61 protein-coding genes and 1 riboswitch (2 of these 62 cut by a window edge) are annotated in these 54045 nt (G+C 72.3%); of the genes, 42 read left to right on the top strand and 19 right to left on the bottom strand.

Features of this window, described 5'->3' with window-relative positions:
- Window positions 1–494 carry the 3' portion of a sensor histidine kinase gene (locus tag AC3ANS_RS21340; RefSeq protein WP_488293581.1) on the top strand. It extends 616 nt beyond the left edge of the window, so the window shows 494 of its 1110 coding nt (coding positions 617–1110); its start codon lies off the left edge, out of view; the stop codon is at window positions 492–494.
- A gap of 47 nt (window positions 495–541) precedes the next feature.
- Here the strand turns inward: AC3ANS_RS21340 and AC3ANS_RS21335 are convergent, their stop codons facing one another.
- A complete protein-coding gene (locus tag AC3ANS_RS21335) occupies window positions 542–982 on the bottom strand; it encodes an MMPL family transporter (RefSeq protein ID WP_488293580.1) in 441 nt (146 codons plus the stop codon).
- A 7-nt stretch (window positions 983–989) separates the two neighbouring features.
- On the bottom strand, window positions 990–1457 hold the full coding sequence (locus AC3ANS_RS21330; RefSeq protein WP_488293579.1) for a MarR family winged helix-turn-helix transcriptional regulator: 468 nt from the start codon (window positions 1455–1457) through the stop codon (window positions 990–992).
- Window positions 1458–1572: 115 nt separating this feature from the next.
- Between AC3ANS_RS21330 and AC3ANS_RS21325 the strand changes: the two genes are divergently transcribed.
- Window positions 1573–2157: an NADPH-dependent FMN reductase gene (locus tag AC3ANS_RS21325; RefSeq protein ID WP_488293578.1), complete on the top strand. Its 585-nt coding sequence runs from the start codon at window positions 1573–1575 to the stop codon at window positions 2155–2157.
- A 315-nt stretch (window positions 2158–2472) separates the two neighbouring features.
- Here the strand turns inward: AC3ANS_RS21325 and AC3ANS_RS21320 are convergent, their stop codons facing one another.
- Together AC3ANS_RS21320 and AC3ANS_RS21315 are read right to left on the bottom strand one after the other, a co-directional pair.
- Complete coding sequence (locus AC3ANS_RS21320) at window positions 2473–3237, bottom strand: SDR family NAD(P)-dependent oxidoreductase (RefSeq protein ID WP_488293577.1); 765 nt, start codon at window positions 3235–3237, stop codon at window positions 2473–2475.
- A gap of 34 nt (window positions 3238–3271) precedes the next feature.
- The gene (locus AC3ANS_RS21315; RefSeq protein WP_488293576.1) at window positions 3272–3961 is read right to left on the bottom strand and encodes an SDR family oxidoreductase; all 690 of its coding nucleotides are present in this window, start codon (window positions 3959–3961) and stop codon (window positions 3272–3274) included.
- 101 nt (window positions 3962–4062) lie between these two features.
- Between AC3ANS_RS21315 and AC3ANS_RS21310 the strand changes: the two genes are divergently transcribed.
- A complete protein-coding gene (locus AC3ANS_RS21310; protein WP_488293575.1) occupies window positions 4063–4911 on the top strand; it encodes a helix-turn-helix transcriptional regulator in 849 nt (282 codons plus the stop codon).
- 8 nt (window positions 4912–4919) lie between these two features.
- Here the strand turns inward: AC3ANS_RS21310 and AC3ANS_RS21305 are convergent, their stop codons facing one another.
- Genes AC3ANS_RS21305 through AC3ANS_RS21285 form a run of 5 tightly spaced genes read right to left on the bottom strand, consistent with a single transcriptional unit; the run spans window position 4920 to window position 8414 of the window.
- Complete coding sequence (locus AC3ANS_RS21305) at window positions 4920–5279, bottom strand: hypothetical protein (RefSeq protein WP_488293574.1); 360 nt, start codon at window positions 5277–5279, stop codon at window positions 4920–4922.
- Window positions 5280–5290: 11 nt separating this feature from the next.
- Entirely contained in the window at window positions 5291–6058 is a 768-nt protein-coding gene (locus AC3ANS_RS21300; protein WP_488293573.1) for an FAD:protein FMN transferase, read from the bottom strand.
- Window positions 6055–6555 carry an FMN-binding protein gene (locus AC3ANS_RS21295; protein ID WP_488293572.1) on the bottom strand — a complete coding sequence of 167 codons (501 nt, stop codon included), beginning with the start codon at window positions 6553–6555 and terminating at the stop codon, window positions 6055–6057. Before AC3ANS_RS21295 ends, AC3ANS_RS21300 begins: the two co-directional genes overlap by 4 nt.
- Before the next feature lie 6 nt (window positions 6556–6561).
- Complete coding sequence (locus tag AC3ANS_RS21290) at window positions 6562–7968, bottom strand: ferredoxin reductase family protein (protein WP_488293571.1); 1407 nt, start codon at window positions 7966–7968, stop codon at window positions 6562–6564.
- Window positions 7965–8414 carry a hypothetical protein gene (locus AC3ANS_RS21285; RefSeq protein WP_488293570.1) on the bottom strand — a complete coding sequence of 150 codons (450 nt, stop codon included), beginning with the start codon at window positions 8412–8414 and terminating at the stop codon, window positions 7965–7967. Before AC3ANS_RS21285 ends, AC3ANS_RS21290 begins: the two co-directional genes overlap by 4 nt.
- A gap of 168 nt (window positions 8415–8582) precedes the next feature.
- Between AC3ANS_RS21285 and AC3ANS_RS21280 the strand changes: the two genes are divergently transcribed.
- The 4 genes from AC3ANS_RS21280 (at window position 8583) to AC3ANS_RS21265 (ending at window position 14539) form a co-directional block, all read left to right on the top strand.
- On the top strand, window positions 8583–10787 hold the full coding sequence (locus AC3ANS_RS21280) for a CocE/NonD family hydrolase (protein ID WP_488293569.1): 2205 nt from the start codon (window positions 8583–8585) through the stop codon (window positions 10785–10787).
- Window positions 10788–10883: 96 nt separating this feature from the next.
- On the top strand, window positions 10884–11576 hold the full coding sequence (locus tag AC3ANS_RS21275) for a response regulator transcription factor (RefSeq protein ID WP_488293568.1): 693 nt from the start codon (window positions 10884–10886) through the stop codon (window positions 11574–11576).
- 8 nt (window positions 11577–11584) lie between these two features.
- Window positions 11585–13285: a sensor histidine kinase gene (locus AC3ANS_RS21270; RefSeq protein WP_488293567.1), complete on the top strand. Its 1701-nt coding sequence runs from the start codon at window positions 11585–11587 to the stop codon at window positions 13283–13285.
- A 24-nt stretch (window positions 13286–13309) separates the two neighbouring features.
- Complete coding sequence (locus AC3ANS_RS21265; RefSeq protein WP_488293566.1) at window positions 13310–14539, top strand: alpha/beta hydrolase; 1230 nt, start codon at window positions 13310–13312, stop codon at window positions 14537–14539.
- Between the two features lie 13 nt (window positions 14540–14552).
- Here AC3ANS_RS21265 and AC3ANS_RS21260 read toward each other — a convergent pair whose 3' ends face one another.
- The 3 genes from AC3ANS_RS21260 to AC3ANS_RS21250 are packed head-to-tail and all read right to left on the bottom strand — an operon-like array spanning window position 14553 to window position 16138.
- Complete coding sequence (locus tag AC3ANS_RS21260) at window positions 14553–15047, bottom strand: nuclear transport factor 2 family protein (protein WP_488293565.1); 495 nt, start codon at window positions 15045–15047, stop codon at window positions 14553–14555.
- Between the two features lie 52 nt (window positions 15048–15099).
- Window positions 15100–15642 (bottom strand): hypothetical protein, encoded by a 543-nt coding sequence (locus AC3ANS_RS21255; RefSeq protein WP_488293564.1) that lies wholly within the window; start codon window positions 15640–15642, stop codon window positions 15100–15102.
- Window positions 15626–16138, bottom strand: coding sequence for a SigE family RNA polymerase sigma factor (locus AC3ANS_RS21250; RefSeq protein ID WP_488293563.1), 513 nt, complete (start codon window positions 16136–16138; stop codon window positions 15626–15628). Before AC3ANS_RS21250 ends, AC3ANS_RS21255 begins: the two co-directional genes overlap by 17 nt.
- A gap of 110 nt (window positions 16139–16248) precedes the next feature.
- On the opposite strand from AC3ANS_RS21250, the gene AC3ANS_RS21245 reads away from it, so the two are divergent.
- From AC3ANS_RS21245 to AC3ANS_RS21195, 11 genes are all read left to right on the top strand, one after another.
- Entirely contained in the window at window positions 16249–16779 is a 531-nt protein-coding gene (locus AC3ANS_RS21245) for a TetR/AcrR family transcriptional regulator (RefSeq protein WP_488293562.1), read from the top strand.
- Window positions 16776–17993: a cytochrome P450 gene (locus AC3ANS_RS21240; RefSeq protein WP_488293561.1), complete on the top strand. Its 1218-nt coding sequence runs from the start codon at window positions 16776–16778 to the stop codon at window positions 17991–17993. Before AC3ANS_RS21245 ends, AC3ANS_RS21240 begins: the two co-directional genes overlap by 4 nt.
- 160 nt (window positions 17994–18153) lie before the next feature.
- Entirely contained in the window at window positions 18154–18930 is a 777-nt protein-coding gene (locus AC3ANS_RS21235) for an SDR family oxidoreductase (protein ID WP_488293560.1), read from the top strand.
- A complete protein-coding gene (locus AC3ANS_RS21230; RefSeq protein WP_488293559.1) occupies window positions 18927–20441 on the top strand; it encodes a cytochrome P450 in 1515 nt (504 codons plus the stop codon). The genes AC3ANS_RS21235 and AC3ANS_RS21230 overlap by 4 nt, the downstream gene beginning before the upstream one ends.
- A gap of 193 nt (window positions 20442–20634) precedes the next feature.
- Complete coding sequence (locus tag AC3ANS_RS21225; protein WP_488293558.1) at window positions 20635–20841, top strand: ferredoxin; 207 nt, start codon at window positions 20635–20637, stop codon at window positions 20839–20841.
- A 1-nt stretch (window position 20842) separates the two neighbouring features.
- A complete protein-coding gene (locus tag AC3ANS_RS21220) occupies window positions 20843–21448 on the top strand; it encodes a nuclear transport factor 2 family protein (RefSeq protein WP_488293557.1) in 606 nt (201 codons plus the stop codon).
- Window positions 21445–22902 carry an aldehyde dehydrogenase gene (locus AC3ANS_RS21215; protein WP_488293556.1) on the top strand — a complete coding sequence of 486 codons (1458 nt, stop codon included), beginning with the start codon at window positions 21445–21447 and terminating at the stop codon, window positions 22900–22902. The genes AC3ANS_RS21220 and AC3ANS_RS21215 overlap by 4 nt, the downstream gene beginning before the upstream one ends.
- A gap of 109 nt (window positions 22903–23011) precedes the next feature.
- Window positions 23012–23749, top strand: coding sequence for an SDR family oxidoreductase (locus AC3ANS_RS21210; RefSeq protein WP_488293555.1), 738 nt, complete (start codon window positions 23012–23014; stop codon window positions 23747–23749).
- On the top strand, window positions 23742–24554 hold the full coding sequence (locus tag AC3ANS_RS21205) for an NAD(P)-dependent oxidoreductase (protein ID WP_488293554.1): 813 nt from the start codon (window positions 23742–23744) through the stop codon (window positions 24552–24554). The genes AC3ANS_RS21210 and AC3ANS_RS21205 overlap by 8 nt, the downstream gene beginning before the upstream one ends.
- 43 nt (window positions 24555–24597) lie before the next feature.
- Window positions 24598–24924, top strand: a complete 327-nt coding sequence (locus tag AC3ANS_RS21200; RefSeq protein WP_488296543.1) for a carboxymuconolactone decarboxylase family protein — start codon at window positions 24598–24600, stop codon at window positions 24922–24924.
- A gap of 153 nt (window positions 24925–25077) precedes the next feature.
- Window positions 25078–25248 carry a hypothetical protein gene (locus AC3ANS_RS21195; RefSeq protein WP_488293553.1) on the top strand — a complete coding sequence of 57 codons (171 nt, stop codon included), beginning with the start codon at window positions 25078–25080 and terminating at the stop codon, window positions 25246–25248.
- Between the two features lie 9 nt (window positions 25249–25257).
- Here the strand turns inward: AC3ANS_RS21195 and AC3ANS_RS21190 are convergent, their stop codons facing one another.
- The gene (locus AC3ANS_RS21190; protein ID WP_488293552.1) at window positions 25258–25704 is read right to left on the bottom strand and encodes a DUF6314 family protein; all 447 of its coding nucleotides are present in this window, start codon (window positions 25702–25704) and stop codon (window positions 25258–25260) included.
- 56 nt (window positions 25705–25760) lie between these two features.
- On the opposite strand from AC3ANS_RS21190, the gene AC3ANS_RS21185 reads away from it, so the two are divergent.
- Together AC3ANS_RS21185 and AC3ANS_RS21180 are read left to right on the top strand one after the other, a co-directional pair.
- Complete coding sequence (locus tag AC3ANS_RS21185) at window positions 25761–26240, top strand: ribonuclease H family protein (RefSeq protein ID WP_488293551.1); 480 nt, start codon at window positions 25761–25763, stop codon at window positions 26238–26240.
- Window positions 26241–26460: 220 nt separating this feature from the next.
- Window positions 26461–27507, top strand: a complete 1047-nt coding sequence (locus tag AC3ANS_RS21180) for an exonuclease/endonuclease/phosphatase family protein (RefSeq protein ID WP_488293550.1) — start codon at window positions 26461–26463, stop codon at window positions 27505–27507.
- Here the strand turns inward: AC3ANS_RS21180 and AC3ANS_RS21175 are convergent.
- Entirely contained in the window at window positions 27500–27844 is a 345-nt protein-coding gene (locus AC3ANS_RS21175) for a winged helix-turn-helix transcriptional regulator (RefSeq protein ID WP_488293549.1), read from the bottom strand. The two genes, AC3ANS_RS21180 and AC3ANS_RS21175, sit on opposite strands and share 8 nt — an antisense overlap.
- Window positions 27845–27962: 118 nt before the next feature.
- On the opposite strand from AC3ANS_RS21175, the gene AC3ANS_RS21170 reads away from it, so the two are divergent.
- On the top strand, window positions 27963–28811 hold the full coding sequence (locus tag AC3ANS_RS21170; RefSeq protein WP_488293548.1) for an SDR family oxidoreductase: 849 nt from the start codon (window positions 27963–27965) through the stop codon (window positions 28809–28811).
- A gap of 12 nt (window positions 28812–28823) precedes the next feature.
- Here the strand turns inward: AC3ANS_RS21170 and AC3ANS_RS21165 are convergent, their stop codons facing one another.
- Window positions 28824–29582: a putative protein N(5)-glutamine methyltransferase gene (locus AC3ANS_RS21165; protein WP_488293547.1), complete on the bottom strand. Its 759-nt coding sequence runs from the start codon at window positions 29580–29582 to the stop codon at window positions 28824–28826.
- A 16-nt stretch (window positions 29583–29598) separates the two neighbouring features.
- Here AC3ANS_RS21165 and AC3ANS_RS21160 point away from each other — a divergent pair, with 16 nt between their 5' ends.
- From AC3ANS_RS21160 to AC3ANS_RS21090, 15 genes are all read left to right on the top strand, one after another.
- On the top strand, window positions 29599–29958 hold the full coding sequence (locus AC3ANS_RS21160) for a hypothetical protein (protein ID WP_488293546.1): 360 nt from the start codon (window positions 29599–29601) through the stop codon (window positions 29956–29958).
- A complete protein-coding gene (locus AC3ANS_RS21155; RefSeq protein ID WP_488293545.1) occupies window positions 29955–30368 on the top strand; it encodes a hypothetical protein in 414 nt (137 codons plus the stop codon). The genes AC3ANS_RS21160 and AC3ANS_RS21155 overlap by 4 nt, the downstream gene beginning before the upstream one ends.
- Before the next feature lie 148 nt (window positions 30369–30516).
- Window positions 30517–30966 (top strand): hypothetical protein, encoded by a 450-nt coding sequence (locus tag AC3ANS_RS21150; RefSeq protein WP_488293544.1) that lies wholly within the window; start codon window positions 30517–30519, stop codon window positions 30964–30966.
- 21 nt (window positions 30967–30987) lie between these two features.
- Complete coding sequence (locus tag AC3ANS_RS21145) at window positions 30988–32175, top strand: oxidoreductase (protein ID WP_488293543.1); 1188 nt, start codon at window positions 30988–30990, stop codon at window positions 32173–32175.
- Between the two features lie 51 nt (window positions 32176–32226).
- Window positions 32227–33312, top strand: coding sequence for an NAD(P)H-dependent amine dehydrogenase family protein (locus AC3ANS_RS21140; RefSeq protein ID WP_488293542.1), 1086 nt, complete (start codon window positions 32227–32229; stop codon window positions 33310–33312).
- Window positions 33309–34112 carry an SDR family oxidoreductase gene (locus AC3ANS_RS21135; RefSeq protein WP_488293541.1) on the top strand — a complete coding sequence of 268 codons (804 nt, stop codon included), beginning with the start codon at window positions 33309–33311 and terminating at the stop codon, window positions 34110–34112. Before AC3ANS_RS21140 ends, AC3ANS_RS21135 begins: the two co-directional genes overlap by 4 nt.
- A gap of 10 nt (window positions 34113–34122) precedes the next feature.
- Entirely contained in the window at window positions 34123–35190 is a 1068-nt protein-coding gene (locus tag AC3ANS_RS21130) for an MBL fold metallo-hydrolase (RefSeq protein ID WP_488293540.1), read from the top strand.
- A 179-nt stretch (window positions 35191–35369) separates the two neighbouring features.
- The gene (locus AC3ANS_RS21125; protein WP_488293539.1) at window positions 35370–37145 is read left to right on the top strand and encodes a flavin-containing monooxygenase; all 1776 of its coding nucleotides are present in this window, start codon (window positions 35370–35372) and stop codon (window positions 37143–37145) included.
- Window positions 37146–37283: 138 nt separating this feature from the next.
- Window positions 37284–38423, top strand: coding sequence for a substrate-binding domain-containing protein (locus tag AC3ANS_RS21120; RefSeq protein WP_488293538.1), 1140 nt, complete (start codon window positions 37284–37286; stop codon window positions 38421–38423).
- Window positions 38424–38525: 102 nt separating this feature from the next.
- Window positions 38526–39347 (top strand): ATP-binding cassette domain-containing protein, encoded by an 822-nt coding sequence (locus tag AC3ANS_RS21115; RefSeq protein ID WP_488293537.1) that lies wholly within the window; start codon window positions 38526–38528, stop codon window positions 39345–39347.
- Complete coding sequence (locus tag AC3ANS_RS21110) at window positions 39344–40561, top strand: sugar ABC transporter permease (protein WP_488293536.1); 1218 nt, start codon at window positions 39344–39346, stop codon at window positions 40559–40561. Before AC3ANS_RS21115 ends, AC3ANS_RS21110 begins: the two co-directional genes overlap by 4 nt.
- The gene (locus AC3ANS_RS21105) at window positions 40558–42534 is read left to right on the top strand and encodes an acetoacetate--CoA ligase (RefSeq protein ID WP_488293535.1); all 1977 of its coding nucleotides are present in this window, start codon (window positions 40558–40560) and stop codon (window positions 42532–42534) included. Before AC3ANS_RS21110 ends, AC3ANS_RS21105 begins: the two co-directional genes overlap by 4 nt.
- A gap of 65 nt (window positions 42535–42599) precedes the next feature.
- Entirely contained in the window at window positions 42600–43202 is a 603-nt protein-coding gene (locus AC3ANS_RS21100) for a TetR/AcrR family transcriptional regulator (RefSeq protein ID WP_488293534.1), read from the top strand.
- Between the two features lie 43 nt (window positions 43203–43245).
- A complete protein-coding gene (locus AC3ANS_RS21095; protein ID WP_488293533.1) occupies window positions 43246–44454 on the top strand; it encodes an acyl-CoA dehydrogenase family protein in 1209 nt (402 codons plus the stop codon).
- Entirely contained in the window at window positions 44451–45494 is a 1044-nt protein-coding gene (locus AC3ANS_RS21090) for a phosphotransferase family protein (protein ID WP_488293532.1), read from the top strand. The genes AC3ANS_RS21095 and AC3ANS_RS21090 overlap by 4 nt, the downstream gene beginning before the upstream one ends.
- Here AC3ANS_RS21090 and AC3ANS_RS21085 read toward each other — a convergent pair whose 3' ends face one another.
- A complete protein-coding gene (locus AC3ANS_RS21085; protein WP_488293531.1) occupies window positions 45495–45923 on the bottom strand; it encodes a GNAT family N-acetyltransferase in 429 nt (142 codons plus the stop codon).
- Entirely contained in the window at window positions 45920–46837 is a 918-nt protein-coding gene (locus AC3ANS_RS21080; RefSeq protein WP_488293530.1) for an alpha/beta hydrolase, read from the bottom strand. Before AC3ANS_RS21080 ends, AC3ANS_RS21085 begins: the two co-directional genes overlap by 4 nt.
- 105 nt (window positions 46838–46942) lie before the next feature.
- Here AC3ANS_RS21080 and AC3ANS_RS21075 point away from each other — a divergent pair, with 105 nt between their 5' ends.
- From AC3ANS_RS21075 to AC3ANS_RS21050, 6 genes are all read left to right on the top strand, one after another.
- The gene (locus tag AC3ANS_RS21075; protein ID WP_488293529.1) at window positions 46943–47530 is read left to right on the top strand and encodes a carboxymuconolactone decarboxylase family protein; all 588 of its coding nucleotides are present in this window, start codon (window positions 46943–46945) and stop codon (window positions 47528–47530) included.
- Window positions 47527–48405, top strand: coding sequence for an RNA polymerase sigma-70 factor (locus tag AC3ANS_RS21070; protein WP_488293528.1), 879 nt, complete (start codon window positions 47527–47529; stop codon window positions 48403–48405). Before AC3ANS_RS21075 ends, AC3ANS_RS21070 begins: the two co-directional genes overlap by 4 nt.
- Window positions 48406–48549: 144 nt before the next feature.
- A riboswitch (TPP riboswitch) is annotated at window positions 48550–48657 on the top strand.
- The gene (locus tag AC3ANS_RS21065) at window positions 48654–49742 is read left to right on the top strand and encodes a thiamine ABC transporter substrate-binding protein (protein WP_488293527.1); all 1089 of its coding nucleotides are present in this window, start codon (window positions 48654–48656) and stop codon (window positions 49740–49742) included. It overlaps the preceding riboswitch by 4 nt.
- Window positions 49739–51394: an ABC transporter permease gene (locus AC3ANS_RS21060; protein WP_488293526.1), complete on the top strand. Its 1656-nt coding sequence runs from the start codon at window positions 49739–49741 to the stop codon at window positions 51392–51394. Before AC3ANS_RS21065 ends, AC3ANS_RS21060 begins: the two co-directional genes overlap by 4 nt.
- Before the next feature lie 13 nt (window positions 51395–51407).
- Window positions 51408–52397 carry an ABC transporter ATP-binding protein gene (locus tag AC3ANS_RS21055; RefSeq protein WP_488293525.1) on the top strand — a complete coding sequence of 330 codons (990 nt, stop codon included), beginning with the start codon at window positions 51408–51410 and terminating at the stop codon, window positions 52395–52397.
- Window positions 52398–52424: 27 nt separating this feature from the next.
- The gene (locus AC3ANS_RS21050) at window positions 52425–53468 is read left to right on the top strand and encodes a phosphatase PAP2 family protein (protein ID WP_488293524.1); all 1044 of its coding nucleotides are present in this window, start codon (window positions 52425–52427) and stop codon (window positions 53466–53468) included.
- Between the two features lie 48 nt (window positions 53469–53516).
- Here the strand turns inward: AC3ANS_RS21050 and AC3ANS_RS21045 are convergent, their stop codons facing one another.
- Complete coding sequence (locus AC3ANS_RS21045) at window positions 53517–53915, bottom strand: Zn-ribbon domain-containing OB-fold protein (protein WP_488293523.1); 399 nt, start codon at window positions 53913–53915, stop codon at window positions 53517–53519.
- A 5-nt stretch (window positions 53916–53920) separates the two neighbouring features.
- A protein-coding gene (locus tag AC3ANS_RS21040; RefSeq protein WP_488293522.1) for a thiolase family protein crosses the window boundary here: on the bottom strand, window positions 53921–54045 show its end. It continues 1153 nt past the right edge of the window; the window shows 125 of its 1278 coding nt (coding positions 1154–1278); the start codon falls outside the window, past its right edge; its stop codon occupies window positions 53921–53923.

The raw sequence follows: 54045 nt of genomic DNA, 5'->3' as shown, positions 1-54045 counted from the left end.
AGGAGGGACGCCTGGAGCTGCGGCGCGTCGATGCCGACCTCGCCGACCTCGTGCGGCGCGCCGCGAGCCGGTTGGCCCCCCAGTTCCAGGACGCGGGGGTCGCGCTGGTCGTCGATGCGCCGTCGGCGGTGGCCGTCCACGTCGACCCGGACCGCATCACCCAGGTCCTGACCAACCTGCTCGGCAATGCCCTGGTGGCGACCGCCGCGGGCGGGACCGTCACCGTCCGGGCGCGAGCCGCTGCCGGGGCCGCCGAGGTGGTGGTCAGCGACACCGGGGTCGGCCTGGAGCCCGAGGACGTCGTTCGGGTCTTCGAGCGCTTCTACCGGGCGTCCGGCAACCCGCGCCGATCCAGCGGATCGGGCATCGGGCTGACGATCGCGCGCGGCATCGCCCGCGCCCACGGCGGTGACGTCACGGCCGCGTCCGAGGGTCGGGGTCAGGGTGCCCGGTTCACGCTGCTGCTGACGCTCGCGAGCTCGCCTCAGGATTGAGGTCGCGGGTGTCGACCGGGCGGGACGTCCGGCCGCGGTCCCGGGCCTCAGGCATCGCCCGGTCGCAGCGCCGCCGGCCCGTCCCGACGCGAGCTCCCCGGCAGCAGTGCGTCCAGCCATGCGGGGATCCACCAGTTCGCGCGGCCCAGCACCGACATGGCGGCCGGGACCAGCATCAGTCGAACGACGGTCGCGTCGACGGCCACGCTGACGGCGAGACCGACCGCGAGCATCTTGACCACCACGTCGTCGGTGGTCGCGAACGCGAGGAACACGCTCACCATCACCAGAGCGGCGCACGAGATCACCCGTGCCGTGGCGGCAAGACCCTCGGCCACGCTCGCCGTGGTGTCGCCCGTGCGCAGCCAGGCCTCCCGCACCCGCGAGAGCAGGAACACCTCGTAGTCCATCGACAGCCCGAACACGATCGCGAACATCATCATGGGGACGAACGACTCGACCGGGACGCTCTCGTCCAGCCCGAGCACGCTGGACTCAGGACGGCCGGTAGGGACCGAGCTGCTCGATGACGTGCTGGCAGATCCGGGTCAGCGCCTGGACGTCCCGGGGAGACAGTGCGTCGAAGACGAGCTCGCGCACGCGGGCGACGTGGCCGGGGGCCGCGTCCTGGATCCGCTCGAGGCCGTTCGGGGTGATGTGGGCGTTGGTCTGCCGGCCGTTCGTCGGGTCCTTCTCCCGACGGGCCAGACCCTTGCCCTCCATTCGCCTCATCAGGTGGGACAGGCGCGACTGCTCGGCGTTGGTGAGGAAGGCCAGGCTCGACATCCCGACCGTGCCGTCCGGCGCCTCCGACAGTGCCGCCAGCACGTAGTACTCGAGGAAGCTCAGGCCGGCGTCGTCCTGCAGCTGCTGGTCGAGAGCGTCGGGCAGTCGCGCGAGGGTCTGCATCAGGGCTCGCCACGCAGCCATCTCCGTGTCGTCGAGCCAGCGCGGGTCGTCCACGGCGGCATGCTACCTGGATCGAATTTGAACATTCATATGTTGCGACGTACGGTCATTCATGAACATTCAAACGTGGGGACTGTGGGTCGCTCACGACATCGAAGGAGAAGGCTTCATGGCCGAACTGAAGATCGGGGTCATCCTGGGCAGCACCAGGCCGGGGCGGAACGGGAAGGCCGTCGCGGACTGGGTCGTCGAGCGGACGGCAGGTCGCGATGCGGCGGACTACGAGCTCGTGGACCTCGCGGACTACCCGCTGCCCCACCTCGACGAACCCGTCCCGCCCGCCCTGCAGAGGTACACCCATGACCACACCAAGCGCTGGTCCGCCCGGATCGCGACGTACGACGGGTTCGTGTTCATCAGCCCGGAGTACAACCACTCCACGTCGGGGGTGCTGAAGAACGCGCTGGACTACCTCAACGCCGAGTGGAACAACAAGGCCGCGGCGCTGGTCACCTACGGCAACGTGGGTGGAGCTCGGGCGGCCGAGCACCTGCGCGGCATCCTCAGTGAGCTCCAGGTCGCCCACGTGCGCCAGCAGATGGCGTTCTCGCTCCACACCGACTTCGAGCAGTTCACGACGTTCGCCCCGGGACCTCAGCACGAGGGCTACCTGACGGTGATGCTCGACCAGCTGGAGGCCTGGGCCGGTGCGCTCAGGCCGCTGCGCGCCGACCGGCTCGCCCTGCAGCGCTGAGGCCTGGTCCAGGTTGAGCGCGCGGACTCGGGCTCTCCTGGCGAATGTGCGGGGGTCGGACGCCGACCTGTGGTCACTCCGGGACGTCATACGTCGCCACGCTCAGGAAGAGCACTCTCCGTATGACGTCCCGGCGACCAGGCCCCGGCGGGCGGCCGGACAGTCCAGCACGGCGAGGCCGCTGAGGCTCGCGGTGGCGAACCCACGCATGCAGCAGTCGAGCCCGACTCGCCATCCTCAGAGGGTGTCGGGCGGCGAGTCCGCGTCGGTGGTCGCGAAGAAGGCGAGCATGGCCGACGACCGCGGACCGGAGCCCTACTGCGCGGTCCAGCCCCCGTCGACGGCGAGCAGCGCCCCCGTGACGAACGACGACGCCGGGGACGCCAGGAACGCGATCGCCTCGGCGACCTCCTCGGGACGGCCGATCCGCCCGATGGGGTGCGCATCCCCGAAGCTCGCCAGCATCTCGCGGCCGTTGTCGACCACGCCCTCCATGATGTCGGTGTCGATGACGCCGGGCAGGACGGCGTTGCTCCGGATGCCGTGCGGGCCGCCCTCGATCGCGAGCACCCGCGTCATCTGGGCGAGCGCGCCCTTGGAGGCGGCGTACGCCGTCTGGGTCGCGAACGCGACGACGGAGGACACCGAGGCGACCGAGACGATCGCGCCGCCGCCGGCCTGCTGCATGACGCGGAACGCCTCGCGGGCGTGGAGGAAGTTGCCGCGCGCGTTGGTGGCGAGGATCGCGTCGAACTCCTCGGCGCTGGTGTCGGTGATCAGCTTGTTGAGCGTGCGGCCGGCGTTGTTGACCAGGATGTCGACGCCGCCGAACCGCTCGACCGCCAGGCGGATGGTGTTGCGCGCGGTCGTCTCGTCCGCGGCGTCGCCGACCAGGGTCGCGGTCTCGGGACCTTCCTGGGCACGGACGTCGTCCGAGAGGTCGGTCGCGACCACGCGGGCGCCGCGCTCGCGCAGCAACGTGGCCGTGGCCAGGCCGATGCCGCGGGCGGCGCCGGTCACGACCGCGGTCGTGCCGGCCAGGTCGTAGGAGGAGGGCAGGGTGGAGATCGGGTTCGCCATGGTGGCAGTCCTTCCGGTGGAGATCGGTGGTCGGTCAGGAGAGGCGCAGCACCGAGGGGAATCCCTCGGACTCACCGCGGTGGTGGGCCCACAGGTCGGCTGCGACCCGGTCGGGATGGTGGGCGTCGGTGCGTTCGCGGTCGACGGGGCCGACGATCACGGTGTGGCCGACGCGGAGGCCGGTGCCCTCGAGGGCCTGGCGGAGCAGCGCGACGTACGTCGTGGTCGCGGTCGTCGTGACCGCGCTCGCGGCGCGCGCAGGGTCGGGGTGCAGGCCCGCGCTCCCGGTGGTGAACAGCAGCGAGCCCTGTCCGCGCTCGAGCATGGCGGGCAGCGCCCGCTCGACGACTGTCGCGGCACCGGCGATGCCGAGGCGCAGTGACGCCATCAGCTCCTCGGGCCGGGTCTCGAGCACCGGCTTGATCAGGCCGATGTCGGGGATCGGGCTGAAGCAGAGCACCGAGGCCGGGCCGAGCGCGGTGGCGAGCTCGTCCAGTGCGGCGCCCAGCTGGTCCGGGTCGGTGGCGTCCGCCGGGGCGCTCGCCACCTGGACGCCGGTGCGGTCGCCGAGCGCGGTCGCCATGGCGGCGACGCGCTGCCCGTCGCGGGCGATGAGTCCCACGGCGTACCCGGCATCCGCGAACCGTTCGGCGACCGCGGCGCCGATGCCGGGGCCCGCGCCCACGACGATCGCGACCTTGCTGGGGATGTCGTTGCTGGTCATGCGCTCCACTGTGGTTGCCGTCCGGGAGGGGGAGAAGGGTGCGTCGTCCCTGGGAGTGCTGCACCCCCTTTCGTCCTCCGGGGCCGACCTAGACTCGCCCCATGCCGACCGGTCCCCTGGGGGAGTACCTGCGGGCGCGCCGCGCGCAGGTGAGCCCCGAGTCAGCGGGCGTCCCGACGTACGGCGTGCGCCGCGTGCCCGGGCTGCGCCGTGAGGAGGTCGCGACCCTGGCCGGCATGAGCGTCGACTACTACGTCCGGCTCGAGCAGGGCCGCGAGCGCAGCCCATCTGCGCAGGTGGTCGACGCGCTCGCCGAGGTGCTGCAGCTCGACGACGACGCGCGGCTGCACCTGTACGCCGTGGCCGGGCTGGCGCCGGGAGCCGCGCGCGTCTCGCTCCCCGAGCGGGTCGACCCGGAGCTGCTCCGGCTCATGGACATGTGGCCCGACACCCCGGCGATCGTGCTGGGTCGCGCGTACGACGTGCTGGCCGGGAACCCGTTGGCGTACGCGCTCTTCGACGGGTTCAAGCAGGGGCCGAACCTGTTGATGAAGATCTTCCTCGATCCCGACGCGCACTCCTTCTACGTCGACTGGGATCAGGTCGCGAGGTACACCGTCGCCGGATTCCGGCTCCTCCAGGGCCGTGCACCGACCGATTCCCGCATCCGCGAGGTGGTCGCGGAGCTGAGCCGGCGCAGCCCGGAGTTCGTCGAGCTGTGGCAGACGCACGAGGCACGCGGCAGGCGGCTGGAGAGCAAGCGGTTCGACCACCCCGAGGTGGGCGACCTGACGTTGCGCATCAACGCGTTCGACGTGCGCTCGGCGCCGGGGCAGGAGCTGATCGTCTACCACGCCGAGCCGGGCTCACGCAGCGCCGAGGCCCTCGCGTTGCTCGGCAGCCTGGTGGCGACGAGCGCCCGCGAGGCGGCCGAGCGAGCCGGCGGATAGTCCTCAGCTCACGCGAGCCAGCGGGCGGCCGCCTCGAAGGTGTCCGACGGGGTCGAGTTGAAGGCGATGGGCGCACCCGGTGCGTGCCGGTGGACGAGGTTGACGACCTGCTCGAACAGCTCGAGGTCACCGCGCACCCCGCCTCCGATGACCACGCACTCCCACGGCCGCGAGGACAGAGCCGCGGTGAGGACGGCCGGTACGTCGTCGCTGCCGTCCAGCCCGACCAGGCAGAACTCCGCGCCCACGCCGTGCTCGACGAACCGTGCCTTGCCGGCCTCGATGCCCTCGGCGACCGGCTGCGGGTCCCACGGCCCGGGCACCCGATAGGGGTCCAGCCCGATCACCAGCACGCGCGGCGTCTCCATGGGTGGAGACGCTAGGTCACGGCGGGCGAGGTCGCGAACGTGTCGGTGGACCCGTCGCTCCAGACCACGACACCGGAACGGCCCGGCCGGGTCCGCAGCCACGCGAGTGCGTCGCGCCCCATCGCGAACGCGGCCGTCGCGTCGATGTCGGCCCAGGTGAGGTCGCGGGCGACCACCGTCACCGAGGCGACGCCGCGGGGGTGGGCGCCGGTGCGCGCATCCACGATGTGGTGGCCGCGGTGTGCCGTGCCGGACGTCGCGACCGCGCCGTTGCCCAGTGGGAGCACCGCCACCAGGCGTCGGGGGTGGCGTGGATCCTCGATCCCGATCCGCCACGGGGCGCCGGCGGGATCGGCGACCCGGCACACCATGTCGCCGCCGCCCGAGAGGCACACGTCGGTGCCGTCCAGGTCGGCGAAGGCCGCGGCCGCGCGCTCGATCGCCCAGCCCTTCACCACCCCGTCGGTGTCGAGGACCGTGGTGCCGTCCGGCCCGGCACGGCGTACGTCGAAGGCGCCGCCGCTGTCGATCCGGGCCGACTCGGCGAGCGTCAGCACCTCGGCGACCTCCGCCGGGCACTCCTCCACGGCGACCTCGCCGCGCCCGAGCCGGGAGACGAAGGAGTCCTCGCGGTAGGTGCTGAACACCCGGTCGACGCCGTGGAGGAAGGTCACCGCGGCGGCCCAGGCGTCCTCGGCGCGCGGACCGCCGGCGTGCCGGCCGCGCAGGGCGAGGCTGACCGGCAGCCCCATGACCTGCTCGACGCGGCGGTAGGTCACAGCCCCGCCTGGTCGAGGGCGCTCTGCAGCGACTGCAGGTAGCCCACGCTGGTCACGGTCGCGCCGCTGACCATGTCGATGTCCGCGCTCTGCTGGGCGATGGTCTCCTGGACCAGGGTCGGGATCGCGTAGGCGTTGATCTCCTGGTCCTCGTGGTTGCCGTTCGGGTACTGCACGACGTCCACGGCCGTGATCTCCCCGCCTTCGACGGTGAGCTGGACCTGCACCGGACCCCACTGGGTGGAGACCGCGTCGCCGGTGACCGTGGTGGCCGCGGAGGTGGAGTCGGAGGTGGAGTCGGAGGTGGAGCCGGAGGTCGAGTCGGAGGTCGAGTCGGAGGTCGAGCCGGACGTCGAGCCGGAGGAGGCCCCCGCGTCGTCGGTCACGATCGAGGTGGGCGGGTTGGTGGCCAGGCTCCCCTCGGTCGAGGTGTGGTAGCCGAACAGCAGCACCAGCACCGAGACGGTGCTGAGCAGCCAGAGGGCGATGCGCTTCACGTCAGATCACCAGCTGAAGGTCTCGAGGTGGAGCCGGTCGTCGGGGAGCCCCGCGCCGGCCAGGTCACGGCGGACCAGCTCGGTCCAGCCGTCGGGGCCACAGACGTAGACGTCGCGCTCGGCGAGGTCCGGGATCCACGACCGGAGGGCGTCGAGGTCGGCGACCCCGTCCAGGCCCGCCCCGAGCCACGAGTCGGGCCCGCGCCGGTGGCCCGGCAGCCGGATCACCCGCAGCCCGCGCTCGCGGGCCAACGTGTCGATCTCGGCGGCGAAGAGCGGGGTGGCGGTGTAGCGCTCGACGTACACGGCGTCACCGGGGGCGTACGGCAGGCCCTCGGCGAGCGCGCGCAACGGAGCGGTGCCGACGCCGGCGCCGATCATGGCCACACCCGGGCGGGTGCGTGCCCGTGCGGAGAGCCGGCCGTAGGGGCCCTCGATCAGCGCCCGGGTGCCGGGCCGGAGCGAGGCGACCGCGGCGCTGCCGTCGCCGACGACCTGCACGGTGATCCGCAGGCTGCGGCCGTCGGGTGCGGCGGAGAGCGAGTACGGGTGGGTCCGGGTCCAGCCGGGACCGGCGAGGAAGCGCCAGGAGCAGAACTGGCCCGCTTCGACGGGCAGCCGGTCAAGGTGCCGCCCGGTGAGGTAGACCGAGAAGACGCCGTCGGTCTCCCGCACCACGGAGGTGACCCGGAGCGCGTGGCGCAGGTTGCGCCAGACGGGCAGGCCCACCCGCCAGCCGAGCACCGCGGCAGCCGCGATGCCCCACGCGGTCCACCAGAACACCGTCCGGCCGGTCGAGGACATCAGTTCCTGGCCGGTCCACAGCTGGTGCGGGAGCGCGAGCCCGACGCCGGCGTACGCGTAGAGGTGCAGCAGGTGCCAGGACTCGTAGCGGACCCGGCGCCGGGCGGCCCGGATGCTCGTGGCGACGACCAGGAACAGGCACCCGGTGCCGGCGACGGCGAGCAGCATGCCGGGGTAGTCGACGGTCAGGTCCCACAAGGTGCGTGGGGTGCCGGTGAGCTCGCCGGCCGCGTAGCCCCAGGTGATCAGCACGACGTGGGCGAGCATCAGGTCGAACGACGTGAAGCCGACCAGCCGGTGGGTCCGCGCGAGGCGGTCCTGGCCGAACGCCGCCTCGAGGGGCGGGACCCGGGACATCAGCACGACCTGGGCGAGCAGCAGCACCGACGCGACCAGGCCGGTGATCCGGCCGAGGGAGAGGAGCGCGCCCGTCCAGTCGCCCAGGTCCTGGAGCCCGCCCCCGGCCACCCACCAGTAGGTGACCAGGAGCAGGGCCAGCCAGAGGGCGGCGGTGGCGCCGATGCGCACCGCCTCGTCGAGCCGGTGTCGGCGGTCGTCCGCGACCGCCTGTACGGCGGTGGCCTCGGGGCGCGCGACCGTGGCCGTCACGACGCGGTGCCGGGGGCTGAGCCCGGCGCATCGCCGCCCATGCCGCCGCCCACGCCACCGCCCAGGTCGCCGTCTCCGTCACGGTCCTGGAAACCAGGTCCGGGCCGCTCACCCTGACCGGGACCGTGCTGCCACTGCTGGCCGACCTCGCGCGGGTCCGGGGTCCGGTCGACCGACGCGCGGCCGGTGAGGAATCCGCCCAGGCCCACGAAGACGACCAGTGCGGAGAGCCCGGCGGCGAGCCAGCCCTGGCGGCCGGGCCGGTCGAGCAGGGCCCGCCACCGGGCCGGCCGCTCCGGAACGGTCGGCGCCGGTGGCGGAGTCTCGGTGGCCGGCGCGGGGAGGGGCGGGCCAGCGGGTGGGGGCCCGGCCGGGCCCGCGGGGTCGGTGGGGTTGCTGGTGTCGCTGGGCTCCCAGCGGTTGCCGCTCGGCGTCTGCTCGGTCACGGGTCCTCCTCGTTCGGTTGACCTCATCGTGGGACGGCGTCGTGGGTCGCCGGTGTGTGCTTGCTGTGCGTCACCTGTGGTTGCTTCCCGCGGGCTCGCCGAGGCGCCCGGGACGCCGTTCGAGGAACTTCGAGGTACACAGCGGCCGGGAGGTGGCACCATCGCGCCATGCGCACAGCGAGGAGAGCGTCCGTCACGGCCGTCGCCATCGGAGCCCTGCTCGCGGGAGCCCAGCTGGGCGCCCCGGGCGCCACGGCCGCCGACCCCACGACGCTCACGGTCCGGCCCAGCGTCAACCAGCTCTACGTGCTGTCCGCGACGCCGGGCGAGCAGCTCGAGCTCCTGCGCGGCGCCGACGGCGCCGGCGGCACCGTCGCGACCGGCACCGTCGACGCCGCGGGCAGCCTCGCCTGGCGTGGTCTGAGCGCGGGCACGTACGCCGTGCACGTGGTGGGCTCGGCAGCGCCCGCCGAGACCGCCACGGTCACGGACTTCTCCGACCCGGCCCCGGCGCAGTCCTTCTACGACGGCCAGACGCTGGCGAACGGCTTCGGCTACATCACCACGCGCGACGGCACCACGTTGTCGGCGAACGTGTCCCTGCCCCACGGGGATGGCCCGTTCCCGACCGTGGTCGAGTACTCCGGCTACGACCCGAGCAACCCCGCGAACACCACGATGGCGACGCTCTACAACACGCTCGGGTTCGCCTACGTCGGCGTGAACATCCGCGGCACCGGTTGCTCCGGCGGATCGTTCTCCAACTTCGAGCCGATCCAGAGCCTCGACGGCTACGACGTGATCGAGACGGTCGCCGCCCAGTCCTGGGCGAAGTTCCACCAGGCCGGCATGGTCGGCATCTCCTACCCCGGCATCTCCCAGCTGTACGTCGCCCGCACCCAGCCGCCGCACCTCTCGGCGATCTCGCCGCTGTCGGTCATCGACGACACCTACCGCGCGACGCTCTACCCGGGCGGCATCCTCAACACCGGCTTCGCGGTCCCGTGGGCGACCGAGCGGGCGACCCAGGCCGCGGCGTACGGCGAGGGCTGGGAGCGGCCCCGCGTCGACGCCGGCGACACGGTCTGCGAGGCCAACCAGGCACTGCGGCTGCAGAACCCGGACCCGCTCGAGATGATCCGGGACAACCCCTTCTACACCGCGGCCGTCGGCGACCCGCTCTCGCCGAGCCTGTTCGCGCACGACATCGACGTTCCGGTCTTCCTCGCCGGCGCCTGGCAGGACGAGCAGACCGGCGGCCACTTCCCGGCGCTGCTCGAGGACTTCAGCTCCTCGCCGCACGTCTACGCGTCCCTGACCAACGGCTCGCACACCGAGTCGCTGAGCCTCGGGGTGTTCGGCCGCTACGCCGACTTCCTCGACCTGTACGTCGGGCACCGGGTCCCGACCGGGGCGAAGACCTTCGTGGCGCCGATCCTCGCGCAGTCGATCACCGGGGTGGCCGGGCTCTCGCTGCCGCCCGGTCCCGACTACACCGGGATGACGTACGAGCAGGCACTGCGCCAGTTCGAGTCGGCCGACCCGATCCAGGTGCTGTTCGAGGAGGGCGCCGCCGCCGGCCAGCCCTCCGGCGCGCCGCTGCCCCGCTTCGTGCGGACGTTCCCGTCCTGGCCGGTCCCCGGCGTCCGCCCGACCGCGTGGTACCTCGGCGACGGCGGCGACCTGCGCCGCGCGCCCTCGACCGACCGACCCGGCCCGGCGCGCGAGCGCGGCTACCGCGCGGACCCGACCGCACTCCCGGCGACGACGTACGCCGGCTCGAGCTCCGGCATCTGGGCCGCGCACCCCGACTACCACTGGCGCCAGATCCCGGCCGGGACCGGCCTCGGCTGGGTCAGCCCGCCGCTGCGCAAGACCGTGGTGGCCATCGGCACCGGCTCGGTGGACCTCTGGGTGCGCACGGCCGCGCTGGACACCGATCTGGAGGTGACGCTCAGCGAGGTGCGCCCCGACGGCACCGAGGTCTACGTGCAGTCCGGCTGGCTGCGCGCCAGCCACCGGGCGCTCGACGCCGCGCGCTCGACGGTGGTCTCGCCGGTGCACACCGACCTCGAGGCCGACGCGGCTCCGCTCCCTCCGGGCCGCTTCACCAAGGTGCGGGTCGAGCTGTTCCCGTTCGCCCAGGCGTTCCGCGCCGGATCGCGGTTGCGACTCACCGTCGACGCACCCGGCGGCGCCCGGCCGCTGTGGGCCTTCGACACGATCGCGCACGGCGAGCGGGTGTTCGTCGCGGCCGACGCCGTACGCCGCTCCCGCATGGTGCTCTCCGTCGTGCCCGGTGTGAGCGTGCCGGCGAAGGCTCCCGCCTGCGCCTCGCTGCGCAGCCAGCCCTGCCGGACCTATCGCGGCTGACCCGGCCCTGGAGGTGTCTTCTCTTGGGGGTGGGACGGTGCGGCGCGGGTGCTCGGGCTGACAATTCCCTGACACGACCGACATAGGGTCAGCAACGTGGCGCGGATCCTGGTCGCCGAGGACGACCCGAAGCAGGCGGAGCTGATCCGTCGCTACGCCGTCGCCGAGGGGCACGACGTGACCACCGTGCCCGACGGGCGCGCGGCCGTCGACGAGGTACGCCGGCGGGCCCCCGACCTGCTGGTCCTCGACGTGATGATGCCCCGGCTCGACGGCCTCGACGTGTGCCGGATCCTGCGCTCGGCGCCGGAGACGCAGGCGCTGCCGATCATCATGCTCACCGCCCGCGCGAGCGAGGACGACCTGCTCGATGGGCTCGACCTGGGCGCGGACGACTACCTCACCAAGCCCTACAGCCCGCGCGAGCTGATGGCGCGGGTCCGTGCGCTGCTGCGCCGCCACCGCGCCACGGTCCAGGACGAGGTGCGGTCGCCCGTCACCGTCGGCGAGCTGACGGTCTCCCCGGCGACCCGCGAGGTGCGGTTCCGCGGTGCGGTGGTGGCCTGCACGCCGGGCGAGTTCGCGCTGCTCGAGGCGCTGGCCGCCGAGCCGGGACGGGTGTTCAGCCGCGACCAGCTCCTGCGCGAGCTGCACGGTCCCTACGGCCCGGCCGACCACGTGACACGGCGTACCGTCGATGTCCACGTGGTCAACCTGCGCAAGAAGCTCGACCCTGCGCTGATCCGGACGGTGTACGGCGTCGGGTACTCCTTCGCGGTCCCGAGCTGACGCGAACCGTGGCCGACAACCGCGTCCCGTGGCGACGCAGCCTGCTGGTGCGGCTCTTCGGGGTCGGTGCGCTGATCGCTCTCGTGGCGGTGGCGGCCGCGACGTGGGCGACCGTGCGGGCCACCACGGTGGCGGTGCGCCAGGAGCAGCAGGACTCCCTGCATACCGACGCCCGGATCTACGACGAGCTCATCGGGTACGCCGCCACCCACGGGTCGTGGCGCGGGGCCGAGGAGCTGGTGGCACAGCTCGCCGGCGAGGCCGACCGCCAGATCAGCATCACCAGCAGGTCGGGTCGCGTGCTCGTCGACTCCGCCGGCGAGAGTGGACATCGCAACCCCGCCCGGGCCCGCGCGAACCTCGATGCCCTGGCCGTCGACCCGGTGCTGCTGGCCCCAGCCCAAGACGAGCTCGGGCCGGCGGACACCGGGCCGTACCCGGTCAGCTGTGCTCGCGGCGTGCGCTGTCGGACTTGGATCGTCGAGCCGTTGGGGGTGGTCGACCACCGAGTGCCGGACGCGCCGGACCTGGCCGCCGAGCAGGTCCCCGCCGGTGCTCAGCTCTCGGGTTGGGACCGCGTCGACGCGTGCCTGGCGCGCGCGGGGCTAGGGCCCGTCGCGAAGCAGGGCCCCGGGTTCGCCGTGGTCGTCGACTACGGCCGCGGACACGACCGCGTCGCGCGGTGCGCGGCCAAGGCACGACGAGCCTGGTACGCCGGCCAGGTGGCCGCCCCGGCCCTGCTGTTCGTCAGCGGCGAGGGGAGCTCGGCCGACGTCTTCTGGGACCTGTCCCGCGCCAGCCAGGTGCGGATCGGCCTGCTCGCCGGCGGGGTGCTGCTGGTGACCCTGCTGCTGTGCCTGGCGCTGGCGAGCAGCGTCGTGCGACCGCTGCGACGCATGGCCGGGGCCGCCCATCGCGCCGGAGACGGTGATCTGTCGGTGCGGGTGCCGCACCGGCGTCGCGACGAGGTCGGCGAGGTGGCGCGCGCGTTCAACCGGATGGCCGACCGGCGCCAGCAGCTGGAGGAGGCCCGGCGCCGGATGGTCAGCGACGTGTCGCACGAGCTGCGCACCCCGCTGGCCAACGTGCGGGGCTGGCTGGAGGCGGCGCAGGACGGGCTGGTCGAGCCCGACCGCCGGCTGCTGGACAGCCTGCACGAGGAGACCCTGCAGCTGCAGCGACTCGTCGACGACCTGCACGACCTGGCCCGTGGCGACGCGGGCGAGCTGCGTCTCGAACCGGTGGAGATCGACGTCGCGACGTTCCTCGAGCAGGTCGCCGAGGCGTTCCGTGGCGCGACGGAGTCCGCCGGCGTGGAGATCCGGGTCGAGGCCGAGGCGGGGAGCGTCGTGCACGCGGACGCCGTACGCCTGCGTCAGGCCGTCGTGAACCTGGTGGCCAACGCCGTGCGGCACACGCCTTCCGGTGGCGTGGTGACGCTGGGTGGTGCCACCGGACGCGTCGAGGTCGCGGACACCGGTTCGGGGATCCCGGCCGCGGACCTCCCGCACGTGTTCGAGCGGTTCCGGCGTGCCGACGACTCACGGAGCAGGGCCACCGGCGGCAGCGGGCTCGGCCTCGCGATCGTGCGGCAGATCGTCGAGGCACACGGGGGCTCGGTGGCGATCGAGAGCGAGCTCGATGCCGGTACGACGGTGCGGATCGACCTGCCGCAACGAGATCCTGACCCGGGTCTGACGACTTCCTGACATCTCTGCGCGATCGTGGCGTGCGTGAAACGCCTCCTCGCCCCGCTGTCTCTCGCCCTCACTGTTTCCCTGACCCTCGCGCTGACTCTCGCCGTGGGTCCGCTGCCCGCGTCGGCCACATCGGCCACGTCGACCGCGTCGGCGCCGGCCGACCCCGGTGTGCAGGTCTTCGACTACGACCTCGGTGACGCGGCGTTCACCGTGCCCGGCTTCCACGCCCTGACCCCGCGCGGGATGCCGTCGAAGCGGCTCGCACCGATCGAGCTCACCGGGCGCGTCTATGCCCCGGCGGACGCCGCCGGGCGTGGGTTGCCGATGGTCGTCATCGCGCACGGCCTGTTCTGGTCCTGCGCGGACGAGTCGACCGGCAAGGTGGACATGGGCTGGCCGTGCCGCGCGCCGTTGACAGGGATCCGCAGCGACCTCGGCTACGACAATCTCGGCCAGGCGCTCGCCGCGCGCGGCATGATCGTCGTCTCGGTCGGCGCGAACGGCGTGAACGCCGGCGAGATGGGCGAGGTCGCCGACCGGGCCCGCGCCGCGGTCGTCTTCCGGCACCTGACGATGTGGCGCGACCTGGTCGAGGACGGCAGCGGCCCGCTCGCCGGCGCCTTCACCGACGCCCAGAACGGCGACCCGGCGACCCCGGACTTCCTCGGTGCGGCCGATCTCCAGGACGTCGGGCTGCTCGGACACTCTCGCGGTGGTCGGGGCGTGATGTGGGCGGCCGCCGACGCACACCGCGCGATGGTCCCCGACGGGGTGCGGCTGCGGGCGGTCTTCGGGATGGCGGCCGCGGAGCCGCCGTTCATGGACCACGCCACCCGTCGGCTCACCGTCACGCAGATCCCCCTGATGACGTGGGCGGGCAGCTGTGACGTGACCGGGCGCGACGAGTACAACCGGCTCGCCCGGCGAGGCGGCGACCGCGTCAACATCTCGGTCATGGTGCACGGCGCCAACCACAACAACCTGAACTCCCGCTGGGCAGCGAGCAGCGGCCTGCCCGGCGGTGAGGACGACGCCGGCCACCCCGCGCAACGTCTCGGCAAGTGCTACACCGACGACGGGTCGCTCGACGACACGCTCGGCTTCGCTGCCGAGCGGCAGGTCGCGGCGACGTACGTCGAGGCGTTCTTCGCCCGCTACCTGCAGGGCGCTCGCGGGTTCGACGACGTGCTGTCCGGCAAGACCCACCCCGTGCGCGACCTCACCCAGGTCGACGTCCGGCGCTACTGGTCAGGTCGGCACTGACCCGGCCGGCCGGTCAGCCTCCGACCATCGCCATCCAGGCGTCGGCCTCGGGAGTGGTGCGGCCGTGCTGCTGGGCCACCCGGTGCCACCGCTTGGTCGCACGCAGGAAGGTCGCGGGGTTGTAGACGTCCTCCTCGCGCGACCACAGCCCGTCCCCGGCGTAGGTGAGGATCGTGATGTTGCTGGCGCCGTGGCGCTCGCCGTCGCCGGGGTCGGGCAGGTCGTTCCACACCTCGCAGACGATCCGGCCACGCTCCTCGTCGAGCACGTACCAGTCGATCGGGAAGTGCGGCATCGCGCTGCCCGGGAAGGACGTCATCGTGGAGACGATCCACTCCCGGATCGCCTCGCGGCCGGCGAAGTCGCCGTACGCGTGCTCCCGGTACGTCGCGTCCTCGGTGAACAGGTCCGCGAAGCGGGCCCAGTCGCCGGACCCGGCGATCCGCTCCACCTCGTCCTGGTAGCGCTGGAAGGCGGTCTCGAGCTCGGCGCGTGGCCAGGTGGTCATGGCGTGACCTTAGGGCCGGGACTGGAACAGGTTCCAGTCCCGGCCGCTCCGGTCAGGACGGCGAGCCGTTGTGCAGCAGATCGACGAGCTGGTCCTGGGTCCACACCGAGGACACGATCGCGAACAGCCGGCCGTCGTTGCGGGTTGGTGCCTTCAGCCAGAGCGCGGCGTCCCCGCTGGCGGGGTCGGTGCCGACCCAGGCCTGGGCCGGCGGCTCGACATCAACGCTGCGGGCGTCGGGCGGCACCTCGGTGTCTGCGACCAGCCGGATCGGGTCCGGCTCGCCCACGGCGTGGCGGTAGCTGAACGTGAACCCCGCGACCTCGATGTGGTCGGTCACCATGCGGGTCGCCGGGGCGTTGTGAGAGCTGCCGGGTGCGGTGGTCGCCGCCTGCGGCGGGCTCGGGGCGTCGTCGGACGCGAGTCCTCCGGTCGCGACCAGCACCGCTGCGGCGGCGACCGTCGCCGCCGCCGGCACGGCGAGGACGTACGCCGGGCGTCGCGGCGTGGGGACCCGGCCGGCGTAGGTCAGGTCGTCGGTGGCTCCGCGGAAGGCGGCGCCCAGCTGTCGGGTCAGGTCATCGTCGGTCAACATCGGCGTTCTCCATCTCGGGTGTGAGTGCGGCCCGGAGTCGGCTCAGGGCGCGCGCGGTCTGTGACTTCACGGAGCCGGTCGTGCACCCCAGTGCTCGGGCCGTGTCCTCGATCGACAGGTCGTCGAAGTACCGCAGCACGAGCACGGCCCGCTGTCCCTCGGGCAGCCCGCGAGCGGCCCGGAGCAGCTGGTCGCGGTCGGCGACCCCGTCGGTCACGGCGATCGGGATCTCGGTGTCGCCCATCGCCGTCTCGCTCGGCCGCCGCGCGAGGTCGCGCCACCGGTCCTTGGCGAGGTTGACGACGACCTTGCGGGCGTAGGCCTCGGGCTGGTGGCGCGCTCTGCCCCAGCGCCGGGCGGTGCGCAGCAGCGCGGTCTGCACGAGGTCCTCTGCGTGGCCGCGGTCGCCGCACAGCAGGTACGCCGTACGCACGAGCCGGTCCGAGGACTCTGCGACGAACCTCTCGAAGGCCCGCTTCTCGGCCGGGGGGATCACGTCTTGCTCCATTCAGTCACACCGGTAAGAACTCCGGCGCTCCGCTCGAGGTTGTCAGACTCCCGGATCACCCCTTGCCAGTCAGGTGGAACACGTTCTAGATTGGACAGGTGTCCAGTTCCACCGCCGCGCGGCTCCTCGAGGCCGGCCGCGACGAGCTGCGGGCCGTCGGCGCGGAGACGCTGACGATCCGCACGGTCGCCCAGCGCGCCGGGGTCTCGTCGGCGACGGCGTACACCTACCTGGCCTCGAAGAACCGGCTCTACGCCGAGCTGTTCTGGCGCTTCCTCCTCGAGGACGCCGACGTGCGGGCCGAGGGAGCCGACCCCGTCGACCGGGTCCGGTGGGTGACCCGGAGGCTGGGGGAACGCCTCGCCGGTGCGCCCGAGCTTGCGGCGGCGGTGACGCCGGCCCTGCTGTCTCGTGACCCCGAGGTCGAGGAGCTGCGGCTGCGCATCGGCGCCGAGCTGGTGCGCAGGTTCGAGGTGGCCGCCGGGGCGACCGGGGCCGAGGTCGTCGAGGCGTTGACCCTCGCGTTCTCGGGGGCGCTGCTGCAGGCCGGCATGGGCCTGATGACGTACGCCGAGATGGCCGACCGGCTCGACGCCGTGGTCGCCGTGATCATGAAGGGCACTCGATGACCTCCGTCCGCGAAGCCTTCGTGCTGGACCCCTACGACTACGGGTTCCAGGACGACCCCTACCCGACGTACGCCTGGCTGCGCGAGCACGAGCCGCTGCACCACAACCCGGACCTCGACCTGTGGGCGCTGACCCGGCACGCCGACATCGCGGCCGCGCTGCGCGCCGAGGGCACCTACTCCAACTCGCACGGCGTCGCGATCGAACGGTCCGCGTGGGGACCGGACGCGCACAAGGTGATGTCGATCCTCGGCATGGACCCGCCCCGGCAGAACCGCTTGCGCTCGCTCGTCTCGCGAGGGTTCACCCCGCGCCGGGCCCACGACCTCCTGCCGCGCATCCAGCAGCTGACCGACCAATACCTCGGCGAGTGCCTCGAGCGCGGCAGCTTCGACTGGATCGCCGACTTCGCGGGCAAGCTCCCGATGGACGTCATCTCGGAGATGATGGGCGTCCCCGAGGAGGACCGCGCGGAGGTACGCCGCCAGGCCGACCTCGTCGTGCACCGCGAGGACGGGGTCTACGACGTGCCGCAGGCCGGGGCGGAGGCCTCGCTGTGGCTGGTCGGCTACTACCTCGACATGGTCGCCCAGCGCCGCCGCCGGCCGACCGACGACCTCACGAGCGCGCTGATCGCGGCTGAGGTCGACGGCGAGCGTCTCACCGACGACGACGTGATCGCGTTCCTGTTCTTGATGGTCGTCGCCGGCAACGAGACCACGACCAAGCTGCTCGGCCACGCGGTCCACCACCTCACCCGCCACCCGGCGCAGCACGACCTGGTGTTCGGGGGCGCCGGGAGCGTCGACCGGGTCGCGCTGTGGGTCGAGGAGACCCTGCGCTACGACACCTCCAGCCAGCTGCTGGCCCGCTACCTGCTGCACGACGTCGAGCTGCACGGGCGGGTCGCGCCGCAGGGCTCCAAGCTGCTGCTCTGCCTGGGCTCGGCCAACCGGGACGAGTCGGTGTTCGCGCGTCCCGACGAGTACGACATCACCCGCAGCGCCGACGAGCTCGCGCCGATCCTGTCCTTCGGCGGCGGCCGTCACTACTGCCTCGGCGCCAACCTGGCGCGGCTCGAGGCGCGGGTCGCGCTCACGGCCCTCGTCGAGCGGGCCCGGTCGATCGAGGTCGACCACGACGCCTGCCGGCGGGTGCACTCGGTCAACGTCCGCGGCTTCGCAGCCGTGCCGATGACGGTGGTGTCGCGATGATCGGTGGTCTCGAGGCTCCCTTCGAGGCTCGCTCCGCTCGCACCTCAGGACGAGCCCTCGCTGGCACCGCAACCACCACCACGGTGGTTGAGGTGCGAGGAGCGCTGGCGACGAGCCTCGAAACCACCAGCGACTTGCCATCGGAGGAGGTGGCTGCCCGATGAGCAAGTACGCACAGCCGTCGCGGCGACCTGCCGTGGTCACCGGCGCCTCGTCGGGCATCGGGGCGGCCACCGCGCTCGCGCTGGCAGCGGCCGGCTTCCCGGTCGCGCTCGGCGCCCGGCGTACGGACAGGTGCGAGGAGGTCGCCGCGCGGATCCGCGAGGACGGGGGCGAGGCCGTCGCGCACGCGCTCGACCTCACCGACGACGCCTCGGTCACGGAGTTCGCCGCGAAGGTCACCACCGACCTCGGCGCCGTCGAGGTCGTGGTCTCCAACGCCGGCGCCGTCGCGCCGGGAACGATCCACCAGGTCGACACCGACCGGTTCGGCCAGGAGCTCGACCTCAACATCGTCGGCGCCCACCGGCTGGTGCGGGCGTTCGTGCCGGGCATGGTCGAGCGCCGGCGCGGCGACGTCGTGTTCGTCTCCTCCGACGTGGCGGTGCGGGCGCGGCCCTTCATGTCGTCGTACGCCGCGGGCAAGTGGGGCCTCGAGGGCATGGCGCACGCGCTGCAGATGGAGCTCGAGGGCACCGGCGTGCGCGCCTCGATCGTGCGCCCCGGCCCGACGTGGAGCGAGATGGGGACCGACTGGGACGCCGACCAGGCGGCGTACGTGCTCAACCAGTGGGTGCGGTTCGGGCAGGCCCGGCATCCCCACTTCCTCAAGCCGTCGGCGATCGCCGACGCGATCACCACCGTCGTCAGCGCCCCGCGCGGCGTGCACCTGAGCCTGATCGAGGTCAACCCCGAGGCACCCGTGGAGGATCGATGAGCAACGTCAGTGGTGGTTTCGAGGCTCGCTCCGCTCGCACCTCAACCACCGACTCGGTGGTTGAGGTGCGAGGAGCGCCAGCGACGAGCCTCGAAACCACCCTGCCGGAGGTCTCGTACGCCGTTCCCGACGACGGGCACGGTCACCTGGCGGAGATGCGGGTCGACCCGATCGGGCTGTTCCAGCGCGTGCACGACGAGTGCGGCGACGTCGGCCGCTTCCGGCTCGCCGACAGGGACGTGGTGCTCGTCTTCGGTGCCGAGGCCCAGGAGCAGTTCTTCCGCGCGCCGGACTCGACGCTGGACCAGGCCGCGGCGTACCCGTTCATGACGCCGATCTTCGGCAAGGGCGTGGTCTTCGACGCCTCGCCGGAGGAGCGCCAGCAGATGCTGAAGAACCAGGCGCTGCGTGGCGACATGATGCGCGGGCACGCCGCCACCATCGAGGCCGAGATCAACAGGATGGTCGCGGAGTGGGGTGACGAGGGCGAGATCGACCTGCTCGACTGGTTCGCCGAGCTCACGATCTACACCACCTCGGCCTGCCTGATCGGCAAGCCGTTCCGCGAGGAGCTCGACGGCCGCTTCGCCGCGCTCTACCACGAGCTCGAGCGCGGCACCGACGCCCTCGCGTACGTCGACCCCTACCTCGACATCGAGTCGTTCCGCCGCCGCGACGCCGCGCGAGAGGAGCTGGTCGGGCTGGTGCAGGCGATCATCGACAAGCGGGTCGCCCGGGGCACCGTGCCCAAGGAGGACCGGGACCTGCTCGACGTCCTCATCTCGATCGAGATGAGTGCCGACTACATCACCGGCATCTTCATCTCGATGATGTTCGCCGGTCACCACACGTCCTCGGGCACCGCCGCCTGGGCGCTGATCGAGCTGATGCGGCACCCGTCGGTGATGAAAGACGTGGTGGCTGAGCTCGACGACCTCTACGCCGACGGCTCCGAGGTCTCGTTCCAGGCGCTGCGGTCGATCCCGCGGCTGGAGGCCGCGCTCAAGGAGACGCTGCGCCTGCACCCGCCGCTGATCATCCTGATGCGCGTGGTGGCCGAGGAGATCGAGCTGGCCGGACACGTGATCTCACCGGGCACCGTGGTCGCGGCCTCGCCACGGGTTTCCAACCGGCTCGCGTCGGACTTCCCCGACCCCGACTCCTTCGACCCCGGCCGCTACGTCGACCCGCGGCAGGAGGACCTGCAGAACCGCTGGACCTGGATCCCGTTCGGCGCCGGCAAGCACCGCTGCGTCGGCAACGCCTTCGCGATGATGCAGCTCAAGGCGATCTTCTCGGTGGTCCTGCGCGACTACGAGTTCGAGATGGCCCAGCCGTCCGCGTCGTACCAGGACGACGTCTCCAAGATGGTCATCCAGCTCCAGCAGCCCTGCCGGGTGACGTACCGCCGGAGACGACGAAGCGAGGAGGGGGCGCCGGCCGAGGAACGAGGCCGAAGCGTCTCCGACGAGCGAGGAGTGCCTGAGCGCAGCGAAGGCAGGCAGAGGTGATGCCGTGGGGTGGTGGTTTCGAGGCTCGCTTCGCTCGCACCTCAACCACCGTGCCGGCTCGCTTCGCTCGCACCTCAACCACCGTGCCGGCTCGCTTCGCTCGCACCTCAACCACCCGACCCACCGACACGGTGGTCGAGGTGCGAGGGCCGCTGGGTCCGAGCCTCGAAACCACCCCCGCGGGAGCAGGGCGATGAGCTTCCGCGTGGTTGCCGACGCCGGCCTGTGCCAGGGGCACCAGATGTGCCAGGGGGAGGCGCCCGCGGTGTTCGGGTTCGACGAGGACGCCGACCAGGTGACGGTGCTGAGCGAGCGCCCCGACGATTCTCTGCGGTCCCAGGTGGAGGCCGCGGTCCGGTACTGCCCAGCGATGGCGCTGGCCATCGAGGAAGAGAGCTGACATGGCGCTCACGCGTGCGGAGATCGAGGAGTTCTGGGACTCCTGGCTCGAGGTCAACCGGGAGGCCGAGCGCATCGGCGACTGGCGGGTGATGGCGGACTGGTACGCCGAGGACGCGACGTACGGCTGGATGTACACCCCCGACGAGCACTTCATGGCGGTCGGCCGCGAGGAGATCCGCGAGCTCGCGATCGGTCAGGAGATGGCCGGCCTCGACGGGTGGCACTACGACTACCAGGCGACGCTGATCGACGAGAAGAACCAGATGGTGGTGGGGTTCTGGAAGCAGAAGTCCGGGATCACCGACGACGCGACCGGCGAGGAGTACGAGATCCTCGGCATCGGCGGCTCCTGGTTCGGCGTCGAGCGGCAGCAGGACGGTGAGCTCAAGTTCGCCTGGCAGCGGGACTGGTTCGACCTGGGCTCGACCGCCCACACGTTCCTGGCCATCGCCGCGTCCGGCAAGGCGCCGCAGGGTCTGCTCGACCGGATGTCGGTCGACGGCAAGACGCAGCCGGGCCACTACACGCTGAAGGACCTGCCGTCGCCGGTGTGGCCACCGCCGGTGGAGCGCGGCGACTACGTCACGCAAGAGGCCGTCCGGTGAGCCTGCCCCCACCGGCCCAGCAGCTGGTCGACGGCAAGTTGGTCGGGGCGAGCGACGGTACGTCGTACCCGATCCTCAACCCGGCCACGGGCGCGGAGATCGGCCACGCGCCGGACGCGACCGCGGCCGATGTCGACGCCGCGATCGCCGCCGCCCGCCGGGCCTTCGACGAGACGGACTGGTCGACGAACACCGAGCTGCGGGTGCGCTGCCTGCGCCAGCTGCACGCGGCGCTGCTCGAGGACGCCGCGGCGTTCACGGCGCTGACGACCGCCGAAGTCGGGATGCCGGGGTTCATGATGAGCGCGGCCGGGTTCGACGTGCCGGTCGAGGGCCTGCGGTGGGTCACGGACCTGCTGGAGGGCTACGAGTTCGAGAGCGACCTGGGGGTCGCGAAGCCGATGGGGATCCCCAGCCGTCGAACGGTGCGACGCGAGCCCGTCGGTGTCGTCGCGGCGATCTCGCCGTGGAACGTGCCGACCCAGATCAACCTCGCGAAGGTCGGGCCGGCACTCGCCGCCGGCTGCACCGTGGTGCTCAAGCCCGCGCCGGACACTCCGTGGCTGGCCTGCGAGCTCGGCCGGTTGGTTGCCGAGCACACCGACATCCCGGCCGGGGTGTTCAACGTGGTGACGCCGCGGTCCAACGAGGTGGCGGCGGTGCTGACCACCGATCCTCGGGTCGACATGGTCTCGTTCACCGGATCCACGGCGACCGGCCGCGCGATCATGGCCGCGGCCGCACCCACGCTGAAGAAGGTGTTCCTCGAGCTCGGCGGCAAGTCCGCCGCGATCGTGCTCGACGACGCCGACGTCGCGGCTGCGGCAGGAGCGACGGCGTTCACCGCGTGCATCCACGCGGGGCAGGGGTGCGCGATCACCACGCGGCTCGTGGTGCCGCGCGAGCGGTACGACGAGGCCGTGCAGGTCGCCGCCGCGACCATGGAGTCGATCGGTGCCAAGGACCCCGCCGACCCGGGCGCGATCTGCGGCCCGGTGATCTCGCAGGCGCAGCGCGACCGGGTCGAGTCCTACCTGCGACTGGCCGAGGACGAGGGCGGCACGTTCGCCACCGGCGGCCACGTGATCGACCAGGACGGGTTCTGGGTCGAGCCGACGGTCGTCGCCGGCCTCGACAACTCCAGCCGCCTGGCGCAGGAGGAGGTCTTCGGCCCGGTGCTGGTGGTGATCCCCCACGACGGCGACGACGACGCGGTGCGGATCGCCAACGACTCGGCGTACGGCCTGTCGGGGTCGGTGGAGTCCGGCTCGCTCGAGCGCGCCAAGGCCGTGGCGGCGCGGATCCGCACCGGAACGATCGCCGTCAACGGCGGGGTGTGGTTCAGCCCCGACGCGCCGTTCGGCGGCTACAAGCAGTCCGGCATCGGCCGGGAGATGGGTGTCGCCGGCTTCGAGGAGTACCTCGAGACCAAGACAGTTGCTGAGCCCGCGTGATGGGTGGTTTCGAGGCTCGCTTCGCTCGCACCTCAACCACCGACACGGTGGTTGAGGTGCGAGGGCCGCTAGGCCCGAGCCTCGAAACCACCACCGACCGAGAGAAGAGATGAGCATGCGGTTCCAGGACAAGGTCGTCGTCGTGACGGGGGCCGCGCAGGGCATCGGGGAGGCCTACGCGCGGGCGCTGGCCGCCGAGGGGGCGTCGGTGGTCGTGGCCGACCTCAACGTCGAGGGTGGGGAGAAGGTTGCGGCCGACATCGGTGGGCTGTTCGTGCGCACCGACGTGTCCTCGCACGAGTCGGCCGCCGCGCTCGTCGAGGCGACGGTGGCGGCGTACGGCGGGATCGACGGCCTGGTCAACAACGCCGCGATCTACGGCGACATGCAGTTCGACCTGCTGATCAGCGTCGACTGGGACTACTACCGGAAGTTCATGTCGGTGAACATGGACGGCGCGCTGGTGATGACCCGGGCGGTCTACCGCGAGATGCAGAAGCGGGGCGGCGGGTCGATCGTCAACCAGTCGAGCACCGCGGCGTACCTCTACTCCGGGTTCTACGGCCTGGCGAAGGTCGGCGTGAACGGCCTGACGCAGCAGCTCGCCCACGAGCTCGGCGGCATGGGCATCCGCGTCAACGCGATCGCGCCCGGCCCGACCGACACGGCCGCGACCCGCACCCAGGCGGGCGATGCCGCCAAGGACCTGGTCAAGGGCCTCGCCATCAAGCGGATGGGCCAGCCGGAGGACATGGTGGGGGCCTGCCTGTTCCTGCTGTCGCCGGAGTCGTCGTGGGTCACCGGCCAGATCATCGCCGTCGACGGCGGACAGACGTTCCGTGGCTAGCCTGCGGGTCGGCTTCGTCGGCCTCGGCAACATCGGCAAGCCGATGGCGCTGCGGCTGGCGGCGGCCGACGGCATCGACCTGACCGTGCACGACGTCGCGCCCGGCCCGGTCGCGGAGCTCGTCGCCGCCGGGGCCGCCTCGGCCGACAGCGTCGAGACGATCGACGCCGACGTCGTCTGCGTGATGGTCCGCGACGACGACCAGGTGCGTGCCGTGGCCGCGGAGCTGCGCCCCGGCGCGGTGCTCGTCGTCCACTCGACGGTGGCTCCGGGGACGCCGGCGGAGCTGGCGGCGCAGGGGCTCAGCGTGCTCGACGCCCCGGTCTCCGGCGGACCGATGGGTGCCGCCGACGGCTCGCTCGCGATCATGGTCGGCGGCGCCGGTGCGGCCTTCGACGTCGCCCGGCCCGCGCTCGAGGCGATGGGCTCGATGGTCGTCCACGCCGGGCCCCTGGGCGCCGGCACCCGGATGAAGCTGGCCCGCAACCTGATCCACTTCGTCGCGTTCACCGCGGTCACCGAGGCGCAGCGGCTCGCGGAGGCCGCCGGCCTCGACCTGGTCGCGCTCGGCAAGGTGGTGCGGCACACCGACGCGATCACCGGCGGACCGGGCGCGATCATGCATCGCGACACGACGGCGCCCATCGCGCCGGACGACTTCTGGCACAGCGTGTTCGACCACGTCGCGGCGCTGGGGGAGAAGGACCTGGCGTTCGCGATCGCGCTCGCCGACCAGCAGGGCGTCGACGTGCCGCTGGCCCGTCTGTCGCTCGACCGACTCAGAGAGGGGCTCGGCCTTGGGTGACTTCGAGGGACTCCCGGAGACGCGCCGGCGCGGACTGGAGAAGATGGAGCAGGTCTACGGCTTCGACATGACCGACGGTGCGGGCGACTTCTTCCGCTACACCGCGGACCATCTCTTCGCTGACATCTGGAACCGCCCCGGGCTCTCCGACCGGGACCGCCGGCTGATCCTGATCGGGATGCTCGCCGGCCAGGGTGCCGCCGACGTGCTGGGCATCCAGGTGCCCGCGGCGTACGCGAACGGCGAGCTCGATGCGGACGCGCTGCGCGAGATCGTGATCTTCGTGTGCCACTACGCCGGCTGGCCGAACGGCGCGCGCCTCAACTCGATCGTCGAGGAGACCATCGCGAAGGCCGCCCGGGGTCGCTGACCGGCGGGGCCCGGGGGACCGGGGGCCTGGGGGACCGCGCGTCCTGCGCCCCAAGCCGACCCCGAGCCGGGTCCCAGTGGCTCCCAAGAGGTGCGCGGGACGGTGAGGTCACCGAGGCAGATCGCCTCGGGACCGATCACCAGGAGCACCACCATGTACGACTTCACCGCCGCCTTCGTCGCGTTCTTCGTCCTCGCCGGGGTCGCCACCACCGTGGCCGTCACCGTCCTCGCCGGGGTCGTGGGCGACCTGCTCGCCGCTCGCCGCCGCGTCGTCGTCCCCGTCGCGATCGCCCGGCCGACGGCCGACCGCCGGGCCGCCTGAGGCGATGCGTCACCCGGACCGGGGGCGGGCGTCGCGCCGGTCGGTGTGGACCGTGGTCATCACGTAGTCCTTCTCCGGCCCCGACGCCCGCCACTCCACGGTCCACCGCTCCGGGTCGCCCTCGATCAGCCCCGCGTAGTGGTCCCGGCCGCACGGGTGCTCGACCCGGGCGCCGACCGACCACGGGTGGAAGGGCCGCCCGTCGGAGAAGAACACGAACCATCCGCCGTCCCCGTCTGCCGCCGAGCGCTCGACGTACAGCGTGCGGCCGACCTCGACCGAGCGACCCGCCCACGTCATCGTCCCGGACTCGCTCCAGCGCACCCGGTCGGGCGACTCCAGCTCGAGTGTGGCGGTGCCGACGACGTCGCGCCGCTCGCCCGCGAGGAGGTCGTCCACGACGCGGGTCAGCGTCCAGGTGCCCACCAGGTCGGTGGGCGGCATCGCAGGCCCCATGAGAGATGACGGTAGCCAACGGCGGCCCGTGCACGTCGCTGTGCGAGGGTGCTCCGGTGCCGCCCCGCCAGAAGACCAAGCGCCCGCCCCGCCCGCCGATGCCCGTGCCGGACGGCGCCCGCGAGGTGTTCACCGACGGCGCCTGCTCGGGCAACCCGGGTCCCGGCGGCTGGGCCTGGGCCCTGGACACCTCGGTCTACGCGTCGGGTCACGAGGCCCCCTCGACCAACCAGCGGATGGAGATCCGCGCGGCCCTCGAGGCCGTCCGGTCGCTGGAGGGGCCGTTGCTCGTGGTGAGCGACTCGACGTACGTCGTGCACTGCTTCCGCGACGTGTGGTGGCGCGGCTGGCTGGATCGGGGCTGGGTCAGCTCGGCCCGTACGCCGGTCGCCAACCGGGACCTCTGGGAGCCGCTCGTCGATCTCGTCCAGACCCGCGGGGACGTCGCGTTCGCCTGGGTCAAGGGCCACTCCGGCCACCCGATGAACGACCTCGTCGACCGGCTGGCCGTGGCGGCCAGCCGCACCGCGGGCTGAGCCTGGATCCACCGATTTCCGCCGACGCCGCAGATCGGTGGAACCAGGCTGAGCGGTGCGACGAACTCCACTGCGAAATCAGCGCGACACGGCGCGTGACCTCCGTGGCAGGTGGGACTCGCGAGGCTAGCGTGAACCGCCAGTCTTCGACCCACGGAGGGGAAGCCGCGTGGTCCGACGGGTCCGTCTCGGACGCCCCGACGATCCTCGGCGCGCCCGAATGCAGGCGAGCCGGTGGGCCGGCCCGCCGCGTCTCCTGCTCCTCGCCACGCTGGTGGGCTTCGTGGCCGCGCCGGTGCTCGACCACCAGACCTCGCCCGCGCCGGTCGCCGTCACCGCGGCGCAGGTGACCACACCCGCCCACGACACCGATCTGCGTGACCCCGACCCGCGGGCGGCGCGGCCCTCGAGCACCGCGACCCCTGGAAACCCACCGAGCCGGGCCGGCGAGGTCACGGTGGGGCGCCGGCCGGCACGGCCCGCCGAGACGCACGTCGGCGTCGCCAGCTTCAACATGTTCCACAACCTCTCGAGCGCCAAGGCAGCCGCCGACGCGCGGCGAATCACGAAGGCGCCAGGCGTCGACGTCGTCGGCTGGCAGGAGGCGGAGCTGTTCGGCGGGGTGCTGCACGACCTCCCGGGCTGGAACACCAAGACCTTCTCCGGCCCCGAGGGGACCTCCGAGCTGGCGGTCTCGTGGCGGCGCTCGACGTTCCGCTACGTCTCCGGCTGGCAGGAGCGGGTGATCCCCGGGGTCTCCGCCCGCGAGGGCCGCTACCCGTTCGGTGACCGCTCGGTGGCCGTGGTGGTCCTCGAGTCACGGGCCACCGGGCACCGGTTCGCGGTCGTCGATGTCCACCTGCCGCCCGCGATCGAGGACCTCGCGCGACCCGGCACCTGGCGCAACACGCTCAACGCCGACCAAGCCCGGGAGCAGCTGCGCAAGGTGGCTGCGGTCTGGCAGAACGTGAGCGCCCGCTGGGTGATCGGTACCGGCGACTTCAACTTCGACGCCGCCGGCGACCACCGGCGCCGTACGGCGGGCGCGCCGCTCGGCACGGTCGGGCGCCACGCGGTGTCGTCGTACGAGGTGCTGGGCATGCGCGGGGTCGCGCCGACCTATCCCTCGAGCGGGCGGCACATCGACTACGTCTGGCTCGACCGGGAGGACCGGCGCGAGGGGTGGGCGGACTTCGAGGACCAGTGGGTGCTCGGCGGCCTCCACAGCGACCACAACGCGCTGGTGACCCGCCTCGCGCTCAGCTGACCGCGGCCGCGTGCACGTGCCCCTGGGCCCAACCGACGAGTGGGGCGAGCAGGGCCGCGACGTCGCGGCCGTCGCCGGTCAGGGAGTACTCCACGTGGGGCGGCACCACCGGCAGCGCCTCACGGCGGACGAGGCCGTCGGCCTCGAGCGTCTGCAGGGTCTGGATCAGCATCTTCTCGCTGACCCCGGCGATCTCGCGCTTGAGCTCGCTCCAGCGCAAGGTCCGGTCGTCGAGCGCGAGCAGCACGAGCACGCCCCACTTGCTGGTGACGTGCTCGACGAGCAGCCGGGTGTGGGGGCACGCGGTGTCGAGCTGCAGGTCGTGAACGCGGTTCATGGCCTCACCTTACCCGCGGGTGGGTACCCCACTTTGAAGTGAGTACTGCCGATCGGGAAGGTGTACCGCGCGCCGGTGGTTCAGGTCGACGTACAACACACCGAACCGAGGAGCACGCATGTCGATCGTCGTCACCGGAGCCAGCGGACAGCTGGGCCGTCTGGTCGTGGAGTCCCTGCTGGAGCGAGGAGCGGAGGGCATCGTCGCGACCGGCCGCTCGGTCGAGCGGCTGCAGGACCTCGCCGACCGAGGAGTCCGCGTCGAGCGGCTGGACTTCGACGACGTCCCCGAGTCCGTCGACTGGCTCGGTGCCGGCGACGTCCTGCTGCTCGTCTCCGGCAGCGAGGTCGGTCGCCGGGTCCCGCAGCACCGCGCGATCGTCGACCTCGCGGTGCGCTCCGGCGTCAGCCGCATCGCGTACACGAGCGCGCCGGCGGCCGACGACACCACGCTCACCGTCGCGCCGGAGCACGCCGCCACCGAGGCCCTGATCCGCGAGAGCGGGCTGCCGTTCACGTTCCTGCGCAACGGTTGGTACACCGAGAACTACCGCCCGACCTTCGAGCAGGCCCGCGAGAGCGGACTGGTCCTCGGGAGCGCCGGCGAGGGCCGCGTGGCCAGCGCGCCGCGGTCGGACTTCGCCGAGGCCGCCGCCGTCGTGCTCACCACCGATGGCCACGAGGGCGCGGTCTACGAGCTGTTCGGCGACGCCGCCTGGACGTTCGCCGAGCTCGCCGCGACGTTCGCGGACGTGCTCGGCCGCGAGGTGACCTACCGCTCGCTCACGCCGGAGGACCACCGCGCGGCGCTGCTGGACGTGGGCCTCGACGAGGGGACCGCCGGCTTCGTGGTCGCGCTCGACCAGGACATCGCGGCGGGGCTGCTCGGCCTCACCACCGGGCACCTGTCGAACCTCCTCGGCCGGCCCACCGTGCCGTTGGCCGAGACGGTACGCACCTGGGCCTGACCGCCCGCTCGCTCAGCGGTACCCGACGACCGCGGTGCCGTCGACGTCGTCGTCGGTGACGACCTCGGCGCGCAGGCCGGCCGCCGCCATCAACCCCGCCGTGCGGGGAGCCTGGCGGCGGCTGGTCTCGACGAGCAGGCGGCCGCCGGGCGCCAGCCACGCGGGCGCACCGCGGATCACGCCGCGCTGGACGTCGAGCCCGTCGGTCCCGCCGTCCAGCGCCACCCGGTGCTCGTGGTCGCGGGCCTCCGGCGGCATCGTGGCGATCGCGTCGGTCGGCACGTAGGGCGCGTTGGCGACCACGGCCGCCACCCGGCCACGCAGGGCGTCCGGCAGGGCGTCGTACAGGTCGCCCTCGAAGACGCGGTCCGCCGACAGGTTGCGGCGTGCGCACGCGACCGCCGCGGGATCGACGTCGGCGGCGTACACCTCGATCCCCGGCGCGGCCGCCAGCAGCGCCGCCCCGAGCGCGCCCGTCCCGCAGCACAGGTCGACCACGACGTCACCGGGCTCCAGCCCCGGCATGGCCGCGCGCACTAGCACGGTCGAGCGGAGCCGGGGCACGAACACGCCGGGCGCGACCGCCACCCGCAGGCCGGCGAACTCCGCGAACCCGACGACCTGCTCCAGCGGCAGCCCGGCCACTCGCTCGGCGACCATCCGACTCAGCTCGGCCTCGTCGGCCGCGGCTTCGCGCAGCAGGCGGGCCTCGTCCTCGGCGAACACGCACCCCGCCGCGCGGAGGGTGGCGACCAGCTCGTCGGTGGGCATGGTCGATGATGCTGCCATGCCGAGCGTCAGCACCCAGATCACCTGGATCGTGGTCGCGTACGCCGTCCTCGTGGCCGTGCTCGCGGTCGTGGCCGCCGCCCGCGGGGCGGAGCGGCCGCGGTGGCTCGACCAGATGGCGTGGATGCTCGAGGCGCTGCTGACCGTCCGCGCGCTGGCCGGCCTGGGGCCGTTGCTCGGCGACGACCACCCCGACTCGACCTCGACCTACGTCGGCTACCTGTTCGCCTCGATCTGCGTGCTGCCGATCGCGATGCGCTCGGTCGACGGCGACCGCGCCAGCTGGTCCTCCGCCGTCGTCGCGGTCGCCGCGGTCGCGGTCGGCGTGGTCGCCGTACGCCTGGAGATGACCGCATGACCTCGACCACGACCCCGGCATCGGGCGAGCGCCGGTCGGGCCCGCACCAGGTGCTCCTCGCGTTCTACGCGCTGTTCACGCTCGCTGCCGGCGCGCGGTCGCTGGTGCAGCTGACCACGCAGTACGACGACGCGCCGGTCGCGTACTGGCTCTCGCTCGCGGCGGCGGTCACCTACGCCCTGGGCTGGTACGCGATCCGGACCGCCGCGGCCGGCGACACCCGGTTCGCGAGCGTGATGCTCTGGGTCGAGCTCGGCGGCGTCGTGACGGTCGGGACGCTCAGCCTGCTCGTGCGCGACTGGTTCCCCGACGCCTCGGTGTGGTCCGACTACGGCATCGGCTACGGGTTCGTCCCCGCCGTGCTCCCGGTCGCCGGCCTGCTCTGGCTGCGCCGCCAGAAGCGGGCTTGAGGTCCGCTCCCAGCCGGGTCCCAGCCAGGGCTCCAGTGCGTCCCGAGCCGGGCTCAAGCGGTGGGCGAGACGGTGGTCCTGCCGGGCAACCCGCTCCGGCCTTCGCTCCGAACGGAGGGAGAACGCACCGCAGACCACAGGAACCCCTATGAGCACCCTCGCCCTGAGCGCCGCGGCAGCCGCGGTCTCCCTCGCCGTCCTGGCCGCCGCCCTGGCCTCGTCGACCGCCAGCCCGTCCTCGCGGCGCCGTGGGGAGGAGCGCCGTCGGCGCCACGTCACGCGGCACCCCGGCCTGGTCAACCTCGGCGACGTGGAGCGCCGGCTCGACGCCGAGCTGCCGCGCCACCAGGTCGACTTCGTGCTCGCGCGCGTCGCCCGGCACCGGATCGACGCCGGCACGCTGTGGACCTGGCTCGGCCGCTACGGTGCCGCCGCGCTGGTCCTGGCGCTGGCCGCCGACCACGGCTACGCCGGGCTCCTGCGCCTGCTGCGCGCGGATGCGGCGTACGCCGGCGGTGAGCTGGTCGCCGAGCTGGAGCTGCTGGCGCGGCTCAGTGCCCCGGAGCTGTTCGACGAGCCCGCGCTCGCCAGGAACTGAAACCTGTTCTAGATTGCGCCCATGACCGCGGACGTCTTCGCCCCGACCACGCTCGGCCCCGTGCGCCTGCGCAACCACACGGTCAAGGCCGCGACGTTCGAGGGGCGCGCGCCCCACGGGCAGGTCACCGACGAGCTCATCGACTACCACCTCGCGGTGACGCGCGGCGGGGTCGGGCTGACCACGGTGGCCTACCTCGCGATCGCGCCGGAGGGGCGCACGCACCGCGAGCAGATCGTGGTGGGGGAGTCGACCCTCGCCGGGCTGGCGCGGCTCGCGGATGCCGTGCACGAGACCGGTGCGGCGATCGCGGGCCAGGTCGGGCACGCCGGGCCGGTCGCGAACGGCCGCTCCAACGGGGTCAAGGCGCTCAGTGCCAGCCGGATGCCGAGTCCGTTGTCGATGCAGATGATCAAGTCCGCCACCGAGGCCGACCTGACCCGGATCACCCGTGACTACGTGTCCGCCGCGCGGACGTTGGTGCGTGCCGGCTTCGACGTGCTCGAGCTGCACATGGCGCACAGCTATCTGATCTCCTCCTTTCTCGCGCCCGGTCTCAACCGCCGCAAGGACGGCTGGGGTGGGTCCTTGGAGAACCGGTCGCGGCTCGGCCGCCAGGTCGCTCGAGCGGTGCGGGACGAGATCGGCTCGGACGCCGCGATCACGGCGAAGGTGAGCGTCGGCGACGGCTTCCGCGGTGGCGTCACCACTGATGAGGGCGTGGAGTACGCGCAGCTGCTCGAGGCCGACGGCACCCTCGACGCGCTGCAGCTCAGCGGCGGGTCGTCGTTGATGAACCCCATGTACCTGTTCCGCGGCGAGGCTCCGGTCGAGGAGTTCGCGGCCACGATGCCCCTCGTCGTACGCCTCGGCATGAAGACGCCGATGGGGCGCGGGTTCCTCAAGGCCTACCCGTTCGAGGAGGCCTACTTCCGCGAGAAGGCGCTGCGCTTCCGCGCCGCGGTGTCGATGCCGCTGATGCTGCTCGGCGGCATCAATCAGCGGGCCACCATGGAGCAGGCGATGGCCGATGGCTTCGAGCTCGTCGCGATGGGCCGCGCACTGCTCCGCGAGCCCGACCTCGTCAACCGGCTCCAATCGGGCCGCGCCGAGGCCGGGGTCTGCATCCACTGCAACCGCTGCATGCCCACGATCTACTCCGGCACCCGCTGTCCGATCGTCACTCCGGAGCCTCTCGTCCACTTGTAACGCGGCGGCGGACCCTTCCCAGGGCACTAGAACGTGTTCTAGATTGCGCGCATGGCAGAACCGTTGAAGGTCGTCGTCTGGTCCACGGGGACCATCGGACGGCACGCGATCAAGGGCATCGACGCCCACCCGGACCTCGAGCTGGTGGGGGTGTGGGTGTCCAACCCCGACAAGGACGGCAAGGATGCCGGCGAGCTGGCCGAGCTCGGCCGTGAGCTGGGCGTCCTGGCGACGACCGACAAGCAGGCGCTGCTGGCGATGCGGCCCGACGCGATCGTGCACACCGCGATGACCGACGACCGGGTCTTCGAGTCGATCGAGGACCTCATCGACTTCCTCGAGGCCGGCATCAACGTCACCTCGAGCGGCCCGGTGCTGCTGCAGTGGCCGGAGCACATCCTGCCGCCGGAGACGATGGAGCGGATCACCAAGGCCGGTGAGCGCACCGGCGCGAGCCTGCACGTCAACGGCATCGACCCCGGCTTCGCCAACGACGTGCTGCCGCTGGTGCTGACCAGCCTCAGCCAGCGCATCGACGAGGTGCGGGTGATGGAGATCTGCGACTACTCCACCTACTACCAGCCGGTGGTGATGAACGACCTGTTCGGCTTCGGCAAGCCCATGGACGAGCCCGGGTTCCTCTGGGCGCCGGGCATCTTGTCCATGGCGTGGGGCAGCGTCGTGCGCCAGATCGCCGCCGGCCTCGGCATCGTCCTCGACGAACCGCTCACCGAGGACGTCGACCGCCGGCCCGCGGAGGTCGACACCTCGAGCGTCTCGGGCGACGTCGCGGCCGGCACCATGGGGGCGGTCCGCTTCCAGGTCATCGGCAAGGTCGACGGCGTCCCGCGGGTGGTGCTCGACCACATCACGCGTACGGCGCCGGACCAGGTGCCCGAGTGGCCCACGCCGCCGCAGGGCGACGGCTGCTACCGGGTGCAGATCACCGGCGAGCCGTTCATGCAGCTCGACTTCACCCATCACGGCGAGCACGGCGACCACAACGTCTCGGGGATGATCGTCACCGCGCAGCGGATCGTCAACGCCGTACCCGCCGTCGTCGCCTCGCCCGGCGGCCTCGTCACCGCCCTCGACCTGCCGCTGGTCACCGGCAAGGGCCTGGTGAGCAAGGCGTGAGCATCCTCGACAGGTTCTCCGTCGCCGGCCAGGTCGCGATCGTCACCGGCGCCGGCCGCGGGCTCGGTGCCGCGACCGCGGTCGCGCTCGCGGAGGCCGGGGCCGACGTGCTGATCTCGGCCCGCACCGAGCGTCAGCTCGACAAGGTCGCCGAGCAGATCCGCGCCACCGGCCGTCGTGCCGTCGTCGTGGCCGCCGACCTCAGCGACCTCGACGCTGTCGCCGGCCTCGCGCAGGTGGCGTACGACGAGCTCGGCCGGCTCGACACCGTGGTCAACAACGTCGGCGGCACGTTCCCGACGGAGTTCCTCAAGACCAGCAACGAGTTCCTCAACGAGGCGTTCAGCTTCAACGTCACCACCGCCCACGCGCTGACCCGGGCGGCGGTCCCGCTGATGCTGAAGGACCCCGACCAGCAGAAGAGCGTCGTCACGATCAGCTCGATGATGGGCCGCACCGCCGACCGGGGCTTCATCGCCTACGGCACCGCCAAGGCCGCGCTCGCGCACTGGACGAAGATGGCGGCGCAGGACCTCGCGCCACGCATCCGCGTCAACGGTATCTACGTCGGCTCGATCATGACCAGCGCCCTGGAGTACGTCGCGGGCCAGCCGGAGCTGATGAGCCAGCTCGAGACGAAGACCCCGCTCGGCCGGGTCGGCGAGCCCGAGGACATCGCCGCCGGTGTGGTCTACCTCGCCTCCCGGGCCGGGCAGTACGTCACCGGCAAGCTGCTCGAGATCGACGGCGGCATCCAGCAGCCCACCCTCGACCTCGGGTTCCCTGACGTGGCCCCGTAAGGTCCGCGACGTGACCCACTCCTCGACCCCGACGGCCCACGCGGTCTCGCCCGACTCCGGCGAGCACTGGAGCAAGGAGGGCGCGTGGCGGGTCGCCGAGGGCATCCACCGGATCCCGCTGCCGCTGCCGATGGACGGCCTCAAAGCGATCAACGTCTACGTGATCGAGACCGCCGATGGGCTCACCCTGATCGATGGCGGCTGGGCGATCGAGGTCGCGCGCGACCTGCTCGAACGGTGCCTGCGCGAGGTCGGTTACGGGTTCGGTGACATCCGCCGGTTCCTGGTCACCCACGTCCATCGCGACCACTTCACGATGGCGACGGTCCTCGGCCACGAGTGCGGCGCGGACGTGGCGCTCGGCCTCGGCGAGAAGCCGGCGCTGGAGCTGCTCAACGACGCGACGCTCGACGAGAGCCCGTTCCTCGAGGTGCTCCGCACCGCCGGCGCACACGAGATCGCCGACCTCTGGGCGGCTGGCGGCGGCGAGCGGCCGGACCGGGCGATGTGGCTGTTCCCCGACACCTGGCTCGACGGCGACCACCAGATCCCGGTCGGCGCCCGCACGCTCGACGCTGTGCACACCCCGGGGCACACGCCGGGGCACTACGTGTTCGCCGACCGGCAGGCAGGACTGCTGTTCGCCGGCGACCACGTGCTGCCGACGATCACGCCCTCGATCGGGTTCACCGTGCCGCCCACGCCCGACCCGCTCGGCGACTTCATGGCCTCGCTGACCAAGGTCCGGGCGCTGCCCGACCTGCAGGTGCTCCCGGCCCACGGGCCGGTCGCGCCGTCCTCGCACGCGCGCGTCGACGAGCTGTTGTCCTTCCACGACCGCCGCCTCGAGCTGAGCCTCGCGGCTATCGTCGACACGCCGGCCACCGGGTTCGACGTCGCCCACCAGCTCGCCTGGACGCGCCACGAGAAGGCGTACGACGAGCTCGACCTGTTCAGCCAGGGCATGGCCGCGATGGAGACCAAGGCCCACCTCGAGCTGCTCGTCGCGCGGGGTCAGGCGACCCGCGAGGAGACGCCCGGCGGCGTGCTGTTCCGCGGGCTTTCGCCAGCCCTGTAAGGGCTCTCGCCATCGCGACCCGGCCCGGGGGCCGGCGCTCCGGCCTGTCCGGAGAAGGTCCGAAAACCGCCAGCAAGAAGGGGTTGTAATTCCTGAGACGTGTGTCACACTAATCCGACCGAGCGAGCGCTCGGTCGCATCGAGCTCGGGAGCGGTGCCGGACCAGGGAGGGAACCGGGATGGCGGTGGCGGTGGGTGTCGAGGTCGCGCACGACGAGGTCGTGGACGTGTTCTCCAGCTGGTTGGCACGGTTCGCCGCGGCGACCGGCGCCGGCGACGCGGAGGCCGTGACCGGCCTGCTCGTCAGCGACTGCTGGTGGCGCGACCTGCTCGCCCTCACCTGGGACCTCGAGACGTTCCGCGGCGTGGACCGCATCGGCCCGATGCTCGCCGAGCACCTGCCCCGCTCGGCCCCGGGCGAGTTCGCCATGGTGACCGAGTTCGGCCCTCGCCTGCAGGGCGAGGGTGACGACCGGACGATCGAGGGCTTCTTCACCTTCGAGACCCCGCTGGTCCACTGCCGGGGTGTGGCGCGGCTGCGCCAGGTCGACGGTGCCTGGCTGGCCTGGACGGTGATGACTGGCGCCGAGGACATCAAGGGCCACGAGCGGGCGCTGGGCGCCCGCCGGCCGATCGGCCCGCGGCACGTCCCGGGCGCGACGTCGCAGAAGAACTGGAAGGACATCCGCGGTGAGCGGATCGCCTACGCCGACCGTGAGCCGGACGTCGTCGTGATCGGCGCCGGTCAGGGAGGTCTCGCCGTCGCTGCCAACCTCGGCCTGATGGGCGTCGACACGTTGATCCTCGAGCGCAGCGAGCGGGTCGGCGACGGGTGGCGAAAGCGCTACCACTCCCTCGTCCTGCACGACCCGGTCTGGGCCGACCACCTGCCCTACCTGCCGTTCCCCGCGTCCTGGCCGATCTACTCGCCCAAGGACAAGATCGCCGACTGGTTCGAGTCCTACGCCGCCGCCATGGAGCTGAACGTGTGGACCTCGGCGGTGCTCGGTGAGAGTGCGTACGACGAGGCGGACGGGCGCTGGACGCTGCACGTGAGCACCCCGGCGGGGGATCGCGTGCTCCGCCCCCGCGATCTGATCCTCGCGACCGGAGCGGCCGCCGAGGTCCACCTCCCCGACATCGCGGGCCGTGACCTGTTCCGGGGCACGTCGTACCACTCCAGCCAGCACGGCTCGGGCGGCAACTGGGCCGGGCGCAAGGCCGTGGTGGTCGGAGCGTGCAACAGCGGCCACGACATCGCCCAGGACCTCTATGAGGCGGGCGCCCAGGTCACGATGGTCCAGCGCTCCTCGACGTACATCATGAGCCAGGAGCACGGCATCCCCGCGATCTTCGGCGCCAACTTCGTCGAGGGCGGTCCGCCCACCGAGTACGCCGACCTGCTCGCCAGCGCCTACCCGTGGCCGTTGGTGCTGGAGGGTGCCGTCGAGCAGACCCGGCAGACCGGCGTCCTCGATGCCGAGCTGCTCGCCTCGCTCGACGCGGTCGGGTTCCAGCGCAACGACGGACCCGGTGGCACCGGGCTGATGGGCTACGCGCTGGCCAAGGGCGGCGGCTACTACATCGACGTCGGCTGCTCGCGGCTGATCGCGGAGCGCAAGATCGCGCTCGCGCAGGGCAGCGGTGTCGCGGAGTTCACCCCCACCGGGGTGCGCCTGGAGGACGGGCGCGAGCTCGAGGCCGACCTCGTCGTCCTCGCGACCGGCTACCTCAACATGCGCGAGACCGCCCGCCGCATCCTCGGCGACAGCGTGGCGGACAAGTGCCCCCAGGTCCTCGGGATCGGTGCGGACGGCGAGATCGGCGGCCTCTACCGCCGGACCGGGCACCCAGGTTTCTGGTTCATGGGCGGCCCGCTCGCCTGGGTGCGCATCTACGCCAAGCACCTGGCCCTCCAGATCACGGCCGACCACGCAGGAGTCCTCGACTCCTGACCGCTCCGCGTCAGCGGACCCACGGAGCCTGCTCGGGGGCTTCACCATCCCCGGCCCGATGGGATCACCCCTGCCCCTGTGCAGCCCACCGGCCACCGCCCGTGCCACCCCGGTCCGGGTGTCACAGAAGGAGAAGTCATGCAACGCAGCAGATGGTCGAGGGCTCGGGTCGGCATGGTCGCGGGACTGTCCGGGATCGCGATGGTCCTGTCCGCGTGCGGGAGCGACGGTGAGTCGTCGTCCGGTGGTTCGTCGAAGAAGCTCGTCTACTTCATGGCGCCGAACACCACCCCCACCCGGTACATCCAGCAGGACGGGCCGGACTTCGAGGCCGCACTGAAGAAGCTCGACCCCGACGTCGAGGTGAAGTTCGTCAACGGGAACGGCAGCTCGGACACCCAGCTCTCGCAGGCCAACTCGGCGATCGCCGCCGGTGCCGACGCCCTCGTCGTGGTCGCCGCCGACCCCAACACCAGCGCCGGGCTGCTCCAGGCCGCACAGCAGGCGAACGTGCCCGTGATCGGCTACGAGAACCCGCCGATCAACGGCGCGATGTACGCCCAGGTCGTCTTCGACCCGAAGGCCGTCGGTGCCCTCCAGGGCCAGTACTTCGCCGATCAGGTGAAGGCGGGCGCGCTTGGTGACACGCCCGTGAAGGTCGCGCGGCTGTACGGCAACAAGGGCGACGTGTACACGACCGAGATGCTGGCGGGCCAGAACGAGGCCCTGGACCCGCTGATCGCGGACGGCTCCATCGACGTGGTGTGCGAGGACTACGTCAAGGACTGGGCTCCCGACAACGCCCAGGTCGCGGCGGAGCAGTGCCTCACGAAGACCCAGAACGACGTCGACGCGTTCCTCGGGTTCTACGACGGCATCACCGCCGGGGTCATCGCGGCGCTCAAGGGCAAGGATGTCAGCATCCCTGTCTACGGCGGCCAGAACCCCGAGCTGACCGGCCTGCAGTACATGCTGACCGGTGACCAGCAGGACAACGTGCTCAAGGCGTTCTCGGTCGAGGCCGAGGCCGCGGCCAAGATCACCCTCGCCGCGATGAACGGCGAGGAGCCGCCATCCGACCTGGTCAAGGACACCGTCGACAACGGTGCCGCGCAGGTGCCGACGGCCAAGCTGCCCGCCACGCTCATCCACCTCGAGGACGGGAAGGACCCGGGCGACGTCGTGCAGCAGGCCGTCGACCTCGGGATCTTCACCTGGGAGGAGATCTGCACGGGCCCGGCGGCGGCGACGCCGACCTGCAAGGAGAAGGTCGGCTGAGCCGACGACGAGAGCCGGGGGTGGCCGCCGTCCCCCGAGCGGCCACCCCCATCCCGTCGGCTTCCGTCGACTCCCATCGACTCCTATCGACAAGGAGCACCCATGCCCGCACTGCACCCGACCGCCGGCGCGGCCACCGCGCCTGCGGCTGCGCCCGAGCCCTTCTTGGAGCTGCGCCAGGTCTCGAAGTACTTCGGCGGCGTCCGCGCCCTGCACGAGGTCGACCTCGCGCTGCGCCAGGGTGAGGTCGTCGCGCTGGTCGGCGACAACGGCGCCGGCAAGACCACGCTGGTGAAGATGATCTCCGGCGTCGAGCACCCGGACGCCGGCGAGGTGGTCGTCCACGGCCGTGCCGTGCGGCTCGACAGTCCCCGGACGGCGGCGGCCAACGGGATCCACACCGTCTACCAGGACCTCTCGCTGTGCGACAACCTCGACGCGGTGCGCAACCTCTTCCTCGGGCACGAGGTGGCGGGGAGCAGGTGGCGCGGGCGGCCGGTGAATCGGCACCGGATGGAGGACGAGGCCCGGCGGGTGCTCGACAGCCTGTCGGTGCGGATCCGATCGCTCAGCACGCCCGTCGGCGGCCTGTCGGGTGGGCAGCGGCAGGGCATCGCGATCTGTCGGGCCCTGATCTCGGACCCGCGACTGGTGCTGCTCGACGAGCCCACCGCGGCCTTGGGTGTCTCGCAGCGCGCGGAGGTGCTCGGCCTGATCGAGCGGCTCAAGCACCAGAATCGCGGCGTGGTGGTGATCTCCCACGACCTCAAGGACGTGCAGCAGGTGGCGGACCGTGTGGTGGTCATGCGCCTGGGCGCGAAGGTCGCGGAGTTCACCCGCGGTGCGTACACCTCCAACGACCTCGTCGCCGCGATGACCGGCGCGCACGAGAGCACCGACGACACCGGCAGGAGCACCCGATGACCACCACGGCAGGCGCTCGGGCCGAACGGGCTGCGCCCGAGGAGCACCAGGTGCCGCTCAGCGGCCGGATCCTCGAGGCTCTGGGCGTCCGCTACCGCAGCATCCCGATCCTGGTGGTGCTGGCACTGATCTGGCTGTTCTTCTACAGCCAGAACACCGCGTACCTCAGCGTCGGCAACATCACGAACCTCTCCCTGCAGATCGTCACCACGGCGATCCTGGCCCTCGGCATCGTGTTCGTGCTTCTGGTCGGCGAGATCGACCTCTCCTCCGCGATCCTCAGCGGGGTGTGTGCGACGGTCGCTGCCAATCTCGCCGTCCGAGAGGGCTGGCCGCTGGCCGCCGCCATCCTGCTCGCGATCGCTGTCGGGATGGTCATCACGTTCATCGAGGCGCAGGTCGTCATCTTCGGGGTGCCCTCCCTCATCGTGACGCTGGGCGGGATGGTGATCCTGCAGGGCCTGCTGCTGGTGGTGCTGCCCCCGGAGTTCACGGTCAACGTCGCAGGCACGGGGTACGCCGACATCGCCAGCACCCGCCTCTCGAGCGGGACCAGCTACCTCCTCGCGGTCGTAGGCCTGGCCGGCTACGTGCTCATGCTGGTGCGCCGCCAGATGCATCGCTCCGGGTCGGTGCCCGCCGCCGCGCGCTCACGAGCGGTGCTCCTCCCGGCCGCGGTCGCCGCCGTCGTCGTGCTCGGGACCGTGGCCCTCCTCAGTCACGCCCGCGGCCTGCCCCTGCCCGTCTTGATCCTGGTCGCGCTGCTGCTGGTCGCCGCCTATGCGACCACCCAGACGACGTACGGCGTCCACCTGTACGCGGTCGGCGGCAACAGGGAGGCGGCCCAGCGGGCGGGGATCCCCGTCTCGCGGATGATCGCCTACTCCTTCCTCGTCCTCGGCGTCTGCGCCGCGGTGGCCGGCATCGTCGATGCCTCACGGCTGCTCGGCGTGTCGAACTCCTCCGGAGGTGGCTCGCTGATGCTCAACGCGATCGCTGCCGCCGTGGTCGGGGGTGTGAGCCTGTTCGGTGGTCGCGGCAGCGTGTGGGCCGCCCTGCTGGGCGCGCTGGTCATCGGCTCGATCAACAACGGTGTGCAGCTGCTCGGGCTCTCCCCCGAGGTGCAGAGCTTTGCCACCGGCGGCGTGCTCATCGTCGCCGTCGGCATCGACGTGGTGATCACCCGAGGGTCGCTCCTGCCGAGCCGCCGATGAGCGGCCCCGTCCCGTCGTGGGTCCCGACCCGGGAGATCCTCGAGGACGCACGGATCGTCCGGTTCGCGCACTGGGCCGACGGGCACGGCCTCGTCGAGCTGCCCGATCCCAGCGACTACCGCGCCCTGCAGTCCTGGTCGGCGACAGACCCCGAGGGCTTCTGGGGCGGGGTCGCGACGTTCTTCGACGTCCTCTTCGCCACGCCGGCGGAGGGCCCCCTGGCGGATCGCTCGATGCCCGGAGCGCGCTGGTTCCCCGGGGCCACGCTGAACTTCGGCGAGCACCTGCTCCGCCATGGTGCGGACGAGCGGACGGCCGTGGTGCTGGTGCGCGACGACGGCCATCGCAAGTCGATCACGTTCGGCGAGCTGCGGGGGCAGGCGGGCGCGCTTGCGGCTCACCTCGAGGCGGCCGGGGTGCGCCCCGGCGACCGGGTGGCGGCGTACCTGCCGAACTGTGTCGAGGGTGTCGTCGCCTTCGCGGCCGCCGCGCTGGTCGGCGCGACCTGGTCGCAGACGGCGCTCGACTACGCACCGCACGCGGCCGCCGAGCGGCTCGCCCAGCTCGAGCCGACCGTGCTCCTGGCCGGCGCGGGGTACCTGCTGCGAGGCGAGGTGCGCGACCGGCGCGACGCCGTCGTCGAGCTGCGCGCGCTGCTGCCGACCGTCACTCACACGATCGTGATCGAGACCGCGGGGCTCGTCGTCGACGCCAGCGAGACCGGCACGGTCACCTGGGCGGAGGCGATCCGCGTGCCCGCCGCACCGGCGCCGCGGCCCGTCCCCTTCGACCACCCGCTGTGGGTGCTGTTCACCTCCGGCACCACCGGCCGGCCGAAGGGGATCGTGCACGGTCACGGAGGGGCGTTGCTCGAGCAGCTCGTCTCGCCCGGCTTCCACCTCGACCTCGACGAGGACGACGTCTTCCTCTGGTACACCTCCCCGAACTGGATGATGTGGAACGCCCAGGTCTGCGGGTTGCTGTTGGGGGCGACCGTCGTGCTGTACGACGGAAGCCCGGCGAGCCCCACCCCCGATGCGCTCTGGCGGGTGGCGGAGGAGCTCGGAGTGACCGTGCTCGGCACCAGCCCGGCGTACCTGCAGTCCTGCGCACGGGCTGGCGTCGAGCCCGGCCGCGACCTCGACCTCCACGCGCTGCGGATCCTGGGCGTGACGGGATCGGTGCTGCCGCCGAGCGGGAACGTGTGGGTCCGCGAGCACGTGGATCCGCGGGTGCAGGTCGCCTCGATGAGCGGTGGCACCGACATCGTGGGCATCTTCGTCGCGAGCGCCCCGACCACGCCGGTCTGGGACGGTGAGATCAGTGCCCCGGCGCTCGGCGTCGCGCTGGAGGTCTGGGACGAGAGCGGCCGGCCCGTGCCGCCCGGTGAGCCGGGCGAGATGGTGATCACTGCCCCGATGCCCTCGATGCCGGTCCATCTCTGGGGCGACCCGGAGGGAGGGGCCTACCGGGAGGCCTACTTCTCGACGTTCCCGGGTGCGTGGCGACAGGGCGACGCGATCACGCTCACCGAGCGCGGCACCGTGGTCATCCACGGGCGGTCGGACTCGACGCTCAACCGCAACGGCGTCCGGCTCGGCAGTGCCGAGATCTACGAGGCGGTCGAGTCGCTGCCCGACGTGGTGGACGCGCTGGTGGTCGGCGTGGAGCTGGCGGAGGGTGGGTACTGGATGCCGATGTTCATCGTGCCCGGTCCGGGCGTGGATGCCGGGGACGACCTGCGGGACCGGGTCCGCGCGGAGATCGCACGGCGTACGTCGGCGCGGCACGTGCCGGACGAGATCGTGCTGGCCCCGGCGCTGCCGCACACCAAGACCGGCAAGAGGATGGAGGTCCCCGTCAAGCGCATCCTCCAAGGCGCCGACCCGGACCGGGTGGCCAGCGCGGGCGCTGTGGACGACCCCGACGCCTTGCGGTGGCTCATCGACTACGCACGGGATCGGCGGGTGTGAGGGTGGAACGACGCGCAAGCCTGGACAATGCGGAGACCAACGGACTCCGGGAAGCAGGGACGCCGATGAGCACAGCCGAGGACTGGCGGACCTACCACGACCAAGGTCTTCCGCGGGTGCTCATGGCCGCCCTCGAGACGTTCGCCGAGAAGGGCTACCACGGGACCACCACCCGCCAGCTCGCCGAGCGCTCCGGCCTGTCGGTACCGGGGATCTACCACCACTACCGATCCAAGCAGGACATCCTCTTCGACCTGATGATGGTGATCATCGACGAGCTGATCGAGCGCAGCCGCCAGGCGCTCGCCACCGCCGGCGATGACCCACGCGACCAGTTCGACGCGCTCGTGGAGTCGTTGCTGCGTTTCCACATGTTCCGTCAGAAGGGCGCGGTGGTCTCGACGAGCGAGCTGCGCAGCCTCGAGTCCGGCAACCGCGAGACCTATGTCGCGCGGCGCGACGAGCAGCAGGCGATGATCCTCCGGATCGTGCAGGCAGGGGTGGACGCCGGCGACTTCGCCACGCCGTACCCGCACGACGCGGCGCGAGCGATCGCCTCGCTCTGTGTCGGCGTCGCGTCGTGGTACCGACCCGACGGCGAGCTCTCGGTCGAGATGCTGCTCGAGCGTCACCTGACCATCGCCGAGGCCATCGTCGGCCTGCACTGAACCGACCACCGATCCACACACCAGGACACCTGACGGGGGACCCATGTCCGCACGCATCACCGACCGAGCGCTCGGTTCAGTGCCGGCCGATCTCGTCGAACGTACGCGGGTCTTCGTCCGTGAGCACGTGCTCGCGATCGACGACGAGCACGACGGGGACGTCGCCGCCGCGGGTGGCGACCAGCTCCGGGTCCGGCTGCAGGACCAGGCCCGGGCTGCCGGCATCTTCGGTCCGCACGTGCCGGTCGAGCTCGGCGGGCACGGCCTGTCGATGACGGAGCGGGCGGCCGTCTTCGAGGAGGCGGGCTACTCGCTGTTCGGTCCGCTGGCGCTCAACGCGGCCGCCCCGGACGAGGGCAACGTCCACCTGCTCGACGTGGTGGCGACCAGCGGCCAGCGCGAGCGCTACCTCCTCCCTCTGGCCCGGGGGGAGGTGCGCTCGGCGTTCGCGATGACCGAGCCGGCTCCGGGCGCGGGGTCGGACCCGACGATGCTGAGCACCCGGGCCGAGCGGGTGGACGGCGGCTGGCGGCTGCACGGCCGCAAGGTGTTCATCACCGGCGCAGACGGCGCGGCGTTCCTCATCGTGATGGCCCGCACCAGCGGCGAGCCGGGGTCATCGGGCGGTGCCACGATGTTCCTGACGGCCGCCGACGCGCCCGGAGTCCACGTCGGCAGGCATCTGCCGACCATGGACCGATCGATGGTCGGCGGCCACTGCGACGTCCGGCTCGACGGCGTCATCGTGGCCGACGACGAGGTCCTCGGCGAGGTCGACGAGGGCTTCCGCTATGCCCAGGTCCGGTTGGGGCCGGCTCGGATGACGCACGTGATGCGGTGGCTCGGTGCGGCCCGCCGTGCCCAGGAGATCGCGGTTGCGCACGTCGCCGCCCGCGAGGCATTCGGGGGACGCCTCGGCGACCTCGGCATGGTCCAGCAGATGGTGGCCGACAACGAGATCGACCTGGCTGCCACCCGGGCGCTGCTGCTCGAGGCGTGCCGTCAGCTCGACGCCGGTGAGCGCGCCTCCCACGCGACCAGCATCGCCAAGACGTTCGCCGGCGAGGCGCTCCACCGGGTCGCCGACCGGTCGGTCCAGCTCTGCGGCGGGCTGGGTGTCTCCGCCGACCTCCCGGTCGCGAAGATCCTCCGGGAGCTGCGCCCGTTCCGGGTGTACGACGGGCCGTCCGAGGTGCACCGCTGGTCGATCGCGCGCCGCGTGGTCCGCGCCGCCTCCGGACCGGGTCTATGAGCGCGGCACCCCCACCCGGCCTCGACCTGGGCGCGATCGGCGGGTTCCTCGCAAGCGAGGGCATCCCGGTCGCCGGCCGGCTGCAGGCACGGCTGATCGAGGGCGGTCGGTCCAACTTGACCTTCGACGTCACCGACGGCCGCCACCGATGGGTCCTGCGCCGCCCACCGCTCGCGGCGACCACGCCGTCCGCCCACGACATGGCACGCGAGTTCCGGGTCATGCGGGCGCTGGAGGCCACCGACGTCCCCGTCGCCAGCACCGTCGTGCTCTGTGCGGACCCCGCGGTGACCGGAGCCCAGTTCACGGTGGTCGAGTACGTCGAGGGCACGACGATCCGGACCCGCGACGAGCTCGGTGCGTTGGACGACGACCAGGTCGCGGCGTGCGCTCAGGCCCTGGTGGCCGCGCTGGCCGGGCTCCACCGCGTGGACTACCGCAGCGTGGGTCTGGAGAGCTTCGGTCGCGCTCACGGATACGCGGGCCGACAGCTGCGGCGCTGGAGCGGGCAGTGGCGGATCGTCGCCTCGGACCAGTCCTCTCCGGTGGAGCGACAGGCCGAGAAGCTGGCCGAGCGACTGGTGGACCGGCTGGCGGCGGCGGTGCCCGAGCAGGAGCACACCACGGTCGTCCACGGAGACTTTCGCATCGACAACACCTTGCTGGCGGTCGATGACCCCGCCGCCGTACGCGCCCTCGTCGACTGGGAGATGTCCACCCTCGGTGACCCGGTCGCGGACGTCGCTCTCATGTGCGCCTACCGGCATCCGGGCCTCGACCTGGTGCTCGGGACCGACGCGGCCTGGGCCAGCGACCGGCTCCCGGACCCCGAAGCGCTGGCGGCTCTCTACGAGTCGGTGGCGCCGGCGCCGTTGGACCACTGGGAGTTCCACATGGGTCTCGCCTACTACAAGCTGGCGGTCATCGCCGAGGGGATCGGCCACCGGTTCCGCGCGGGCGCCACGCACGGCTCGGGCTTCGAGACGGCCGGCGACTCGGTGGTCGGGTTCCTCGAGGCCGGCCTGGGCCACCTGCGGTAGTCAGCGACGCAGGCGCATCGGGGTGTGGGGGATGTCGTCCTCCAGGAACTCCGGACCTGACACCTCGAACCCGAACGTCGCGTACCACCCGGTCAGCGGCGACTGGGCGTCCAGCACCACGTCGCGGCCCGTCGAGACCGACAGTGCGGTGTGCATGACGACGTCGGCCCGGCCGGCACCCCGGGCCTCCCGGGCGAGGAGCACGCGGCCGATCCGCCACACGTCCTGGTCGTCGAGCACCCGGGCGTAGCCCACGAGGCCGTCGCCGTCGCGCAACAGCACGTGCCGGGTCCCCGCCTCCACGTCCCGGCCGTCGAGGTCGGGGTAGGGGCAGGTCTGCTCGACGATGAAGACGTCCTGGCGCAGTCGGCACACGTCGTAGACGGTCGCGCCGTCGAGGTCGGTGAAGGGGACGGCGATGCACGTCACGAGAGGAACTCCAGGGTGCGTCGGCGGGCCGCGTGGGCCTCGGGGATGAACGGCAACAGGGGGTAGACGTGGATCAGGTCGTGCGCCTCGACGTAGGTGAGGTCCCAGCCCGCCTCGGCGGCCCGGCGGGCGAGCAGCCGGCACCCCGGCGCGAGGGTGTCGCGGGTGCCGCAGAACATCAGCGCGGGCGGCAGCCCGTCGAGGTCGCCGAGCGCCGGGCTCACCTCCGGCCGGCCCAGGTCCTCGGCCGACCCGGCCCACCACACGGCGTACGCACGCAGCTTGCCGAGGAACAACCACGGGTCACGGACCGTGAACCGCTCGGTCTCCGGCGTCGCGGTCGTCAGGTCGACCCACGGCGAGTGCAGCAGCAGCCGCGAGGCCTGGGGGCCGCCGCGGTCGCGGAGCGTCAGCGCGATCGCCAGCGCGTAGCCGCCGCCGGCGGAGTCGCCCGCGAGCACCAGCTCCTCCGAGTCACCGGCCCAGCGGGCAGTCAGGTCGGCGATCGTCTCGTGGGAGGCGCGCCAGGTGTGCTCGGGGGTGAGCGGGTAGTCCGGCAGCACCACCCGTGCACCGAGGTCCGTGGCCAGCCGGCACACGTAGCGCAGGTGGAACGGGTCGATCGGCGCGACGTAGCCACCGCCGTGGAGGTAGACGATCGTGCGGTGCGGGTCGGTGCCGCGCGGCGTCACGACGTACGACACGAACTCGCCGGCCGGGCCGCTCAGCACCTCGGTGACCACCGAGAACCGCTTCGCGAAGCGCGGCACCAGCCGGGTCGGCAGCCGCCGGCCGAGGCTCACGTGCCACCGCTCGAGGCGGGCCCGTTCGGCCTCGATGGTGTCCAGCTCGCGGGACCGGCGGAGCCGAGGCACGGCCCAGGCGAGGGCCTCGTGGCGGCGGCTCGGACTCATGGATCGCAGCCTCCCACAGCCGGCGTGTCACAGATCGCGGGTGGCCGGTGTCTGGTGGGTGACAACGGATCAGGACCCCGTGATCCCCCAGCGAAGGAGACCCCGATGCCCAGCACGTTCCGCATCCCGAAGGCGCGCATCACCGGTCTGTACGGCAAGGCCATGTCGGCCTACGCCCGCCGCACCTACGGCCAGATCCCCGACAACGCCTACGTCTTGTGGCACCACCGCCCGGTGCTGAAGGCCGTGCTGAAGTTCGAGCAGCGGGTCGCGAAGTGGCAGGCGCTCGACCCGACGCTGAAGTCCTACGCCCAGCTCGCGAGCGCGGGCGTGATCGGCTGCAGCTGGTGCCTGGACTTCGGCTACTTCCTGGCCCACAACGAGGGGCTGGACCTCGCCAAGGTGCGTGAGGTGCCGCGTTGGCGCGAGTCGGACGTGTTCTCGCCACTCGAGCGCGACGTGCTCGAGTACGCCGAGGCGATGAGCTCCACGCCGCTGACCGTCACCGACGAGATGGTCGCGCACCTGATCGACCAGCTCGGGACCGAGGCCGTCGTCGAGCTCACCCAGATGGTCGCGCTGGAGAACATGCGGTCGCGGTTCAACTCCGCGGCCGGGCTGCAGAGCCAGGGATATTCGGATGTGTGCGAGCTGCCGCTCGCCGTACCGTCTGGTGACGTGATGCGGTCATGAGCGCCCCCGACTCGACCGACGTCTTCGTCAGCCACCGCAACCTGCTGTTCACGGTCGCCTACGAGATGCTCGGCTCGGCGGCCGACGCCGAGGATGTGCTGCAGGAGACCTGGCTGCGGTGGGTCGAGGTCGACCGCGCCGAGGTGCGCGACGAGCGGGCCTACCTGGTGCGCATCGCCACCCGGCTCGCGCTGAACCGGATGCGCACCAACGCCCGGCGCCGCGAGTCGTACGTCGGGCCGTGGCTCCCCGAGCCGCTGCTGACCACGCCCGACGTGGCCGAGGACGTCGAGCTCGCCGACAGCGTCTCGCTGGCGATGCTCACGCTGCTGGAGACCCTGGGGCCGACCGAGCGGGCGGTGTTCGTGCTGCGCGAGGTCTTCGACTTCGGCTACGAGGAGATCGCCGCGGCCGTCGACAAGTCCCCGGCGGCGGTCCGGCAGATCGCCCACCGGGCGCGCAGCCACGTGGCCGAGCGTCAGCCGCGGGTGCCGGCGACGCGCACCGAGCGCGAGCGGGTGATGCAGACGTTCCTGGCCGCGGCCGCCACCGGGGACATCCAGAGCCTGATGGACGTGCTGGCGCCCGACGTCGTGCTCGTGACCGATGGCGGCGGGATCAGGAAGGCCGCGCTGCGGCCGATCCTCGGGCGCGACAAGGTGCTCCGCTTCCTCGCCGCGGTGTCCGAGGGCGTCGACGCGGTGGCCGACGTGGTGGTCGTCAACGGCGCGCCCGCGCTGCGGCTGGTGGTCGGCGGTGAGCTCGACACCGTCGCCTCGATGGTCGTCGAGGACGGCCGGGTCACCGGCCTCTACCTCGTCCGCAACCCCGCCAAGCTCGCCCGCCTCGACGCGGTGGTCACGCTGACCCGGTGACGGTCCTCGGTGGTTTCGAGGCCGCGTCTCGCGCGTCGCCTTCGGCGCCGCGCGGGCCGCGGGATCGCTCTGGGGGTGGTGTTCCGACGTCACGGTTGCGGAGGCCTCGCTGGCTGCGGGAGGCATCCCACGTACTAGAGTCGCCTCACAACGCAGGGGAGCACGCCACACGTGCTGAGAGTGCGGATCCGCCGCAGACCCTATGAACCTGATCCGGTTAGCACCGGCGAAGGGAGTCGGAGTTGAAGATGTCCCGTGCCCTGGCACCACTGGCGGCCCCGTTGGCCACCGTCCTCGCGCTCGGCCTGGCGGCCTCCGGCTGCTCGCTCGTGGGCGACAGCTCGTCGGGCGACGAGCCCCGCAGCGGCGGCACGAGCGCCGCGCCCGACCGTGTCGTGCTGATCACCCACGACTCGTTCGTGCTGCCCAAGCCGCTGATCAAGCAGTTCGAGCAGCAGTCCGGCCTCGACCTGGTGGTCCGGGCCACCGGCGACGCCGGCATCCTCACCAACAAGCTGGTGCTGACCAAGGACGACCCGCTGGGCGATGTCGCGTTCGGCATCGACAACACGTTCGCGTCGCGGGCGCTCGACGCGGGCGTGTTCGCGCCGTACGACGCTCCGCTCCCCGACGGCGCGGGCCAGTACTCCCTGCCCGGCGACGACGACCACGACCTCACCCCGATCGACAACGGCAACGTGTGCGTCAACGTCGACGACACCTGGTTCGCCGCGCACCACCTGGCCGAGCCGACGTCGTTGGACGACCTCACCGACCCGGCGTACAAGGACCTGTTCGTGCTGCCCGGCGCCGCCACCAGCTCGCCCGGCATGGCGTTCCTGCTCGCCACGATCTCGGCGTACGGCGAGGACGGGTGGCAGGACTACTGGTCCAAGCTCATGGACAACGGCGCCGAGCTCACGGCCGGGTGGTCCGACGCCTACGAGGTCGACTTCACCCAGGGCGGGGGCAAGGGCGACCGGCCGATCGTGCTGTCCTACGACTCCTCGCCGGCGTTCACGGTGGCGGACGGCAAGACCTCGACGAGCGCGCTGCTCGACACCTGCTTCCGTCAGGTCGAGTACGCCGGCGTGCTGGACGGGGCGGCCAACCCCGACGGTGCCCGGCAGCTGGTCGACTTCCTGCTCAGTCCCGAGGTTCAGGCGGCGCTGCCCGAGAGCATGTACGTGTTCCCGGTCGACTCCTCGGTGGAGCTGCCGAAGGACTGGGCCCGGTTCGCGAAGCAGCCGACCGACCCGGCGACCGTCGACCCGGCCGACATCAGCGCGCACCGCGACGACTGGCTGCGGGAGTGGAGCGACATCACCTCCCGATGAGGCGCCAGGTGAACCCGCGGCTGGGCCGGGCACTCACCCTGGCCGGCCTAGCCGTCGTACCCCTGGTCGTGCTGGGTGTGTTCTTCGTGCTCCCGGTCAGCGGGATGCTCTCGGAGGGGTTCGTCACCGACGGCCGCTTCGACCCCGGAGGCGTCCTGGAGGTGCTGGGGCGCCCGCGGGTGCACCGGGTGCTGTGGTTCACCGTGTGGTCCTCGACCGTGGCGACGCTGGTCGCCGTGCTGCTGGGCCTGCCGGTCGCGCACCTGCTGCACCGCCGCCGGTTCGCCGGGCAGCGGGCGCTGCGGGCGCTGCTGCTGGTGCCGTTCGTGCTGCCGACGGTCGTGGTGGGTGTCGCGTTCCGCGAGCTCATCGGCGAGTCGGGCCCGCTGGGCTTCCTGGGCCTGGACGGCTCGGCGGCCGCGATCGTCGCCGGGCTGGTGTTCTTCAACGTGGCCGTGGTGATCCGGGCCGTCGGCGCCGCCTGGGAGTCGCTGGACCCGCGGCCCGCCGAGGCCGCGGCGGCGCTCGGCGCGAGCCCGGCCCAGGTGCTGCGCACGGTCACGCTGCCCGCGCTGCGGCCCGCGATCGTCAGCGCGGCGAGCGTGGTGTTCCTCTTCTGCGCCACGGCGTTCGGGGTGGTCCTCACCCTCGGGGGCCTGCGCTACTCGTCGGTCGAGACCGAGATCTACCTGCTCACGACGAACCTGCTCGACCTGCAGGCCGCGGCGGCGCTGTCGATCCTCCAGCTGCTGGCGATCACCGCGCTCCTGCTGGTGACCGGACGGCTGCGTGCGGTGCCCGACCCCACACTGGTCCGCTCCACGACCCGCGCGCCCCGGCCCGCCGCGGGCGACTGGCCGGGAGTGGTGGCGACAGCGCTCGTCCTGCTGCTGGTCGGCACGCCGCTGGCCGCCCTGGTCGTCGGGTCGCTGCACGTCGACGGGGCGTGGAGCCTCGGCAACTACCGCGCGCTCGGCGACAGCGGTCAGCAGGCGCTGCTCGTGCCGGTCGACGAGGCGCTCCTGACGTCGTTGCGTACGGCGGTCGACGCCACCTGGATGTCGCTCTCGCTGGGACTGCTGGTGACGGTCGTGGTCACCCGGCGCTCGCGCTCGCGCACCGAGCGACGGGTGCGCGGTCTGCTCGACGGCCTCTTCATGCTCCCGCTCGGCGTCTCGGCCGTGACCCTCGGCTTCGGCTTCCTGATCACCCTCGACCGGCCGCCCCTGGACCTGCGTGACTCCCCGCTGCTGGTCCCGATCGCCCAGGCCCTGGTGGCGTTGCCGCTGGTCGTGCGCACGCTGGTGCCGGTGCTCGGCGGCATCGACGACCGCCAGCGCCAGGCGGCTGCCTCGCTGGGCGCGGGCCCGCTGCGCACGTTCGCGACCGTCGACCTGCCCGCGATGTGGCGACCGCTCACCGCGGCCGCCGGCTTCGCGTTCGCGGTGTCCCTGGGGGAGTTCGGCGCTACCTCGTTCCTCGCTCGGGAGGACCACCCCACGCTGCCGGTCGTGATCTTCCGCCTCATCGGACACCCTGGTGCGATGAACTACGGCATGGCCCTCGCCGCGTCCGTCGTCCTCGCCGCCACGACCGCAGTCGTGATGCTGGCGGTCGAGCGGCTCCGGGTCACCTCGCTGGGTGCCCTGTGATGGACGGCGCCTGATGCTGACCCTGGACCACCTCGACGTCGCCTACGACGGTGCCCCGGCCGTCGTCGATGCCAGCCTCGAGCTCGCGGACGGACACGTGCTCGCGGTGCTGGGCCCGAGCGGGTCGGGCAAGTCCACGTTGCTCCGGGCGGTCGCCGGGCTCGAGCCGCCGGCTGCGGGGCGGATCTGCTGGGACGGCGCGGACCTCGCGGGCGTCCCCACCCACAAGCGCGGCTTCGCGCTGATGTTCCAGGACGGGCAGTTGTTCAACCACCTGACCGTCGCCCGCAACGTGGGCTACGCGCTGCGGCTGCGGCGTACACCCCGGGCCGCGGAGCGGGTGGCCGAGCTGCTCGCGCTCGTCGGCCTGGAGGGGTACGCCGACCGCCTGCCGGCCACCCTCTCGGGTGGCGAGCGTCAGCGGGTCGCGCTGGCCCGGTCGCTCGCGGTCTCGCCCCGGCTGCTGCTGCTCGACGAACCGCTCTCCGCCCTCGACGCCGGGCTGCGCGAACGGCTGGCCACCGACCTGCGCGAGATCCTCCACGCTGCCGGCACCACCGCGTTGATGGTCACCCACGACCAGGAGGAGGCGTTCGCGGTCGCCGACCGGCTGGCCGTGATGCGCGCCGGACGGATCGTCCAGCAGGGCGAGATCGCCGAGGTGTGGCGGGCCCCGGCCGACCCCGAGACCGCGCTGTTCCTCGGCTACGCCCGCGTCCTGGAGGGCGCGGCCGCGGCCACGCTGCTCCGGGCGGCCGGGATGCCGGCGGCGCCCGCGGTCGCCGTACGCCGATCGGCCCTCGTCGTCGGCGACGACGGACCCCTGCGCGCGGTGGTGGTCTCCGGCCGGGCGACCCCGGAGCTGATCCGCCTGGTCGTCGACGTCGAGGGCATGGGCGAGGTCGACGCAGTCGCCCGCCTCGGGACCCACCCGGCCCCTGGAGACGCGGTGCGGCTGGTCGTCGACCGCAGCCGGCTGGCGGAGACACCTGCCGGGCGCTGATGGTCCCCGGTGCCTACACTGACCTCCGTGTATCGCCGTGCCTACGCCCTACTCGTGGGCAACGCCATCGTCATGGGCGTGGTGGCGGTCGTCGTGGCGATCGTCTACGACAAGCGCCTGATCGACCCCGAGGGCAGCTTCCTCGGCCCCTCGTGGGCCCGGCTGCCGATCCTGCTTCTCGGAGCGCTGGCGCTCGACATGGTGCCGCGGACGCTGTGGCTCTCGAAGATGAACCCCAAGGTGATGCCCGGCATCGTGCGCGAGCGCTGGCGCACGCACTGGAACCGCGAGCGGCTGACGCTGGTGGCGCTGGGTGTCATCTGCTTCTACGTCGTCTACGTCGGCTACCGCAACCTCAAGTCGTTCCTGCCGTTCGTGCGGCCCGTGAAGTACGACCGTGAGCTGCACTACCTCGACCGGGCGCTGCTGTTCGGTCACGATCCGGCGATCCTGCTGCACGGGCTGCTCGGCGAGGGCTTCATGGCCTGGCCGCTGTCCTACGTCTACCTGTGGTTCCTGCCGCTGGTGCCGCTGGCGGTGACGGCCTGGCTGGTGTGGTCGCGCAACCTGTCCTACGGCTACTGGTTCGTGACCTCGCAGTGCATCGCCTGGTCGCTGGGGACCGCGTCCTACTACGCACTCCCCACGCTCGGACCGGGACTCGAGTACCCGCAGCTGTACTTCGGCCTGCCCAACACCCCGACCTCGCAGCTGATGGACGCCCTCGTCAACGGCCGTCACCAGGTCTACTTCGGCGTGCGCACCGACACGGTCCAGTCGGTCGCGGGCTTCGCCAGCCTGCACGTGGCGATCACGCTGCTGGTGGCGCTGATGGTGACCTACACCGTCCGGGTGCGCTGGCTGAAGATCGCGTTCTGGGTCAACTTCTCCGTGACCGTGGTCGCGACTCTCTACTTCGGCTGGCACTACATCGCCGACGATGTCGCCGGGGTGATGATCGCGCTCGTCTCGTTCTACGTCGGCGGCATCGCCAGCGGCCAGAGGTTCGACAAGCACGGCCTCGCCTCGCACCCGACCACCACCACCTCGGCCGTCCCCGTCGACCGCTAGCCCGACTGCGAGGTCGACTGCGAGGTCGCGGGGACGGCCGAGGATCGGTCAGGCCAGCCGGAAGGTCAGCACCGGCAGGTCATCGGTGTGCAGGACCTCGGCGACGACCGGTAGCGGCAGCCGCGGGTAGAGCGCCGCGATCGCCTCGGCGGTGCCGTCCACGCCCTGCAGCATGCCCTGGACGGTGACGCCCTCCTCGAGGATCACGTGCGCGTAGGCGTACGGGGCGTACGGCACGAATCGCGGGTGGCAGGCGGCCAGGTTGTGCGAGGCGAACAGCAGCGTCCCGCGCCCCGAGAGCTCGAGGTCGGTGGCGGCGTACGACCCGCAGGCCTCGCAGCACGAGGTCGCCGGGAACGTGATCGTCCGGCAGTCGTTGCAGCGGTGCGCGACCAGCCGGCCCTCGGCGAGTGCCTCGTAGTAGTCCCGCACGAGCGATGTGGTCATGGCGTTCAGCTCCCCTGGAAGATCAGCACGTTGGAGACGATCGCGTAGCCCTGCACCATCAGGGCAGCGGTCTCGGGTGGCTTCGGGACCTGCCGGGCCCCGGCGAGACCGCGCATCTGCGTGACGATCT

The organism is Nocardia sp. 149-1B (genome assembly GCF_057747975.1).
Note: the sequence above shows the minus strand (reverse complement) of the source record. Positions and strands in the feature narration are given on the sequence as shown.

What these genes read in the sequence shown, in the direction of transcription:
- AC3ANS_RS21325 (WP_488293578.1), top strand. Translation starts at nt 1,573, where the DNA reads ATGGCCGAACTGAAGATCGGGGTCATCCTGGGCAGCACCAGGCCGGGG.
- AC3ANS_RS21320 (WP_488293577.1), bottom strand. Translation starts at nt 3,237, where the DNA reads ATGGCGAACCCGATCTCCACCCTGCCCTCCTCCTACGACCTGGCCGGC.
- AC3ANS_RS21315 (WP_488293576.1), bottom strand. Translation starts at nt 3,961, where the DNA reads ATGACCAGCAACGACATCCCCAGCAAGGTCGCGATCGTCGTGGGCGCG.
- AC3ANS_RS21310 (WP_488293575.1), top strand. Translation starts at nt 4,063, where the DNA reads ATGCCGACCGGTCCCCTGGGGGAGTACCTGCGGGCGCGCCGCGCGCAG.
- AC3ANS_RS21305 (WP_488293574.1), bottom strand. Translation starts at nt 5,279, where the DNA reads ATGGAGACGCCGCGCGTGCTGGTGATCGGGCTGGACCCCTATCGGGTG.
- AC3ANS_RS21280 (WP_488293569.1), top strand. Translation starts at nt 8,583, where the DNA reads ATGCGCACAGCGAGGAGAGCGTCCGTCACGGCCGTCGCCATCGGAGCC.
- AC3ANS_RS21260 (WP_488293565.1), bottom strand. Translation starts at nt 15,047, where the DNA reads ATGACCACCTGGCCACGCGCCGAGCTCGAGACCGCCTTCCAGCGCTAC.
- AC3ANS_RS21255 (WP_488293564.1), bottom strand. Translation starts at nt 15,642, where the DNA reads ATGTTGACCGACGATGACCTGACCCGACAGCTGGGCGCCGCCTTCCGC.
- AC3ANS_RS21240 (WP_488293561.1), top strand. Translation starts at nt 16,776, where the DNA reads ATGACCTCCGTCCGCGAAGCCTTCGTGCTGGACCCCTACGACTACGGG.
- AC3ANS_RS21235 (WP_488293560.1), top strand. Translation starts at nt 18,154, where the DNA reads ATGAGCAAGTACGCACAGCCGTCGCGGCGACCTGCCGTGGTCACCGGC.
- AC3ANS_RS21230 (WP_488293559.1), top strand. Translation starts at nt 18,927, where the DNA reads ATGAGCAACGTCAGTGGTGGTTTCGAGGCTCGCTCCGCTCGCACCTCA.
- AC3ANS_RS21225 (WP_488293558.1), top strand. Translation starts at nt 20,635, where the DNA reads ATGAGCTTCCGCGTGGTTGCCGACGCCGGCCTGTGCCAGGGGCACCAG.
- AC3ANS_RS21220 (WP_488293557.1), top strand. Translation starts at nt 20,843, where the DNA reads ATGGCGCTCACGCGTGCGGAGATCGAGGAGTTCTGGGACTCCTGGCTC.
- AC3ANS_RS21210 (WP_488293555.1), top strand. Translation starts at nt 23,012, where the DNA reads ATGAGCATGCGGTTCCAGGACAAGGTCGTCGTCGTGACGGGGGCCGCG.
- AC3ANS_RS21200 (WP_488296543.1), top strand. Translation starts at nt 24,598, where the DNA reads ATGGAGCAGGTCTACGGCTTCGACATGACCGACGGTGCGGGCGACTTC.
- AC3ANS_RS21195 (WP_488293553.1), top strand. Translation starts at nt 25,078, where the DNA reads ATGTACGACTTCACCGCCGCCTTCGTCGCGTTCTTCGTCCTCGCCGGG.
- AC3ANS_RS21190 (WP_488293552.1), bottom strand. Translation starts at nt 25,704, where the DNA reads ATGGGGCCTGCGATGCCGCCCACCGACCTGGTGGGCACCTGGACGCTG.
- AC3ANS_RS21180 (WP_488293550.1), top strand. Translation starts at nt 26,461, where the DNA reads ATGCAGGCGAGCCGGTGGGCCGGCCCGCCGCGTCTCCTGCTCCTCGCC.
- AC3ANS_RS21175 (WP_488293549.1), bottom strand. Translation starts at nt 27,844, where the DNA reads ATGAACCGCGTTCACGACCTGCAGCTCGACACCGCGTGCCCCCACACC.
- AC3ANS_RS21170 (WP_488293548.1), top strand. Translation starts at nt 27,963, where the DNA reads ATGTCGATCGTCGTCACCGGAGCCAGCGGACAGCTGGGCCGTCTGGTC.
- AC3ANS_RS21165 (WP_488293547.1), bottom strand. Translation starts at nt 29,582, where the DNA reads ATGCCCACCGACGAGCTGGTCGCCACCCTCCGCGCGGCGGGGTGCGTG.
- AC3ANS_RS21160 (WP_488293546.1), top strand. Translation starts at nt 29,599, where the DNA reads ATGCCGAGCGTCAGCACCCAGATCACCTGGATCGTGGTCGCGTACGCC.
- AC3ANS_RS21155 (WP_488293545.1), top strand. Translation starts at nt 29,955, where the DNA reads ATGACCTCGACCACGACCCCGGCATCGGGCGAGCGCCGGTCGGGCCCG.
- AC3ANS_RS21150 (WP_488293544.1), top strand. Translation starts at nt 30,517, where the DNA reads ATGAGCACCCTCGCCCTGAGCGCCGCGGCAGCCGCGGTCTCCCTCGCC.
- AC3ANS_RS21145 (WP_488293543.1), top strand. Translation starts at nt 30,988, where the DNA reads ATGACCGCGGACGTCTTCGCCCCGACCACGCTCGGCCCCGTGCGCCTG.
- AC3ANS_RS21140 (WP_488293542.1), top strand. Translation starts at nt 32,227, where the DNA reads ATGGCAGAACCGTTGAAGGTCGTCGTCTGGTCCACGGGGACCATCGGA.
- AC3ANS_RS21125 (WP_488293539.1), top strand. Translation starts at nt 35,370, where the DNA reads ATGGCGGTGGCGGTGGGTGTCGAGGTCGCGCACGACGAGGTCGTGGAC.
- AC3ANS_RS21120 (WP_488293538.1), top strand. Translation starts at nt 37,284, where the DNA reads ATGCAACGCAGCAGATGGTCGAGGGCTCGGGTCGGCATGGTCGCGGGA.
- AC3ANS_RS21115 (WP_488293537.1), top strand. Translation starts at nt 38,526, where the DNA reads ATGCCCGCACTGCACCCGACCGCCGGCGCGGCCACCGCGCCTGCGGCT.
- AC3ANS_RS21110 (WP_488293536.1), top strand. Translation starts at nt 39,344, where the DNA reads ATGACCACCACGGCAGGCGCTCGGGCCGAACGGGCTGCGCCCGAGGAG.
- AC3ANS_RS21105 (WP_488293535.1), top strand. Translation starts at nt 40,558, where the DNA reads ATGAGCGGCCCCGTCCCGTCGTGGGTCCCGACCCGGGAGATCCTCGAG.
- AC3ANS_RS21100 (WP_488293534.1), top strand. Translation starts at nt 42,600, where the DNA reads ATGAGCACAGCCGAGGACTGGCGGACCTACCACGACCAAGGTCTTCCG.
- AC3ANS_RS21095 (WP_488293533.1), top strand. Translation starts at nt 43,246, where the DNA reads ATGTCCGCACGCATCACCGACCGAGCGCTCGGTTCAGTGCCGGCCGAT.
- AC3ANS_RS21090 (WP_488293532.1), top strand. Translation starts at nt 44,451, where the DNA reads ATGAGCGCGGCACCCCCACCCGGCCTCGACCTGGGCGCGATCGGCGGG.
- AC3ANS_RS21080 (WP_488293530.1), bottom strand. Translation starts at nt 46,837, where the DNA reads ATGAGTCCGAGCCGCCGCCACGAGGCCCTCGCCTGGGCCGTGCCTCGG.
- AC3ANS_RS21075 (WP_488293529.1), top strand. Translation starts at nt 46,943, where the DNA reads ATGCCCAGCACGTTCCGCATCCCGAAGGCGCGCATCACCGGTCTGTAC.
- AC3ANS_RS21070 (WP_488293528.1), top strand. Translation starts at nt 47,527, where the DNA reads ATGAGCGCCCCCGACTCGACCGACGTCTTCGTCAGCCACCGCAACCTG.
- AC3ANS_RS21065 (WP_488293527.1), top strand. Translation starts at nt 48,654, where the DNA reads ATGTCCCGTGCCCTGGCACCACTGGCGGCCCCGTTGGCCACCGTCCTC.
- AC3ANS_RS21060 (WP_488293526.1), top strand. Translation starts at nt 49,739, where the DNA reads ATGAGGCGCCAGGTGAACCCGCGGCTGGGCCGGGCACTCACCCTGGCC.
- AC3ANS_RS21055 (WP_488293525.1), top strand. Translation starts at nt 51,408, where the DNA reads ATGCTGACCCTGGACCACCTCGACGTCGCCTACGACGGTGCCCCGGCC.
- AC3ANS_RS21045 (WP_488293523.1), bottom strand. Translation starts at nt 53,915, where the DNA reads ATGACCACATCGCTCGTGCGGGACTACTACGAGGCACTCGCCGAGGGC.